This window comes from Candidatus Obscuribacterales bacterium, from assembly GCA_036703605.1.
In the GTDB taxonomy this organism is placed as follows: Bacteria; Cyanobacteriota; Cyanobacteriia; order RECH01; family RECH01; genus RECH01.
The window spans coordinates 1-40,772 of record DATNRH010000502.1 but is presented as its reverse complement, the minus strand read 5'-3'; the positions used below and the strand labels follow the sequence as shown (position 1 = coordinate 40,772).

The following is a 40,772-nucleotide window of genomic DNA, read 5'->3' as shown; positions in this document are numbered from 1 at the left end:
GCGGCTCGGTTGCCCTATGTGGCTTGGAGTAAGTAGGCGACAGCAGGAGGTTCATGGGGATCTCGCAAGCGACGCTGCCTCTTAAATTTGTCCCATTGCTAACCGTCTTGGTGCATCCAGGACGGTTTTCTTATGGGGGGTGCTTTCCTAGCCGTGGTGCCTGGGTGGTGCCTGGGTGGTGCCTGGGACAATCCCCACCCTGCGGTAGATGGCGATCGCGCTGCAATGATCTACACCTATACCCAAGAGAGCGATCGAAAACTAGGGGCGTATCAAGTTGTGCCGAGGTAGATGAGGGTGATTTTCCATTCATGGCACACCCAAACCTGAAGAAATTTACAAGCTATTGCCGGTATTCCCCCATAGTGCCTCTAGATTGGAGGCAGGGTTATTAGCGTACCACCGTCGGATCCTCATCACTCGATAGCTTTTAGACGTGAAGCTGATTGATGGGCGGTTATTCTAGCAACCACGTTCGTTTTCCTTTGACGAACTCAGCCATGTTGGTCTCCCGGTTGGCCTACAGGACAGCGTCTAGAATTCTCAAGTTCGCATCCTGAATTGTGTCGTGGGTGGGTCTAGAGCGATCGCTCTTTCCTTGCCTAGCACTGTCATTGAGAACATCACACTAGAGTTCATACCTATGGTTGTTGCAGACGTCATTCAATCCAAACCTCTATCAGCGGAAGAGCTGAGCAAAATCAACGCCTATTGGCGAGCCGCCAACTACCTCTCCGTGGGGCAAATTTACCTCTACGGCAATCCGTTGCTGAAAGAGCCCCTCAAGTTGGAGCATATCAAGCCGCGACTATTAGGACATTGGGGCACCACCCCTGGCCTGAATTTTATCTATGTCCATCTCAATCGGTTGATTAAGGCGCAAGACCTCAACGTAGTCTATATCGCTGGCCCAGGCCATGGTGGCCCGGGTTTGGTCGCCAACACGTACCTAGAAGGCACCTACAGCGAGTTCTACCCTAATATTTCCCAGGATGAAGACGGGATCTTCCGCCTGTTTAAGCAGTTTTCCTTCCCCGGCGGCATTCCTAGCCACGTTGCGCCAGAAACCCCTGGCTCGATCCACGAAGGCGGCGAGTTGGGCTATGCCCTGTCCCATGCCTACGGAGCTGCGTTTGATAACCCAGACTTGATTGTGGCCTGCGTGGTGGGTGATGGGGAGGCAGAAACTGGCCCGCTGGCAGCTAGTTGGCATTCCAACAAGTTTCTCAACCCCGTCCACGACGGGGCGGTACTGCCGATTTTGCACCTGAATGGTTACAAGATCGCCAACCCCACGGTGCTGTCTCGCCTCAGCCCCGGGGAACTGGAAAGCCTGTTTGTGGGCTATGGCTACCGTCCCTACTTTGTGGAGGGCTCGGATCCAGAGCAAATGCACCAGCTCATGGCTCGTACCATGGAGCTGGCCATATCTGAAATCAAGACCATTCAGCAGGATGCCCGCACCAACGGCTACCGGCAGCGGCCCCAGTGGCCCATGATTGTCCTCAAGTCGCCTAAGGGCTGGACGGGCCCCAAGGAGGTGGATGGCAAGAAGACCGAAGACTATTGGCGATCGCACCAAGTTCCCTTCTCTGACCTATCGACCAACGAAGACCATATCCGGCTGCTGGAAGACTGGATGAAGAGCTACAAGCCGGAGGAGCTGTTTGATGAAGCCGGTACGCTGATTCCAGAATTGGCGGCCCTCGCACCCAAGGGCGATCGCCGTATGGGTGCCAATCCCCACGCCAATGGCGGCATCCTGCTGCGGGATCTGCGAATGCCAGACTTCCAAGACTATGCCGTTCCCGTTCCCAAACCCGCTACTACCTACGCCCAAGCCACCTTGGAAATGGGCAAGTTCCTCCGGGACGTGATGAAGCAAAACTTGGATAGCCAAAACTTTCGGGTCTTTGGCCCCGATGAAACAGCCTCCAACCGCCTGCATCCCATCTTTGAGGTCAGCGATCGCACCTGGGTCGCCGCAACGCTCCCCGAAGATGATCACTTGGCTGCCAATGGTCGCGTCATGGAAATCTTGAGCGAACATACCTGCCAGGGCTGGCTCGAAGGCTACCTGCTCACCGGTCGCCATGGCTTTTTCTCCTGCTATGAAGCCTTCATCCATTTGATTGACTCCATGTTTAACCAACATGCCAAATGGCTGAAGACCACTCGCCACATTCCTTGGCGGCGGCCCATTGCCTCCCTCAACTACCTGCTCACCTCCCACGTGTGGCGGCAGGATCACAACGGCTTTAGCCACCAAGACCCCGGTTTTATTGACCATGTGATCAATAAAAAAGCAGATGTGATTCGGGTGTATCTACCCCCCGATGCCAACACGCTGCTGTCTGTGACCGATCACTGCCTGCGCAGTCGGCACTATGTCAACGTGGTAGTGGCGGGAAAACAACCGTCGCTGCAATATCTAGACATGGATGCAGCTGTTAAGCACTGCACCAAGGGCATCGGCATTTGGGATTGGGCCAGCAACGATCAGGGTTGTGAACCCGATGTGGTGCTCGCCTGCGCAGGCGATGTGCCCACCTTGGAAACGCTGGCCGCTACTGACCTGCTGCGGCAGCATTTCCCTGACCTCAAGGTGCGGGTGATTAACGTGGTGGATTTGATGACCCTCCAACCGGAGCGCGAACATCCCCACGGGCTGAGTGATAAAGAGTTTGATACTCTCTTTACTACCGATAAGCCCATCATCTTTGCCTACCACGGCTACCCTTGGCTGATTCATCGACTCACCTATCGCCGCACCAATCATAAAAATATGCATGTGCGCGGCTACAAGGAAGAAGGAACCACGACCACGCCATTTGATATGGTGGTGCTCAATGACCTCGATCGCTTCCACTTGGCAATGGACGTGATTGAACGGGTTCCATCGCTTCAGAGTACAGGTGCCTACGTGATGCAAATGCTACGAGACAAGCTGATCGATCACAAACACTATATTGCCCGCTATGGGCAAGATATGCCCGATATCCGGGATTGGATGTGGCCCCATTAGGGACGTCCACCACGACAGGGGCGTTGGGCGATCGCCCCCTGACCCTCTTCTGGGTCTTGCCTCAGATCCTGGTACCCACGCGATCTACACCCAGCGATCGCCCCCGCCCATGTTGACCCGACTGCACAACTGCGAGAACAACCCATGACAACCTACGACGTAATCAACAGCCAAAACCAGTCCTTCGAATGTCCCACGGTTCAGGTCGAAGATGACCGTACTGGGCTGAGCATTGAAACGCTTAAGCGGGCCTTTGCCGATCATTTATTTTATCTTCAGGGCAAAAATGCCGCCACGGCGACCGATAACGACTTTTATACCGCTCTTGCCTACACGGTACGCGATCGCCTCCTTTACCGCTGGCTAAAAACCCAAGAACGCTACACGGACGAAAAGGTGAAAATGGTCGCCTACCTGTCCGCTGAATTTCTCATGGGTCGGCATTTGGGCAACAGTTTGATCAACTTGGAAATCTATGACCAGGTGAAGCAAGCCGTTGCTGAAACAGGACTCGACATGGATAAGCTTCTAGAACAGGAGGAAGATCCAGGTCTTGGCAATGGCGGTTTAGGTCGTTTGGCGGCTTGTTTTCTAGACTCCCTGGCGACGTTAGAAATGCCAGCTATTGGCTATGGCATTCGCTACGAGTTTGGTATTTTTCACCAAATTATTCGTAATGGATTTCAGCTAGAAATTCCTGACAACTGGTTAAAACTGGGCAACCCTTGGGAAATTGCTCGTCCAGAAGCCAAGGTGGAAATTAAACTCGGCGGCTACACCGAGCCCTACACCGACGATCGCGGTCACTATCGCGTCTGCTGGATTCCAGGGCGCACCGTGATCGCCATTCCCTATGACACACCCGTCCCTGGCTACAACACCAACACCGTCAATACCCTCCGGCTTTGGAAGGCAGAGGCCAGCGACGAATTTGACTTCGACGCCTTTAACTCTGGGCAATATGACAACGCGGTGGCGGAGAAGATGAGTTCTGAAACCATCTCCAAGGTGCTGTATCCCAACGACAATACGCCCCAAGGACGTGAACTGCGGCTAGAGCAGCAATATTTCTTCGTGTCGGCATCGCTGCAAGATATGATTCGCCGTCATTTGCTGGTGCATCCTACCTTGGATGACTTCCATGAATACTTCGCCATCCAGCTCAACGATACCCACCCCACCATTGGTATTGCTGAACTCATGCGTCTGCTGCTGGATGAGTATGAACTGGAATGGAACCATGCGTGGCACATCACCCAGAACACCTTTGCCTTCACCAACCACACCCTGATGCCGGAAGCGCTAGAGCGTTGGCCTGTCAGTCTGTTGGAACGGGTGTTGCCGCGTCTGTTGGAAATCATTTATGAAATCAACTTCCGCTTCATGGAAGATGTGAAAACCTGGTATCCCAAAGATGAGGGACGTATTTCCCGCCTGTCGATTATCCAAGAGCAGCCTGAGAAGTCAGTGCGCATGGCATCCTTGGCCTGTGTTGGTAGTCATGCCATCAACGGGGTCGCCGCCCTCCACACCGAATTGCTGAAGCAAAGTGTGCTGAAGGACTTCTATGAACTTTGGCCCGAGAAATTCACCAATAAAACCAATGGTGTGACGCCGCGCCGCTGGATTTTGCTGAGTAATCCAGCTCTGTCGGAGTTGTTGACCGAAAAGCTCGGTGGCAAGGAATGGCTCACCCATTTAGACCAAATGCGCAAGCTGGAAGAGTTTGTGGATGATCCAGCTTTTTGCGATCGCTGGCGGCAGATCAAGCAACAGAATAAGCAAGACTTGGCGGCCTATATCTGGAAGCACAACGGCATTGATGTCGATGTCAATTCCATGTTTGATGTGCAGGTGAAGCGGATTCATGAATACAAGCGCCAGTTGTTGGCCGTGTTGAACATCATCACCCTATACAACCGCCTGCGCCGGGATCCAGGGCTGGATATTGTGCCTCGTACCTTTATCTTTGGTGGCAAGGCAGCTCCAGGCTACTACATGGCTAAGCTGATCATCAAATTGGTGAATGCGGTGGCTGATGTGGTGAATCGGGCACCGCACGTGCGCGGTCGCCTTAAGGTGGTCTTCTTGGCGAACTTCAACGCTTCCCTGGGGCAGCGCATTTACCCGGCAGCCGATCTATCGGAACAAATTTCCATGGCGGGTAAGGAAGCCTCCGGCACCGGCAACATGAAATTCTCCATGAATGGTGCACTCACCATCGGTACCTTAGATGGTGCCAATATCGAAATTCGTGAAGAAGTGGGTGCAGAGAATTTCTTCCTGTTTGGGTTGACGGCAGAAGAAGTATTGACGATGAAGCAACGGGGCTACGACCCGATGGAATACTACAACGGTAACCAAGAACTGCGGGATGTGATCGATGCGATCGCTGGCGGCGATTTCTCCCCGGGTGATCCGGATCTCTTCCGTCCGATTGTGGATTCATTGCTCCACCATGATGAATACATGCTGCTAGCAGATTATCAATCCTATGTGGAAAGCCAGAAGCACGTTAGTCAGGTCTATCGTGATCAGAATGCTTGGACACGTATGTCGATCCTGAATGCTGCTCGCATGGGTAAGTTCTCTTCCGATCGCACTATCCGTCAATACTGCGACGAGATTTGGAACGTGAAGCCCGTCACCATTGAGGTTGAAGACTACAACCAAGCCAGTGCCGGCTTCAAGGTTGAACAATAGCTGTTCTTGGGGTTCGTTCTGAGCAGGATGAACCCTATCCATTCGGCGTTGCTGAATCGATGTATGATTTGCCCTTTCTCCCCTCTCTAGGGAGAGGGTTAGGGAGAGGACGGATTTAAGACTTCATACTTATATTCAGCAACGCCATTTATCCTACCTCTTTGCCCTCTACTGTACTTTCCTTCAAACTATGACTAAGAGCCTACTTGAACAACTTCGTGAGATGACGGTGGTCGTCGCCGACACCGGTGATATTCAAGCCATTAAAAAGGTGAAGCCCCAAGACGCCACGACCAACCCTTCGCTGATCACAGCGGCGGCTCAAATGCCGGAATATCAGGAAATTGTGGATAAAACCTTGGCCCAAGCCCAGCAAGATGCGGGAGCTGATGCCAGCCAGAAAGACATTGTCACCCTAGCCTTCGATCGCCTTGCGGTGGCCTTTGGTTTGAAAATTCTTGACATTATTCCGGGGCGAGTGTCCACAGAAGTCGATGCGCGGCTCTCCTACGATACCGAGGCCACCATTGCTAAGGCCCATGATTTGATTGCCCAATACAAGGCGGCAGGGGTATCCAGCGATCGCATTTTGATCAAGATTGCCGCCACCTGGGAAGGCATCAAGGCGGCCGAACAGCTTGAGAAAGAAGGTATCCACTGCAACCTCACGCTGATGTTTGGGCTACACCAAGCGATCGCCTGCGCCGATGCCGGAGTCACCCTGATTTCTCCTTTCGTAGGACGCATCCTGGACTGGTATAAGAAAGATACAGGGCGAGATTCCTATCCTGCTGCAGAAGATCCGGGTGTTCTCTCGGTGACCCAGATTTATAACTACTACAAAAAATTTGGCCACAAGACCGAAATTATGGGCGCTAGCTTCCGCAACCTAGGAGAAATCACTGAACTAGCCGGCTGTGACCTGCTCACCATTTCTCCCAGCTTGCTGGAACAGTTGGATTCCACCATCGCTGAGCTACCCCGGAAGCTCGATCCCAAGAAGGCAGCCCAGTCTGATCTTGAAGCCATCCAGATCGACAAAGCTACCTTTGAGTCCATGCATCGTGCTGACCGTATGGCTTCTGACAAGCTAGATGAAGGGATTCAAGGCTTTTCTAAGGCTCTCGTTGCCCTAGAAGAGCTTCTCGCTGAGCGCCTCTCCCGGATTGATGGGAGCGACATCGTCAGCCATGCAGCAGAAGACGTGTTTCGTGCCTATGATCTCGATGGAGACGGCTTCATCACTCGGGAAGAATGGATGGGAAGTGATGCCGTGTTTGATGCCCTCGATCTCAACCATGATGGCAAAATTACCCCTGAAGAAATGGGCGCTGGGCTAGGTGCCGCCTTCCGATTGGCCAAGGTGTAGCACAAATCCACTCGGTAGCTCAATTCAAGCAGAGAGCGATCGCTTCGTTAGGGGGCGATCGCTCCTTTAGTTACGGCCTATCAAGTCTTCAAAATGTCACGATATAGTTTAATACGCCTCAATGGCCCTCCCCCGGAGCTAACCTTGTAGGGGATGAGGGCAAGGTTTGCGTCAACAAGGTTTGCCAGTCAACCAATGGTTCTCATGCAAAAAATGCTGTTTCCCATGAAAAATGCTAGACATGGCCCTACCCCCTCACGTATAGTAGAGAATTGTGAGTTTCGCTAAATTATGAACACTCAAGAGATCATCCGCTCTGTTGAAGCGGTACATATCAAATCGGATCTGCCTGTCCTTTATGTCGGCGACACGATTCGTGTCGGTGTTCGTATTAGTGAAGGTGGAAAAGAGCGGGTTCAGCCCTACGAGGGAACGATCATCGCTATGCGGAATGGTGGCATTAACGAAACCATCACCGTGCGTCGTGTCTTCCAAGGTATTGGCGTAGAGCGAGTCTTTATGCTTCACTCGCCTCGAGTAGACACCATCAAAGTGATTCGCCGAGGCAAGGCCCGTCGTGCTAAGCTATACTACTTGCGCGATCGCGTTGGTAAGGCTACTCGCCTCAAGCAGCGGTTCGATCGAGCACTGTAGTGCTTTACACTATAGGTTTTTCGCGCTGCGTGAAGGAAACGCAAAGAAGCTGTTAAACTCTATAGTGGTATGCTGAGTTAGCCTCAGCTCGTGCGCTCTTAGTTCAGTTGGTAGAACGCAGGTCTCCAAAACCTGATGTCGGGGGTTCGAGTCCTCCAGGGCGCGCTCCATTTTTTATGGCCTATGGTTCTTTGACGACGTGCCACATGAGTCAACTCTCAGAGCACGATGTCAGCACAGCCCTTGACCCTAGCATTATCCGAGCATCGGTTGGTGGGATACACGGTTAGGTAGCGGCTGGAGAAACACTGGGCGATGATCGCAAGCTAGGCATCAACAAGGGCACGTATAGCGTAGGTGACGGGATGGCTGAAAAAGGCAAGGCAACTCCAGCAGCAGTAGAAGAAGCAACTTCACAGTTCAATGCGTCTGAATTTTTGAAGGGTACGAAAGAGGAGCTTGATAAAGTCGTTTGGCCAAGCCGCCAACAGCTCATCAGTGAATCCATTGCTGTCATCTTAATGGTCAGCCTCTCAGCCACAATCATCTACTTTATAGATAAGTTGTTTAGTTGGGCGGCAAAGCAGGTATTCTAAATGACATTCACGCCAGACGAATCCGAATTGCAAGATAATCAGTTCGGTTCAGACGAATCAAACTTGAATGAATCAGACCCTGAGCAGGGAGAGGCGAAAGACATTCGTCGCTCTGCTCGTTGGTATGCTGTGCAAGTTGCATCTGGCTGTGAAAAGCGCGTCAAGCTTAACCTTGAGCAACGCTTGGGTATGCTTGACGTGGCAAACCGCATCTTCCAGATCGAGATTCCTCAAACCCCTATCCTTAAGCCTACGAAAGCTGGTAAGCCTAAGGAGATTGCTGAGAAAGTTTTTCCTGGCTATGTGTTGGTTCGCATGGTTATGGACAATGAAACTTGGCAGGTTGTCAAGAATACTCCCAATGTGATCAACTTTGTCGGGGCAGAACAGCGAACCCGTACAGGGCGATCGCGTGGGCACGTGAAGCCCATGCCCTTGGGGCACGCCGAAGTTGAGCGGATCTTTAAGCAGGCTCAAGAACAGCGTCCTGTGGTGAAAGTCGATATGGTGGCTGGAGACAAAATTATGGTTTTGTCTGGGCCATTTAAGGACTTTGAAGGCGAGGTGATTGAGGTTAGCCCTGAGCGCAGTAAGCTGAAGGCGCTCCTTTCAATCTTCGGGCGAGATACCCCCGTCGAGCTGGAATTCAATCAAATTCAGAAACAGAGTTGATAGATCAATGGCAAAGAAAGTTGTTGCACTAATCAAGCTAGCCATTTCGGCTGGCAAAGCGAACCCTGCTCCTCCCATTGGACCAGCCTTGGGGCAGCATGGGGTGAACATCATGATGTTCTGTAAAGAATATAATGCCCGTACCGCTGATCAAGTGGGTCTGGTGGTGCCGGTAGAAATCTCCGTTTATGAAGATCGGAGCTTTACCTTCATCCTCAAGACGCCTCCTGCTTCCGTCTTGATTAAGAAGGCGATCGGTATTGATAAAGGTTCGGGTGAACCCAACAGCAAGAAAGTTGGCACCATCACTCGGGCTCAGCTTCAGGAAATTGCTCAGGTGAAAATGCCTGACCTGAATGCTAATGATATCGAAGCCGCGATGAAAATTGTTGAAGGAACTGCCCGCAACATGGGTGTTACCCTCGCGGACTAACCCTAGCAGACTAACCGATACGCTCAGACTCGCTTAAACCATAATCGGGGGAGAGGAGTATCCTCGCCAGTACCCCAAGGAGACATATGCCATGACGAAGAAGTTATCCCGTCGCTTGAAAGAGCTGTACGCCAAGGTTGAAGACCGCCCCTATGAGCCGGTTGAGGCCCTGAAGCTGCTGCAGGAAACCGCTACAGCTAAATTTCCTGAGTCGGCTGAGGCCCATATCCGCCTTGGTATTGATCCAAAATATACCGACCAACAGTTAAGAACTACCGTTGCTCTACCTAAGGGAACAGGACAGACCGTGCGCGTGGCTGTCATTGCCCGTGGTGAAAAGGTGGCTGAAGCAGCCAATGCTGGCGCTGACCTCAGTGGTTCTGAAGAGCTGATTGCTGATATTCAAAAAGGCATGTTGGACTTTGAGGTTTTGGTGGCAACGCCAGACATGATGCCGCAGGTTGCTAAGCTAGGTCGGATGCTTGGTCCTAAGGGGCTGATGCCGTCGCCTAAGGGTGGAACAGTGACCTTTGACGTGGCAAAAGCAATTGAAGAGTTTAAAGCAGGGAAGCTAGAATTTCGGGCTGACCGGACAGGCATCGTCCATGTGCTGTTTGGTAAGGCAGGATTTCCTACCGAAGATCTCTTGACGAACCTCAAGGCTCTGCAAGAATGTATCGATCGTAATCGCCCGTCCGGCGCTAAGGGTCGCTACTGGCGCAGTATCCATGTGTCGTCTACCATGGGGCCGTCCATCGAGGTAGATATTAGTGCGCTGCGCGATCTGAAAGCTGCGGATGTCGTCTAGCTCGATTTTGGTGTACACTAGCAAAGGCTGATTAACTTCACCATCTACGGGAGACGGTAGATACGAAACATTTGTGCTCTAAAACTTCATAGCAAACCAGAGACAGCAGGTGCCTACGCTTAAATATCCTGCCGAGGTGATGCACAGCGAAGGAACCCGTCGCGGTCTGTCCTTTGGTTTGCGAAGCTCTGGTTAAAACACCAGGGCTTTTGTTTTGGATCTGTGCCAGATTGAGCTATGTCGTCGTTGCTGACTCGATATAGCCTGATCTGTACTTCAAGTTTGGCGATACACCCACGTTAAGGAGGTGAACAGTGTAATGGGTAGAACGCTAGCCGATAAAAAGGCTCTTGTTGCTGAACTAAAGCAAGAACTGAGCGAAGCTCAACTAGCTTTGGTCATCGATTTTAAAGGTTTGTCCGTTTCAGAAATTACTGAACTACGCAACCAGCTACGCCAGACCGGTGCAAGCTGTCGGGTCGCCAAGAATACCTTGATGAACATTGCCATTGCGGAAGATCCCAATTGGCAACCCATGCAGACATTCCTGCAAGAATCCTCCGCGTTTTTGTTGCTCAAGGATGATTTAGGTGGAGCTATCAAGGCTTACCAAGCATTTCAAAAGGCGACCAAAAAAACTGTCCTACGGGGCGGGGTGATGGAAGGTCGGGCTCTTAGCGAAGATGACGTTAAGGCCATTACCGAGCTACCCAGTAAGGAAGAGCTAATTGCTCGTATTGCTCGGGCTATCAACTCTATCCCAACCAAGATTGCCGTTGGCGTCAACGCCGTACCTACGAAGTTGGCGGTTGGGATCAAGGAAGTTCCATCATCGCTGGTACGGGCTATCAAGGCTGTATCCGAAAAAGAGGGTGACGCCGACGCCGGCTAGCCCCGGGGAGCGATCGCTCTGGACGGCCACTCGGGGCCTTGCGTGCCCCACTTGTTATTCACCATTCAACTAAATTTGGAGGACTCCCATGTCTGCAAAGACTGACGAAATTCTAGAACAGCTTAAGTCTCTTTCTCTCCTTGAAGCCTCTGAACTGGTTTCACAAATTGAAGAAGCCTTTGGTGTTGATGCATCTGCTCCTGCTGGTGGTATGCCCATGATGATGGCAGCTCCTGCTGGTGCTGCTGTTGCCGCTGAGGAAGTGGAAGAGCAAACCGAATTCGACTTGGTGTTGGAAGACGTTCCTGCTGATAAGAAGATTGCCATCCTCAAGGTGGTGCGTGCCCTCACCGGTTTGGGTCTGAAAGAAGCTAAGGACTTGGTTGAAGCAGCTCCTAAGGCTGTCAAAGAGGCCATCACCAAGGAAGCAGCTGAAGATGCTAAGAAGCAACTGGAAGAAGTTGGCGCTAAGGTAGCCATCAAGTAGGCGATCGCCTATCTGAAACCAGTTCTTTGATACTAGGTTGAAGACCGAGGAGAGCGATCGCTTTCCTCGGTTTTTTTATCATCTATGGTACCCATGCGGTTGACATGCAACTGAAGCTGGATTTGTTTAGGTTGATACGGGATCCGACGAACTGGGCACTTCCGGCGTACAGATATCACTTTCGGTAACTTTTTTCATGCCTGCCGTTGTCGGATCAATATTGACATCCAACACCGTCCGCCCGTTGTAGCAAGCATTCAGCAATTCAACGCGCTCCAAATCAGCGTTACTCAAATCCGCACTGCGCAGATCTGCCCCCGTGAGATTGGCTCCCGTGAGGTGAGTATGGTTGAGGTTGGCATAGCGAAAGTTAACGGCGCGCAGATCTGCCCCTCGTAGGTCTGTGCCTTGAAGATCTAGCCCTTCCAAATTGGCACCAATCAGGTTGGCCTGAGAGAGAAAGGCTGGACGCCCTATATCCTGATTGTCTTCCGGTCGCCAAGTGAGCACCTGCGCATCCTGCAACAACATCACCACATAACGCTTGCGCTCTGCATTCAGCTCCCGCAGGGTGGCATGGGTGAGGGCCCGTAGAGTAGCCAATTGTTCTAGCGTGCGATGGTCATGGGTTTGCATGAGCACCATGCCAGCCGCACTGAGATAGGTCGACAGAGCCGTCTGCCGATAGTAGTCAGCGGTGAGTTGGGTTTTGCTGAGGGAGTCTTGAATCTGAAAAGGACGATTCAGCTGCTCATTAAACCCATTGAGGAGATTAACAATCGCAATAGATAGGGTTGCAAAGGCTGTGATAGATGCGCCAACCACAGCCCCGATCGCTTCTCGGGGAATTTTGATCGAGCGAATTACCTGAATCATAGCCCGAAGAAATGCTCCGACTCCAGACTCTGAAGGCGAAGCTGGAGTCGGGGAGAGTGCTTCTGCCTCCGGTTTGTTGGGGGAATTCTGATCCGAGGGAGATGATGGCATCCAGGCTAAGTGTGTACGTCCATAATCACAGGTGGGTGGTGTGACCGATGGTCTAGGATTAGTCTAGGCATCGGGAGCGATCGCCTCTTCCGCAGCCAAAAGGCGATCGCCCTACTTAGACGAATGGGCTAGGGCTGGGATGGGAGATAGCTTGGGAGCCTCCTCTTGGAGGTACTGCAAGAAAGTAGCGGCCACCACCGACAATTGCTTTCCTCCCAGATGCACCACATACCACTGGCGGGAAATGGGGAAGCCTTCGACATCCAGCACGGTGAGATCGCTATGAGACCCTTCCGGGGTGAGGGTGTGGTGGGATAGAACGGATAACCCCAGACCGCCAGCGATCGCTTGCTTAATCGCCTCATTGCTGCCTAGCTCTAACCGGACTTTCACCGAGACATTTTCCCGATCAAACAAACTTTCCACCGCGCGCCGCGTTCCCGATCCGGATTCCCGCATAATAAACGGTTCATCATTTAAGCGCTGAATGGGAATATTGCGTTGCCCCGCTAAGGGATGGTTGGTGGGAGCCAAAACGACCAAGGGATTGTCTAGGAAGGATTCAGCTTCACAATCTAGATTGGTTGGTAACTGACTCATGACATAAAGATCATCTTGATTGTTCGATAATCGGTCAATGACCCGTTCATGATTGGTGACTGTCAACGACACATCAATGCCAGGATACATGCGGCAGAAAGGGCCTAGAAGGCGCGGCACAAAATACTTGGCTGTTGTAATCACCGCTAGACGAAGCTGCCCTTGCTTCATCCCCTTCAAATCTGCAACCGTCATCTCTAGCTGATCCAGATTGGTGAAAATGTCCTTACAGGTTGCAAACAGCGCCTTGCCAGCTTCCGTCAGATAGAGGCGCTTGCCGACTTGCTCAAAGAGCGGCAAACCAATAGCCTTGGTTAGTTGCTTGACTTGCATAGACACTGTGGGCTGGGTGAGGAATAGCTCCTCTGCGGCCCGGGTGAAGCTGCCATGGCGGGCCGTTGCTTCAAAGACTTTAAATTGATGCAAGGTAGCGTGGATCACGTGAGACTCTCCCGGAGATTCACTCCGTATCTAAACAGGAACCATTCATCGCGGATATTCGCATAGAGTTAAGTCTATCATGGATATTCTAGGCAGTGATTTTGATCTATGCTTCCTCGCGATATGATGGGTTTATCGAAGCCTGTATGTATTCCCTTCCAGTGAGCGTTGCACATTGAATCGCGTTGGTCACTCTTGGGCAGGATGCGCCTTATTGTTCCCAGTCCTGTCATTGGAGTTAGTTGCCTGACATGGGTTTTATCCTGAAGGTGCTACCATGATCCGGATTCAGTGTGGAACGCTTTTTCTTGTCTGTGATATGGCTGTGGCCGGTTGAGACTTGCCCTAGGTGCGTTCAAATATTTGAACGCACCTAGGGCTTTGTGATGTCCGAACCCATGGGAATGGGACAATCGCCCTATCATCTCCAATCGCAGGGCTGCCTACCACAAGGCTGTCACCATTTTAGACGGCTTGTGAGGTCACGATCGCTTCAGTGCTATTCATGAGGCGTTTGCAGCGCTGGTAAATGCTGTGGAGTGGTGCAACTTACCATTACTGCGGCTGCTTCTGAGGAAGAGGTAGGGAAATGGATGAAAAGCTGGAAATAAGACTGAAATTTTGGCACAGTGGCGATCGCTCCTGGGTTTGGGGCGTACTCAACCGATGGCTGCACAGTCGGCCAGCCTCGGGTCAGGGGCGATCGCCATTGGGTTCGATCGGTTAGCGATCGAACCTTAGGTGTCGGAATCCGGGAAGGGGTCAAAGCCTGACCGACGGCGCATGGAGAAGGACCCCATCACGCTATCTTCCAGTTCCATCCGCTGCTCCATGCGGCGCAGAAAGTAGCCCGTCATCATGGCAGACGCAAGGAGACCGGCCAGATTTTCCCGATCGGTTGTAATTTGCACATTAAAGGATTCAGACGGCAGCACACCGACCAATCCCTGAACATTTTGCGAAATAATCTGCCTAATTTCTGGGCTCACAGATTTAGCCACGCGCGCCAGAACTTCCGGCGGCTGGTTTTGCAGGTAGCTCAGCAGTTGGTTCGCTTGGTCCTCTTCGGCGTTGCCACTGAAGAAATCGCTGTTGTCAGGGTTAAAAACCATAGAGACCATTGGGTTGACTGAATTTAATCTATTGTGGCATCTAATTGCAGATCCTGTGTCTGAGAACTGCTGGGGATCCGATGTCCCAAGCCTGGGATATGGAGTCTAGATCATCTGGGGGTATCGGGGTTAAACCCAGTGATGCAGGGCGTTTACGCATCCAGCTCATCGTTGTTGGCAGTGTTGGCGTCTGGATCTGGATCCTGGGATTCTGGAGATGAGGGGTGATCGCTCGATGGAGGACTGGCAAAGGGATAGGGCAGGGATTCTACCTGAAAATATTGATAGAATTTTGGCGTAATTTGCAGCCAGTAGGAGCGTTCATCGGGTTTACGACGCTTGCGAACCAACCCCAAGTCGACGAGTTCGGGCACATGTTGATACACTCCAGAACCGCGTAATTCCACCAACTCAGGCTGACTCAGGGGACCTTTGAGGGCGATCGCTGCCAGGGTGCGTAGGGCTCCCACACCCAAATCTAGGGGAATTAACGTCTCCACCAAGTCATGAAACCTTGGCCGTAGCTGCAGCGCGTATCCCTCTGGTGTTTCTACGACTTCTAGGGCACTGTCGCGATGGGCGTAGTCGTCCATTAATTCTAGAATACCCTCTTCCACCTCGTGGCGATCGCACCCAGCATAGTCAGCGATTTTGCTCAGCGGCAGTGGATGCCCCTTGAGATAAAGAATCGCTTCAAGTTTGCTAGCCAGGCGGGCCATGGTCACCCCAAACAATTTGCTGAAAGACTAAATTTAAGGATGGAGATGTTGCATCTAACCAGTGTGGTTAGTCTAGGTTGTGACCGGTGAGATCCACAAAAATGTCTTCTAGGTTAGACGGGCGAATCATCATGCCGGTTTTATCAACCTGCGCTGCCAGATGCACTTGGGCCTCATCCATGGTGGGAAAAAAGGTATAGTCCCAGCGATCGCCATCCTGCTTCATCAGCAATCCTAGCCCATGCTTGTGGCGCAGTTCGTCGAGGGTGCCCATCTCAATCAGCTTGCCATTGTCCATAATGCCAATGCGATCGCATAGGTATTCCACCTCTTCCATGTAGTGGGTGGTGAGGAGAATGGTCATGCCCTGTTGATTTAAGCCTTTGATGATTTCCCAAAGCCGGCGTCGGGTTTGAGGATCGAGCCCAACCGTAGGTTCATCTAAGAATAAGATCTGGGGCTGGTGGAGCAGGGCGCGGGCAATTTGCAGCCGCCGCTTCATGCCTCCCGATAGGGTTTTCACCAGAGACTGACTGCGATCGCTCAATTCAACATAGTCAAGCCAGCGGCTAATATCCTGCTGTCGGCGGGAGTTGGGGATATGGTGCATCCGCGCGTGGAATTCCATATTTTCCCAGACCGTCAGATCCACATCCACACTGATTTGTTGCAGCACCACCCCGATCTGTTGCTTCACCCAAAAGGGCTGGCGCACCACATCATAGCCGGCCACAACAATTTCTCCCTGAGTGGGTTGGGTTAAGGTGGTCAACATGCGAATGGTGGTGGATTTGCCTGCGCCGTTTGGGCCAAGCAGACCAAAGATCTCGCCGGGTTGAATGGTCAATGACAAATCATTGACGACACAGACATTGTTGTAGACTTTGTGGACGTTTTGTAGGGCAACTGCAGCCATGGTCATGCAAACGTAAACGGTGAAATGAAGAAGGGTAGGGACGTGGGATTAGAGCTGCCTTAACCCAGCTACAGCCTTGGATGGATGGGCAAGTTGTGCTTGGCTAGCCCCTAGGGTAGAGAACCCAGGGCGCAAGTAGATGATTCAACATTAGGCATTCAGAAACGATCGACTCCCTGGAGAGCGATCGCTGATGATCGTCAACCTTCAATTTAGCAGTCTTAGGTCTGCTCTATCAAAACCTACATCGTTAAAACCCGCTCTATCATCGAGCCGTGCGTTCAACACTGAGGACGTTTCATCGCCAGCCCTAGGTTTAGCTCAAAGGCCCAGTCATAGCAAGAACCCGATGCCTAACAGTAAACCGCTCCAAAAATGCAGCTTAATGGCAATGAATTTGCAGTTGCTAACCCGCTCAGGATGGTTGTGATAGCGGCCAACGTGGCGACAGAGGTGCCAGCCGGGGGGGATGCTCAACAGAATCAACAAGGTCCACAAGGGGAATAGTTGTAGGAACACAAAGATCACGGTCAGCCCGTAAAGGCTACCCACTACCCAAGGCAGGAGTTGGGCGCTGCGCTCAGTACCCAGGCGGACAATGGGCGATCGCTTCCCGGCGGCGATATCATCGTCTACTTGATGGAAGTGGGAGCAGAACAGGATCAAACTGGTGCTTAATCCTAGGACAATGGACGCGACCAGACTCATCCACGACCAGGCTTGGGTTTGGCTATAGTAGGCGGCGGATACGGCGAGGGGGCCAAAGCAGCAAAAGCAGAGGGGTTCTCCCAAGCCTTGGTAGCCCAAGCGTAGGGGCGGCCCTTGATAGGAATAGCCCAACAGGCAGCAGAGTAAGACAATCCCAAGAACCGTCGCATCTTGCTGCCAAAGAGCGATCGCTAGAATGCCCAACACGCCAGCCAGCAGACAGCTATTGCCCACCCAGAAAATTAAGGATTTATTGCGGGTTAAATTGACTAACGAATGATGTTTATTTTGATCAATGCCGGTTTCTGAGTCGAAGACATCATTGCTGAGGTTTTCCCAGGCCAGAATGAGGATGGCAGAACAGGTAAACATGAGGAATACCGGCAGATGCAGGCGCTGGGTTTCGGCAAAGGCGATCGCACTTCCCAGCCAAATGGGCATAATCGCGACGCTATACATGGGGGGCTTGATGGCAGCCATCCAGAGTTGTTTGCGATGCGGCGATCGCACCGTTCTCACCGTTTGAATCGTCATGTCTTAAACGTCAATGGATAGTATCGGAAGCTGAGGGGAGAGCCATCCATCCATCTACCCTCCTACCCAGGGACAAAACCGGGGTGGTTGATTGCCGAGACGGATGCAGTGAACTCCGGCAAGCACCTGAAGTTGGCGCTGTCTAGACCTCAGTATCTCATAGGGTTACAGACGATTGGGTGATTTTGGGCGATCGCTGAGTGAGCCGTTACGAATTGCAATATTCCGCCGAGGCTTCGTGGAAAATCCTGAGGCGCTAGTCCAGCCTGTCCCCCAATTATTCGTAGAATGGATGAGAGATCATCCCAAGGCATCAACTCCTTTGCCTACCTAGGTTCTACCCCAACCCCCAGGTGTTTTATAGACCGACCTAGGGTGACCCCTGGGGGTGCTCAGCCATGTTTGTGTCTTGTAATACTCTGCAACACAGTGCAACAGAGTTCCCCTAAACTGCCCCCCACCGTTTATCGTTTGGAAGGGATCGGAGCGCTGGGTGCAGCTTGCTTAGTGTGATGCTCTCCATGGGCTTGGGCAGATCATCGCGAACCGTGGGAGCGCGGGTCGGGGTTGACTGATCTGCAGCCGGCTGTATCTCAATGTCGATGTTACCCAGTCAGACCGCCTGAGTGGATGGAAACCTGCCGCTTTGCCTACTATGACCGTAACCCCCCATTCTCGTCCTCGACTGCACACAGAACAAGACCTGTATCAGTGTTTGTTGGGTTGTCAACAGCAGTCAAGTCTGGAGGAGCCTGCGATCGCTAGCCTATCGTGGGAGATCCCGTCGTTGGATCCGCTTATGGCGTTGCAAGCGTTGGCCTTGGCCCAGCAACCCCATTTTTATTTTGAAAACCGGCGGCAGCAGATAGCGATCGCGGCGGTGGGCAGTGCGGTGGCTCAATGCTCTAGCCATCCTCAACGCTTTCAGGATGCCCGACGATTTATGGATGACTGTCTGCGTCGCTGTCAGACCGTCCATGCTCCTAGTCTGCTGCACTTTTTCTGTAGCTTTACCTTTTTTTCCCAAGTGAGTCCGGGGGCTCCTTTTCCGGGAGCAACGGTCTTTATTCCTGCTTGGCAGGTGATCACCCAAGGCGATCGCACTAGCGTCACGGCCAATCTTTCCATTACGCCCCAAACGGCACTACGGGCGGTGACGCGGGCTACTTGGACGACCCTAGAACAGGTGCGATCGCTGGCCTCGCCAGTGGTGTCCCTGTGCCATCGGTTAGACGCCATGCCGGGGCAAGTGCTCTCGGAAGAGACGGATTCCTCTACCTCTCTAGTCCCCTTCCAATCCTCGGTACGAGCAGTGTTAGGGGCGATCGCTCGGGGACATTTGCAAAAAGTGGTGCTGGCCCATGCCTTGGATGTGGTGTCGCCCCAGCCTTTCTCCGTGGTGCGATCGGTAGATAACCTGCGTCGCCGCTATCCCGATTGCTATGTCTTTTCCACCGGCAATGACCAGGGCCATAGCTTTATTGGAGCCAGTCCTGAGCGGTTGCTGAGTGTTCGCGATCGCGCCTTGGTGGTGGATGCCTTGGCAGGATCCTCGCCTCGGGGTGGGTCATCCCAGGCCGATGCCGAACTGGCCGATCGCCTGCGCCATAGCCCCAAGGAACGCCATGAGCATCAGGTGGTGGTGGACTTCATCGCCGCCCAACTGCAGGCCGCTGGGCTTACTCCCCGCTATGCTCCTGAGCCCGATTTGCTGCGGCTGTCCAATATTCAGCATTTACATACCCCCATCCAGGCCCGGATGCCCAACAGTCTGCATCCTCTGACCTTGTTGGCCAATCTGCATCCCACCCCAGCGGTAGCCGGGGTTTCCCGGGAGGTGGCCTGCCAGGAGATTTTGCGTCACGAATCCTTTGAGCGATCGCTCTATGCTGCGCCCATTGGCTGGATTGATCACCAGGGCAACAGTGAATTTGTGGTGGGCATTCGTTCAGCCTGGCTCCATGGCAATCGGGCGCGGCTCTATGCTGGCGCGGGCATTGTGGCTGGGTCAAACCCCGATCGGGAGCTGGCGGAAGTGCATTTGAAGCTGCAGGCATTGCTGCAGGCATTGGTTTAAGAGCGACTATGTTGGATTTTCGGACAACAAACAGCCTGTGGTCTTCTGTGATGGCGGAGGTGCTAGCTCGATTAGGCGTGGAAACAGCGGTGCTCTGTCCAGGATCACGCTCAACCCCTTTAACGGTGGCTTTTGCTCAGCATCCGGCGATCCAGGCCATTCCTATGTTGGATGAGCGATCAGCAGCTTTTTTTGCCCTCGGGCGATCGCGCCAGACCCGGCAGCCTACGGTGCTGGTCTGCACGTCGGGTACGGCGGGCGCTAACTTTTATCCAGCGGTGATCGAGGCTCGGGAAGGGCGGGTGCCGTTGCTGATCATCACCAGCGATCGCCCCCCAGAACTGCGGGACTGTAATGCGGGGCAAACCATTGACCAGCAAAAACTCTACGGCTCTTATCCTAACTGGTATAGCGAACTGGCGATACCGTCTACAGAACCTGCCTTGTTGGCCTATCTGCGGCAAACCTTGATCTATGCCTGGGAGCGATCGCGCTATCCCGTAGCTGGGCCGGTGCACTTAAATCAACCCTTCCGGGATCCCCTTGCGCCCATTCCCCAAGCCGATGTTCTCGCCCTGGCCAAGCAGTGGGATGAGCCGCAGTTTTTTGCCGCCATCACCCGGGGCACCTCGCCACCCTCGCCCACCCTCGCCCCAGATGCGATCGCTGACCATGTGGCTACCTGGGGTTCCTGCGATCGCGGTGTGATTATTGCCGGAGTTGATCAACCCGACCACCCCCGCGCCTATTGCCGAGCGATCGCCTACCTGGCCAAAACTCTGGGCTTTCCAGTGCTGGCAGAAGGTCTATCCCCAGCCCGCAACCATGCGGACTGCAATCCCTACCTCGTGGCAACCTATGACGGCATTTTGCGCCATCCTACTCGCGCCGCCGCCCTTGCGCCCGAGGTGGTGATTCGGATTGGTGAGATGCCAACCAGTAAGGTGTTGCGTCAGTGGTTGGACAAAACCCAGCCGCTGCAGTGGGTAATTGACGGGGGCGATCGCAACCTTGATCCCACCCACGGCCGCACCCATACCCTGCGCTGCACCCTCCATCAAGCCGTGCAGTCTCTCCACCTGGCCACCGTTGGCCCACCGGATTATCTCCATAAGTGGCTAGCTGCCGCCGCCTCGATCCGATCGCTGATTGATCAGCACTGCACCGCCACCGAACGCTTAGTGGAAAGTAAACTTTCTTGGCTCCTGGGGCGATCGCTGCCACCCCAAACCCCGGTGGTGATTGCCAACAGTATGCCCGTGCGCGATGTGGAATGGTTTTGGCCCCTGAATGCCCAGCAGCATCAGATGATTTTCAGCCGAGGCACCAACGGCATTGACGGCACCCTCTCCACTGCCCTAGGAGCCTGCTATGGCCGCCAGGGTGTGTTGATCACCGGTGATCTGGCCTGCCTGCACGACACCAACGGCTTCCTGGTGCGGCACCATTGGCAAGGGCATTTAACGGTGATTGTGATTAACAACAACGGCGGCGGTATTTTTGGGCTCCTGCCCATTGCTCAAGCCGAGCCCGCCTTGTTCGATACATTTTTCACCACACCCCAATCGGTGAAGTTTGCCCACCTTTGCGCTGCCTACGGCATCGAACATCAGCCCATCAAGTCCTGGGAACAGTTAGTGCAATCGCTCAATCCATTACCTCAGAGCGGTATTCGCGTGTTGGAACTGGTGACCGATCGCTCCATCGATCTGCATTGGCGGCAGACCCTTTGGCAGCGTATGAAGCAATAATCCGCCCCCGCCCACTGGATCATTCCATCCTTGTTCGTCACAATTGGGTCAAGTTATACAAACAGGGAGCCGACTCCTCCGGACGTCCGACCATCGCTCCTGTGGTACTGGCCCAAGAGGGGCGATCGCCCCCAACCCTTTCTAAGGTGATCCTCGATGAGTACCCCAAAAGCCATCAACTCCCAAGACATTCTCGAATGGGTGCATGAAAAACATCTTGCCTCGCTGCTGCAAGATGCCAAAACTCAAATTGATCAAGAACAGCTTGCGGTCGAAGTTGAAACCGAAACCGATCGCCTCATGGACGAAACCTGCCATAAGCTGCAGACCCTCACCCTAGATGATGAAATTCAGCGAGAAATTGGCCATCTACTCTATCAACTGCCGGATTTACGCAAGCTGAGAAATGTCTATCTGGTGCATATGGCTCGTAGCGCTATCGACCTCTTGTTGTCTAGCGCTCAACCCCCTGCCGATGTTTCCACCCCGAGTTTGCCACCGACGCTGAAACATCGTAATCTAACCATTGCCCGCCGCATTCGCCGCCGTATTCGCTACGAGATTTTCGTTAACAACTCCCAGTCCACCATGTTGATTCTGGGGCTGGCAGGCTTCATCAGCATCTTTGCGATCGCTCCCTTTTTGATTTACCTGATCATTCAGGGCACCGCGCCGTCCTTGCAGGTAACCTCATCCTCGGGGCAAATCAGCATTCAGCCCAGTCGCAACATGTGGCTGCAGCTCCCAGGTGGCAAGGAACAGATGTTGGACGCTAATGCGGGCTATACTCTGATGCCCCAAGCCAGCAGTAAGGCTGGGCAGACCCCAACCCCAGAACCTACACCTCGCGCAGATTCGTCCACACCTCGCGCAGATGCGCCCACGCCTGAACCCGAAGTAGCGCCCACACCCGCACCCGATGCATCCCCAGCCAACTTGGCTGCACCTCCCCCCGCTGCATTGCCCCCGCTAGAGACTGCGCCTGCCCAGTTATCCCAGCAGGTGCCAGCAGAGGAAGCAGTGGAGGAGAGCGATCGCTCGTCTCAACCCACGCCCAATGAACCCACGAGAGAACCTGAAGAGCCGGCCGGCGAGTCTCGGGATATTAGTGTTGTGGCGGTAGACGAGGGGACACTGCGCAACACCGGCACGTTTTTTGAGAATGTGGGCATTCGCCTGTCGCTGCTGCTGATTGTGGTGATCGGCGGAGCCTTGGGCAGCTCGATTAGTGTGATTGTACGAGCCCAAAACATGGTCTATGGGCAACGTCCTGAGCCACTGGTGCTGTTTTTTACAGGGCTGCTCAAGCCTATTATTGGCATTGCCTTCGCCATTTTTATCTTTGCGGCCCTAGAGTCAGGCTTGGTTTCGGTGGGCAATCGCGAGCAAACCAATCGCACCTACCTGTATCTAGCGATTTCCTTTGTGGCTGGCTTCAGCGAGCGCTTTGTCCAGGATATTTTGATGAAAACGGAGCAAACCATGACACCATTTTCTCGGGAAGATTCAACCAAGCCGTTGATTTGACATGCTCTCCACCCATCTTGCCTAGCGATGGCGTGGGTATTTCTTAAGATTGCCCACAAAAAGTTCTGCTGCTCAATCTCCTTGGCCATGGGTGCAGCTTGCCTGTACTCACAGCGACATCGTGACAGGTTCCCCTAGATAGGCTAATCTCAGCATTGGGCTAGCTCAGCCCCGTCCGCCTATCGCGATTCCTGGTTTCTATGCAGATTGATTGGCAAACGGCTAAAACCTACGACGACATTCTCTATCACAAGATGGATGGCATTGCCAAAATCACCATCAACCGTCCCCATAAACGCAATGCCTTTCGCCCCAAAACGGTGTTTGAGCTCTACGATGCCTTTGTCGATGCCCGAGAGGATTCAACCATTGGTGTCGTGCTGCTCACGGGAGCTGGTCCCCACACCGACGGCAAGTATGCCTTTTGTTCCGGTGGCGATCAAAGTGTGCGGGGCACAGCGGGTTACGAAGATGAGGCGGGGGTGCCCCGTCTCAATGTGCTGGACCTACAGCGCTTGATGCGTTCCATGCCCAAGGTGGTGATTGCCCTGGTGGCTGGCTATGCCATCGGTGGTGGTCATGTGCTGCATATCCTCTGTGATCTGACGATCGCTGCTGATAACGCGATCTTTGGGCAAACAGGCCCGAAGGTGGGCAGCTTTGACGGCGGCTTTGGGGCCAGCTACCTGGCCAGGATTGTCGGTCAAAAGAAGGCGCGGGAAATTTGGTTTCTCTGCCGTCAGTACAATGCTCAACAGGCTATGGACATGGGTTTGGTGAACCATGTGGTGCCGGTGGAGCAGTTGGAGGCGGAAGGGGTACAGTGGGCCCAGGAAATTTTGCAGAAAAGTCCCATTGCTATTCGCTGTCTGAAGGCGGCCTTGAATGCCGACTGCGATGGTCAAGCTGGCTTGCAGGAACTGGCAGGCAATGCCACCATGCTCTACTACATGACCGAGGAGGGCAGTGAGGGCAAGCAGGCGTTTTTGGATAAGCGATCGCCTGATTTTCGCCAATATCCCTGGCGTCCCTAGGATCATCCATCGGCTGGGAGCCGCAGCCTCCAGCCGATGACGTCTCTAGCTTCTGCTAACCTCTACTAGCCTCGGGGGGGAATGGTCACATCAATGGGTGTGATCTCCATGCCTAGGTCACTGAGAGGCGGGTTAATCTCTGCAATATTACCCACCACCAAGGTCACCAACTTACTGGGATCTAAGTAGGTGCGGGCGGCGTTGAGGACATCCTCCATGGTGGTATCAGCGATCGCTTGCTGATACTGGAAGATAAAGTCTTCCGGGTAGCCATAGTATTCGTAATTCATCACCCGCGAGAGGATTTGGCTGGGGCGCTCAAAGCTGAAGACAAAGGAATTGAGTACCGAGTCTTGGGCTCTGGTCAACTCGTCTTCGGTAATTGAACTGGTTCGCAGGGTTTCAATTTCGGCTTTCACCGATTGAATAAAGGGCACCGTGGCTTCCGATCGCGTTTGTCCACCCGCTACAAAGATCCCCGGATAGTCATAACGCGCTGACCAGAAGGCATAGACCACATAGGCCAAGCCCTGCCGCGATCGCACCTCGTTGACCAGCCGTCCACCCAAGCCGTTCATCACCTCGTTCATCACCGAGAGACTGGCGTAGTTAGGGTCGTTCAACAGGCCACCTAGGTGACCAATGCGAATATTACTTTGGGTGAGTTGGGGTTGATCCACCACAAAGAGGCCTCCTGTCTGGGCCTGCTCCACGGGCGGCAGCTCCAGCGTAGGAGTTGGCTGGGTTGCTTGCCAATCGCCAAAGGTTTCCTCAATCAGCGATCGCATCTCGCGGGTCTCAAAATCGCCCACAATTCCCAGCATCATGTTGTTGGGTTGAATATAGCGATCGTAAAACGCCACCATATCCTCGCGGGCAATATTGTCGAGGGTGCTGTATTCCATGGTGCGGGCGTAGGGGCTATCCTCGCCATAGATCAGCTTGCTAAACTCCCGGCCCAAAATGCTATCTGGATCATCATTACGGCGGGCAATTCCCCCTTCGCGCTGGGATTTAGCCAGGTCAATTTTTTCCTGGGGGAACGCTGGCTGGCGAATCACCTCAGCAAACAGTTGCAGCACCTCGCCAGCATCTTTGGTGAGCGTATCAAAGCTAGCCGACCCCGAGGCCCCGCCAATCCCTGTTTCGATGGAGGCAGCATCCTGCTCAAGAATCTGGTTAAGCTCATCGGCCGGATGATTGAGGGTGCCGCCGCTGCGCATCACCTCACCGGTCAGATCTGCCAACCCCACCTGATCTCCTGGCTCCAAGCGATCGCCGGTGCCAAAAATAGCCATGCCGCTCACCAGCGGCAGTTCGTGGTCTTCCAGCAAAAAGACTTTAATGCCATTGTCAAGCTCCACCCGCGTATAGTTGGGTACTTGAATTTCTGGGAGAGGCGCAAACTCTAGTTCGGTGTAATGCCGGGGCGTATCAGCAAAGGCGGGCGATCGCCCAAAGCCTAGCACAAGTACCGCTATGGTCAGCCCCATGACCACGCCATAGCGCATCAGCCTGCGCTGCAGACTAGCCTGCCAAGCCTGGGGGGCGGTTCCGGTTCGCCATCTCTTTAACCGCTGCATGATGTTGTTTTGCTCCTATGGGTCCAAGACATCAAGAATGTAAGAATTTCGTTCATGAGATTGTGGGGCCACAGGCCAGCCCCAAGCGCTTGGGGCTATTCGAATAGGACCTGCTTCTAAGCTTGGGTTATTGGCTAGGTTTCTTCCTGTTCTTCCAGCGGCAAAATTCGTCCTGTGGTGACATTATCAGGGCGGAACATGGTCTGGGCGACCCGCATCACGTCCTCAGCGGTGACTTGATTAATGGCATCTAGCTCGGAAAAGAGATTGCGCCAACTGCCTGTTTTGGCCTGATAGGATGCCAAGAGGCTAGCCATGCCTTGATTGGAGGATAGACTGCGCACCAAGCTGGCAAGGGATTGAGTTTTAACGCGCTCGAGTTCATCGGCTGTGACCGGTTCGGTACGCAAGCGATCGAACTCTTGGTTCATCACCGTTTTGATTTCATCCACCGTATGCCCCGGTGCGGTTAGACCATAAAACAGCACCAGATTAGGGAAGCGATCGCCCGGGAACCCATCCGCAGCGCCCATATCCAAAGCGATTCGTCCATCCTGCACCAAGGACTTGTAGAGTCGAGACGTGCGTCCACTGGTCAAAATACCGTTAATGACGGTATAGACAGAATGGTCGGGATGGTTGAGATCAGGCCGGTGGTAGCCTTCTAGATACCAAGGTTCTGAGTTGAGGTAGAGGGTGACGTCCCGAGGTTCGGTTTGGGGTGTCAACTCGGCCACCACATCAGGAGCATTGGGGCGATCGGGGTAGCGGCTGAAGTAGATTCGCGCCAGACGCTCTACCTCACGAGGATTGACATCGCCGACCATGGTCACGGTCATCCGCCGAGGGGTGTAGTGGGTGGTATAGAAATCGTAGATATCATCCCGGGTCATGTTCCGTAGATCGTCTTCATAGCCAATCACCGGACGACCGTAGATATAGTCAGGAAAGCTGGTTTCCAAAAATGCCTCAATCATTTTGCCAACGGGGGAATTGTCGGTGCGCATCCGCCGTTCTTCTAAAATGACATCCTTTTCTTCATAGAACTCGCGAAATACTGGGTCGAGGAACCGCTCTGACTCCAGCGACATCCAAAGCTCTAGTTTATTGGCCGGTAGACTATAAAAATATCGCGTAGCATCAGCCGAAGTGGTGGCATTCAAGCCTACGCCGCCAGCCTCTTCCACAATTCGTCCAAATTCATTTTGGTTGACATAGGTAGCTGCCTCTGCCTGCACAGCGTCAAACTCTGCCTGCAGTCTTGCCTCCTCGTCGATATCACCCGCCGCCCGTGCCGCCAAGATTTGGTCAAACAGTGCATCCAATTGGTCGAGCAGGGGACGTTCGGCCTCATAGTCGTAGGTGCCTACAAGGGAGGTTCCCTTAAAGGCCAAATGCTCTAGATAGTGGGCTGCGCCGGTCTTGCCATCTTCTTCCTCTGCTGCCCCAACGTTGAAATGGATCATAAACGAGACCACCGGCGCTTGATGACGCTCCATGACAATGAAGCGAATGCCGTTGTCGAGGGTAAACTCTGTAATCTGATTGTCTACGCGATCGAGATAGGGCTGGATGTCGGTGGCCCGAGCAGATAAGGTACGGGCGATCGCACTAGGCTGGGGTACTAACCAGAGCGTGACACTTAAGCATAGACCCATGGCGATCGCTATCATTCGCCATGGAGCCCAGCGGCCCTGTCCATCTTGCCCATCTGGGGTTTTACATCGCATGGAATATCGCATCATAAGGGGAGAAAACGTTGATAACTAAAAGGTAACAGCGCCGTTAGGGGTATGGCAGCCCCACCATCTTTCAGCATAGAGAGTTTTAGAAGGTTCGTGGGTGTTTCAATTCGGTTCCTGAAGGTCAATCAGGGCGATCGCTGTTACGGGAGAACCAGAGCCTTATACTAAAGCGTACCGGTGCCGGTGCGTCCCGGCGGTTTCGCTCTGGAAGCCAGAATAGGCTAGCGTGAGAATCATGCCTTCCTTGTGCCTGATCTGTTCATGGGATGCTTGTCATAGGCGCGATCGCCCAGTATGCTGTTTCCCGTCTAACCCCCTTATACTCTTCCAAGGACACCTCCATTGAGCGGACAACTGAGCACGTCTAGTCTAAGTCGCTGGTTTCAGCGCCTGATTGCCGCCGCCCTCCTCGGCGGTCAAGTCGTTGTCCATTTAGCCCGTGGACGTATTCATCGGCGCAATACGCTGGACCAAATGGCTATGGTGGGGCCAGAGTCATTGTTGATTGCGCTGCTCACCGCCAGTTTTGTGGGTATGGTCTTTACCATCCAAGTTGCCCGAGAATTTATTGCCTTTGGAGCCACGACGGCCGTTGGAGGCGTGTTAGCCCTGGCCCTTGTGCGCGAACTAGCTCCGGTGTTAACCGCTGTGATTTTAGCCGGACGGGTTGGATCGGCCTTTGCCGCAGAAATTGGCACCATGCGCGTGACAGAGCAAATCGATGCCCTGCAAATGCTCAAAACTGACCCGATTGACTACCTGGTGATTCCTCGGGTGATCGCCTGTTGTGCCATGCTGCCGATTCTAACGCTGCTGTCGTTTTTGACCGGGCTGGGTGGTGGGATGCTGATCTCGGAAGGGCTCTATGACATTTCCCGCACGGTGTTTATCGACTCAGCCCAAAGCTTTCTCTCCGTCTGGGATCTGGTCAGTGCTTCCATCAAAGCTGGGGTATTTGGGCTACTGATTGCCATTATTGGCTCTAGCTGGGGCTTAACCACCACTGGAGGAGCCAAAGGGGTAGGACAATCTACGACCACGGCCGTTGTGACCATGCTGCTGGCGATCTTTGTGTTTAACTTTTTTCTCTCCTGGCTGATGTTCCAAGGGCCAGGCAGTGCTTCCCTGGCAACCTAACTGGAGACAATCCTTGGGGATAATCTTCATCGATCGCCCTCGATCATCATGGCTGGGATGACCTAGGCCTCGATGGGTATGATGAAGGTAGACCATGGATCGGTGTTGACCTTGAGAGAGCGATCGCTCCTACGGCAACATCAGAGATGCTCTTGGCGTCATGGTATATAGCGATTGTTTCCTGCGCCTCAGTCTGTCATAACCTTGGCCAACGTAGCTGGGTATGGCGTCTGGTGTATCTCAAGCCAGTTTGAATTCAACTCTTACTACCATGATGAACTTCCTCCCCACGCTTTATCGTCAACTTCGCCGCCGCTGGTTTTATGGGCTGATGTCTGTAGTCATGGCGTTAGGACTTGTTCTGGGCACACCACAACCAGGACAGGCTCTGAGCTTCCTTGAATTAATTTTTCGAGGCATTCAGGTCATTCAGTTGTCCAATATGTCTGACTCCCAAGAGGTGCAGATTGGTGGACAAATTAATGAACAATTGGTGACGCAGCAATTTTCGCTTTACACCAATCAATCGGTGAATGCCTATATTGATGAAATTGGTCAAGCTCTCGTACCCTACAGCGATCGCTCTGACATTCCCTACGTATTCCAAGTGGTGGATGATGAGCAGGTGAATGCTTTTGCGACCATGGGCGGCTATGTCTATGTCACGACAGGGTTGATTGAAGAGGCGGACAATGAGGCAGAATTGGCCAGCGTCATCGGCCATGAAATTGGTCATATTGTTGCTCGTCATGCCGTAAAGCAAATGCGTGAACGGGCGATCGCCGCTGGTGTAGCCTCTGCAGCAGGGCTAGATCGCAACACAGCCGTGGCCATTGGGGTTGAGCTAGCGATTAACCGACCCAACAGTCGTCAAGATGAATACGAGGCTGATGAACTAGGGCTAGCGACTATTGTCGAGGCTGGCTATGCCCCTTCTGCCATGGTGTCATTTATGGAAAAACTATTGGGCGGGGGCTCTGTTCCGACATTCCTCAGTACGCACCCCAACACGGCTGACCGGATTGAACGCCTCAACGGCATGATTGACGATGAAACAGCCGATGTGGGCGAGGGTCTAGACGGGGCTGCTTACACAGCACGGATCGCGCCCTTGGGCTAGATGACAGTGGCGCAGATAGGTCAAGCTAGGAGCGATCGCCCCCGTTAGCCTAGTTTCCAGCCTGGGCCAAGTTGATGGGTTGATTGGGGGAATCGTCGAGGCAGCTAGGAGCCAGTGCGAACATCGCACTGGGTGTAGCCCAGGTTTGTAAGTTGGCCCTCATCCCCTAGTCCTTGTCCCAAGAAGGAAGCAGAGGGCGGCTTCAGAGTCCCTTGCCTGCTCTGGGAGGGGGATTGAGGGTGAGGGCAATAAACGTGGGACGCACCCCACTAATCGCAATCTCGATTTTCTGTTGTTTGGTCAGGCATGACCGTAGCGCATAACGTTGCAGATTCGAGCGCTACGGGATCTAAAGAGGAATGGCTGAGGTCTGCTGATTCGAGATTGGCCCCACTAAACTGAGCCCCTCGTAGATCGGCACCCCTCAGCCGGGCTCGCTGTAAGTTAGCCGATTGTAGGTTCGCGTTAACCAAAATGGCATCATCCAAATTGACGCGGATGAGATTGGCCTGTTGTAGGTTTGCTCCAATCAGGAGTACGTCACGTAAATTAGCTTGTTGGAGGTTTGTTTCTTGAAGATTCGCTCCTCTTAAATCAGCTTGCTGTAAGTCGAGGCGCTGCAAATTGGTGCCAGACAAGTCACAGGTCGGGCAGGCATTCGTGTCTAGCAATTGTTCGACCTGATCCGAATGGGACGCACAACTGGCGATCGCCAGTAGCCCAAGAATCAGACTGGTTTGGCGTAGAGCACAACAGATCACAGTTCGACTCGACACAGCATCCCCACCTTCAACGACATCTTGCGGGTTTTCCAACTCCTAACGCAGGGACGACCTGCTTCGCTAGTCAACGATATAGTCTAGCAGTCGAATGCAGAACGATACGAGGAGGTGCTCAACGCTTCTCCTAATACCTATAATCGGAAACGTGTTAAACACTGCACCAGAGGGGTTGTCCTATCCAGAGGCTAACGCTGCCGACCATGAGCGTTAGGCTTAGTAAGTCTTGAAAGCTACTGCGGACGGGGCGTGAACCACCGGGGAGCGCAGCAGATAGACGATCTTGTTCGGCGGCATGAACTAGGCGATCCACCACTTTCTCTGCATAGGGACGAATAATAGACCACACGAGGGGAGAGAGCCAACCCTTAAGGGTCACAGAGTAGGAAATGTAGCTGCCGCACAGGGTTGATTCCACGCGATAGGTGACGCGTTCTTCTACTCCTGGCATGGCCATAATTCGAATGCTCAGCAATTCTCGGGGATTGACCCGTTCCACAAAAATTCGGATGGGAATGGGCGATAGCCGAGTGACGGCCTCAAAAATCAGACCAGGCTTAGGGAGTAGCCCCCGAGGGACGTTGGTGCGTGCCAGAATGGGATGCCAAGAGACATCAGCAAAATTCACCACCTTTTGCCATAGCTCATCTGCAGAGGCAGAGCTTAGGGCTCGGTATGTGCCGACTAGGGGATACATCAGGCGATCGCGGCGGGCGAATTTTGTCCAAAACCCAAGCATGTCACAACGCTCCTACATGTTATTCGTCAGGGTCAACCATCGGAGTTCGCCGAAGTTGAACCCATTGCGCATGGACTCCATGATTATCATAGAGGCTTGTCCTGCGGTCGTCGTCTCACTAGAGGATGTCTTCATGCTTTGCAATGGGATATGAGCGATCGCTCTAGCGCAGGGGCGATCGCTGCTCGTCATCGTGGCTTAAGCGATCGCCTCAAAGCATTTCATTCTAACGCGTTGCCCGCTGCCACCTGGCACAATCCTGAACCATTGGAGAGCGATCGCCGTTCACGATCTAGACTGTTCCCCAGCCCATACCAGCACATAGACAAGCGCCGAGCATCCCCCTTAGGCGAGAAACCTTAAGCGCTAAAGTATTTGGCTTGAGGATGGTAGGCAATAATCGCTGTGGTGGACTGCTCTGGGTAGAGTTGTTCACTTTCGTCCATATGTAACTGAATGCGCTGCGTGTCCAACAGTTCCAGCAGCACATACTGATCCTGCATATTGGGGCAGGCGGGGTAGCCAAAGCTGTAACGTGATCCTTGATAGCGCTGGGCCAGCACATCACGAATCGTCGTAGGATCCTCTGCTCCAATACCCAATTCCCTCCGAATGCGAGCATGGGTCCATTCGGCCAAGGCTTCGGCGACCTGTACCGCTAGCCCATGGAAATAGAGGTAGTCGGTATATTGGTTGCTGTCAAACAACTGCTTGGCATAGGCTGTTGCGCGTTCGCCCACCGTCACCGCCTGCATGGGAAACACGTCGATCTGCCCGGAGTCTACCGGCGCAAAGAAGTCGGCAATGCACAACCGCCGCAGCGATCGCTGCCGAGGAAACTGGAAGGTGGCCAGGGGCTTGTCGGCTGTCTCGGTGGGATGATCGGGATTGTAGAGATGCAGGGCATTGCCATCGGACTGGCAGGGGAAATAGCCGTAGACGATCTGGGGTTGCAGCAGGTCTTCGTCGAGGATCTTTTGCTTCCAATGGTCGAGGATGGGATAAACCTTCTCGGCGAGGAAGGCGTCGTAGTCTTCCCGAGACTGCCCCTTGGGTTTACGGAACTGCCACTGCCCTGCCACCAAGGCCTGCAGGTCGAGATACCACAGCACTTCGTCCATGGGAATATCGGCAGGATTCAGCACTTGGGTTCCCCAGAAAGGCGGGGTGGGGCGAGGAATATCTAGGGCGATCGCTTCTGATCGTTCGGTATTAGCGGGTTCGTCCACGGGTTGGGAGTCAACGTCGTTGCTTTCCTCAACCGGAGCCCCTGTCGTCGCCACGCCATCTAAGGGTAGATCGGCCGCCTCCGTCAAGAACCCTTGGCGATCATCCCACTCTCCCTGCCCCTTGGCCGGCATAAGCTTATCCATGAAATGCAGGTCGGCAAAGGCATCCTTGCCATAAATCACCCGACCGTTATAGGCATTTTGGCAATCTTCATAGACAAATTTCGGCGTCAGAGCCGCACCGCCCAGAATCACCGGCACTGTGATGCCACGTTCTTTGAAGGTTTCTAGGTTCTCCTTCATAAACGCCGTTGATTTCACCAGCAGGCCGCTCATGGCGATACAGTCGGCGCGATGGGTTTCGTAGGCGTCGATAATGCTGTCAACCGGCTGTTTGATGCCGAGGTTAATCACCCGATAGCCGTTGTTGGATAGGATGATATCCACAAGGTTTTTGCCAATGTCGTGAACGTCGCCCTTGACGGTGGCAATGATCACGGTGCCCTTGCCGGTATTTTGGTCAGAGGCTTCTTTGTCCATAAACGGCTCTAGGTAGGCCACGGCCGCCTTCATGGTTTCAGCCGATTGCAGCACAAAGGGAAGCTGCATCTGCCCAGAGCCGAAGAGGTCTCCCACCACTTTCATGCCATCAAGGAGGAAGGTATTAATGATCTCTAGGGGCGCATAGTGGTTTAGGGCCTGGGCAAGGGCGTCTTCTAGACCAATGCGTTCACCATCAATAATGTGTTGTTTGAGCTGTTCTTCAATGGGCAGGGTTTTGTCTTGGGAGCGATCGCGCTTGGTGGTGGCTCCTTCAAACAACTGGGTGAGTTCCGTGAGGGGATCGTAGGTGCAGACATCGCCCTCAAACTGTCGTTCATCAAAGATTAGCTGTCGGCAGACGGTTTGATGGTGGGGATCAATCTTAGCCAAGGGCAGAATCTTGGAGGCGCTGACAATGGCAGCGTCCAGCCCCACCTCCATGGCTAGGTGCAGGAACATGGAGTTGAGCGCGACTCGGGCAGCCGGGTTAAGCCCAAAGGAAATGTTGGAGATACCCAGCACAATGTGGACGCCGGGAAGGTTTTGGCGGATCTGGGCGATCGCCTCCAGGGTTGCTTTACCATTGGCCCGATCCTCTTCGATCCCGGTGGAAATCGGCAGCGCCAGGGGATCGTAGAAAATTTCATGGGCAGGAATGCCAAAGTCTAGAACATCGCGATAGGCTCGCTGAGCGATGGCAAACTTGCGTTCGGCCGTGCGCGCCATGCCCTCTTCGTCAATGGTGCCGATCACCACGCCTGCACCGTATTGCTTGGCGAGCTCTAGCACTTTCAGGAAGCGCTCTTCTCCATCCTCATAGTTGGTGGAGTTGAGCAAACATTTGCCGCCGGCCACCTTCAGCCCCGCTTCCATCTTTTGCCATTCCGTGGAGTCGAGCATCAGGGGCAGCGTGGCATTGGTCACCAGGCGCGACACCAGGTTATGCATATCCTTGACGCCATCTCGACCGACATAATCGACGTTCACATCTAGAACATGGGCCCCTTCCTTCACCTGGGATTTAGCCAAGGCCACAAGACCATCCCAGTCTTCCTCATTCAGCAAGGTGCGGCATTTCTTCGAGCCGCTGGCGTTGAGGCGTTCGCCAATGATTAAGAAGGAGTTGTCTTGGTCATAGGGCTGGGCCGAGTAGATAGAAGCGGCAGCGGGGGTGTAGTGCAGCGGTAGCCGAGGCACGATCGCCTGCCGCACGTCGCGGGGTTTGGGTGCGAACTGGGTCGCCAGTTCCGATAGCTGGGCAATGTGATCCGGCCGGGTGCCGCAGCAGCCGCCCACCACCTGCACTCCCCAATCTTCCACAAAGCGAGTCAGGGCCATGCGCAATTCCATCGGCGTCAGCTTGTAGTGGGCGTGCCCGCCGACATTTTCCGGCAGCCCCGCGTTGGGAATGCAGGACACCACAAAGGGCGACTGTTCGCAGAGATATTTGATATGCTCCATCATGCGGTCGGGGCCGGTGGCGCAGTTGAGCCCCAAAATGTCGATGGGATAGGGTTCTAAAATGGTTAGCACGGCGCTGATATCCGAGCCCACCAGCATGGTGCCCGTTACTTCCATGGTCACCGATACCATCACCGGCCGGCGATCGCCCTTCGCTTGAAACACCTGCTCGATGGCATTCAGCGCCGCCTTAATTTGCAGCACATCCTGACAGGTTTCCACAATAAACAGATCTACCCCACCATCCAATAAGCCCTCCACCTGCTCCACAAAGGCATCTTTGAGGGTGTCGTAGTCAATATGCCCCAGGGTTGGTAGTTTGGTGCCTGGCCCGATGGATCCGGCCACAAATCGCGGCTTGTCGGGGGTGGCAAAGTCGGCCGTCACCGATTTTGCCAATGCCGCTGCCGTTTTGTTGAGCTCATAGGCGCGATCGCCCAAGTCGTATTCAGCCAGGACAATCGACGTACCGCCAAAGGTATCGGTCTCAATCACATCGGCCCCGGCTGCCAAAAAGTCTGCATGGACTTTGCGCACGGCCTCCGGAGCCGTGATCACCAAATATTCGTTGCAGCCTTCATACTCTGGTCCACCAAAGTCTGCGGCGGTCAAGTTTTGTGCCTGTAAAGACGTCCCCATGGCTCCGTCAAACACAATCACGGGACGACTGGGGTGATGAAGACGATCGAGAAAAGCAGAGGTCATGGTCAACGTCGGTCTACAACTAGGTCTAGGCGTGAATGCAGAGCCCAAAGCGATCGCCCCTCCTGAATGCATACCCATCGGCAGCAGGAGGGGAACCAAGGGTTCGGGCTGTGCAATGTCTGTTTCTATCAGTATGCCAATACTCGGACAGTCAATACAATTGCTTAAGAGGAGTTGCCTGAAATGAGTTGCCTGAAAAGAGTTAGCTGAGGTGTGGCTGGAGGGCGATCGCTGCCATCTTGTCCAAACCGCTTAACCAAGATGAAAATAAATACTAACCATTGGGGCAGACTAAATAGCGGGGTGATCTCCGGATTCAATCCGGTCTAGGGTGAAATAAATAGGGTAGAACTGTAGGATCAGCGGTTAGACCTTGGTCTGCGTTAGCCTACAGATGTCTCTCGCCGTGTTGCGGCAGTCGCCGAGAGAAGACATGGATCAACCTGACATCTACACACAGACCTCCCATACGAACCATGGGGGGAGAACCTCAAGTTTTGCAGCACACCCATCACGGAACTGTTGACCTAGGCGGATAGTCTTCCCCCTAGTGTTCTCGATCCTGTTGGCACCGTTGACCTACCCCATCTTGACGGCTGATATGACCTGCTGTGACTTGGGTATTGTTTGATTCCGTCCTCACCACTGACTACCAGTTGCTATGGCCAGGCAAAAAATTGTAATTGTTGACGATAGCCGCATCATCCGGATGCAAGTTCGAGACATGCTGCCTCAGGGCAATTTCGAAGTGTTTGAAGCCAAGGATGGGGCAGAAGGAATCGATGTGATTCAGCAGGAACAGCCTAGCTTAGTGGTCATCGACTTCTTTATGCCCAATATGAACGGTTGGGAGGTGGTGCAGCGGATGCAGAAAGATGCCGTCCTGTGTCGCATCCCTGTGGTCATGATGTCGGGGCGAAAGGAGGATGTAGTCGCCGCCGTACCAGAACTGTTTGACTATTTTGAGTTTTTGAGTAAGCCCTTTGATGCACCCGTGCTCATGAAAGCCATCAAGGCCGCCATGATCAAGGCCAAAGACCGTCGCCATGCCAGACCCATGGTGGCGGCAGTAGCAGACAGCAATGGACAGACGTCCCGCCTTACTCCAGCCGTTGAGGCTCAGCCTAGCCCACCCGATGAGGCCCATCATCTGCTGGAAAGCCTCCGGGCAGACATTAAAACCCTGCAAACCCATAATGCTCACCTCCAAAGCGAAGTGAATACCCTCAAGAAACAGGTGACGCAGCTCGTATCGTTTGTTCGCAAAAAGTTACAGTAATTTATAGTCAGGCAAAATGCTATCCAGTGATTGATATGGTGTGTTTGCAGGACAACCGATCCACGGGATATCTGCCAATCATCATGCGTTTAGCTGGCCAACCAAGCGGTTTTTAAGCCGCTCAAAACACCGCCACGATCAAGACTCACCTTCGGTTGCCTGAGGCTCCTCCTCTGAGAAGCCAACCCATGGTGCTGTTCTGTCAGACCTGCTGCTTGCAGATTAGGATTGAAGGAGGTCGGCAAGCTCACGTATCAATCGGTTGGGGCAACCAGACCGATGATCAGTCCGCTAGTTAGTCCGATAGTTAGTATGCAGCTTACGCATAGATGTTCCGGGATAACCAGGACATGTATGAAGATATGCATAGATTTATGTCTTTACTTGGTATCTATCGTCCCCAGGTACTCCATTGCCCCAGACTCTGTTGCGCTTCAGAACAATGAACGATGTCACGTTGGACGGATAGTTCATGAATGAAGCGATGAAGCGGTATGACCTAGCTGAGTCAATCACCGATGGGTTGCTGTCACCTCCTATAGCTAGTCATCGGTGTGGCTCACTAGACGCGCTAAATCTGTTATGCCCATGATTGAGGGATCTGATGAAAACAATTTTAGTTATTGAAGACGAACAAGCAATTCGCTCGAATATTGCGCGAATTTTACACTATGGAAATTTTCAGGTTATTGAGGCAGGCGATGGTCAGGCTGGCGTAGAAGCGGCTAGGAGCTATCTGCCGGATTTAATTATTTGTGACATTATGATGCCGCTGCTCGATGGCTATGGAGTGTTTCGAGAGCTATCGGATGATGCTGAAACTGCTATCATTCCTTTTATTTTTTTGAGCGCTAAGGCCGATCGCTCTGATATGCGCCAGGGTATGATCCTGGGCGCAGATGATTACTTAACGAAGCCGTTTACAAGTGCCGAGTTGCTGCAGGCGATTACGGCTCGTCTGTCGAAAAAGGCCAGTGTCACCGATCCCTACGTGAATGAAATGAAGCGAACGGTGGCGAACTTGAGCCAGGTGGCCTACAGCGACCCGCTGACCAATTTACCCAACCGGATTTTGCTGCGCCATCGTCTCAACGAATTGCTGCGTCCCCTCAAACAGCAACGTAGCTCTACCATCGTGGCGGTGTTTTGTGTCAACATTCGTCGGTTTCGCGATGTGAATAGCCTCTATGGTCAATCGGTGGGGGACATGCTGCTGAAGGCAGTTGGCGATCGCTTACTGAACATAGCCGGGAGCGATCGCATTGTTGCTCGCCTCGGGGGCAATGAGTTTTGTGTGGTCTGGGCAGATATTTTAGTGCCGGAAGATGTGGGCGTGTTGGCTCAGCACTTGATTGACCAGCTTCAACAGCCCTATGAGTTGGGCGATCATCTTCTCAATATTCGGGTCAATCTCGGTGCAGCCCTCTATCCTGAGCATGGCGAAACGCCGGATGCCCTCTTGCCTCGGGCAGAAACCGCCGAGCATTGGGGGCAGCAGAAGGGGAGCCAGGGGTATCAAATCTATGATCCAGCTATGACCCAGATGGATCAAGATCGTCGCCAGTTGGAGCTAGACCTCCAGAGGGCGATCGCTGAACTAGAGTTTGAGCTGTATTATCAACCCCAAGTTAATGTGATTACCGGGCGGTTGCTGGGGCTAGAAGCCCTGCTGCGCTGGAATCACCCCACTCGGGGGCTCTTACTGCCCGCAGATTTTATGGTGGTTGCCGAAGATATGGGTTTGATGACCCCAATTGGCGAATGGGTGCTGTCTACGGCAGTCTCTCAGTTGAAGGTTTGGCAAGATCGATCCTTAGCGACCTTAAAAATTTCCATCAATCTCTCTGCCCGCCAATTCAAGCACACCAACTTGGTGCATCACATTACCCAGGTGCTTCAAGAAACCCAGCTCGATCCCACCTGCCTCATGCTGGAGCTAACCGAAACCAGCTTGATGGAAAATATTGATGATGCGGTGCAAACCCTCAACCAGTTGCGAGATATGGGGGTGGGGATTGCGGTGGATGACTTTGGTACGGGTTATTCTTCCTTGAGCAACCTGAAGCGGCTGCCGATCACGCTGCTGAAAATTGACCAATCTTTTGTCTGCCGAATTATTGAGGATAAGCAGGATGCTGCTATTACCACTGCCATTATTGCCATGGCCCAAAGCTTAAATTTGAAGGTGATTGCCGAAGGCGTGGAAACCCGCGACCAGCTTTCATTCCTCAAAAAACACGGCTGCTACGCGATCCAAGGCTACATTTGCAGCCCACCTGTACCCACCGAGGAGGTAGCAGACTGCATTGAACGGCCTACCTTGCTAGATCCCAATTTCTAAGCTGGACTCATATCCAGAGTTTGTAACGTCGCCGATACCTATTACGATCAGCATAGTCCTTAAACTGTAGGAGAGCGGTCGCCTTCTAGCTGGATCTCCATTCAGCAGCTTCGAGTGCGATCGCCCTCATTCTCGTTGACATTTCTGCCCAAGACGTACGGCATCCTAAACTTCTATGAGCCTAGCTACCAATCCGAAGAACGACGATAAAACCATTGTTCGGGAATACTTTAACGAAACCGGATTTGATCGCTGGCGACGCATTTATGGCAACGGCCAGGTCAATACCGTTCAGCTTGATATTCGCACGGGTCATCAAAAAACCATTGATACGGTGCTCACCTGGCTTGATGCTGACCAAAATCTTCCCGGTCTATCCATCTGTGATGCGGGTTGTGGAGTGGGTAGTCTTAGCATTCCCCTGGCCCAACGGGGGGCGCGGGTCTATGCCAGCGACATCTCGGACAAGATGGTGGGAGAGGCTCAGGTGCGGGCGATCGCTACCCTCAATCAGCGCGATAACCCCAGCTTCATGGCTCAAGATCTAGAAAGCCTATCGGGCAAATACCACACAGTTATTTGCCTAGATGTCTTGATCCACTACCCCGATGACAAGTCGGCGGATATGATTGCCCATCTTAGCAGCCTGGCAGAATCTCGTCTCATTCTTAGCTTTGCGCCCAAAACGACGGCCTACAGTTTGCTGAAAAAAGTGGGCGACTTTTTCCCTGGCCCCAGCAAAGCCACCCGTGCCTACCTGCACCGTGAGACTGATGTAGTGGCTGCCCTTGAGCGCAATGGCTGGACGGTGCAGCGCAATGCCATGACCAAGACCCGGTTTTACTTCTCGCGGCTGCTGGAAGTGACTCGCGCCTGAGCCTGGCCGAATGCATAACCTCTGGGCCGAGATCAGGGTCGAGCCTAGTACTGATGTCGAGCATGTCATGCCTAGGAGAGCGATCGCTCTCCTAGGTTTGTTACAACTCATGAAAAACCGTGAGGATGGCACCGGTCTTGCGTAAAATTTTTTCATGATAGTCCTCATACAATCGGACTATCGTAACAATCTAGGCAGCTTTTTTTTGAATGCACGCAGTAGCTGACCCCAGTAAGCACTGATAGGGGTTGCATTTTGGTGACTGACGTATAAAAGCCCAGCATTGAGACGTTCATTAGGATATTGAGCATGAGCAGTAATCTAGCCACCAAGTTAAAAGTGAGCAGTAATCTAGCCACCAAGTTAAAAGAAGGAACCAAGAAGTCCCACACGATGGCAGAAAACGTGGGATTTGTGAAATGTTTTTTGAAGGGAGTCGTTGAGAAAAATTCCTATCGAAAACTCGTGGCCAACCTGTACTTTGTTTACTCTGCCATTGAAGAAGAGCTGGAGAAGCACAAAGAGCATCCTATTCTCTCCAAAATTTACTTTCCCGAACTTGAGCGGAAAGCCAGCCTAGAGCAAGATTTGCACTACTACTATGGCAGCAACTGGCGGGAGCAGGTTGCTCCATCTCCTGCGGCCCAAGCCTATGTGCAGCGCATCCGCGAAGTGTCTGCAACCCAGCCAGAATTGTTAATTGCTCAATCCTATACTCGTTATCTCGGTGATCTATCCGGCGGTCAGATCCTCAAGGGAATTGCCCAGCGCGGCATGAACTTGAACAATGGAGAAGGCACGGCGTTCTACGAATTTGCTGATATTCCTGACGAAAAAGAGTTCAAGGTCAGCTATCGCCAATCCCTGGATGCTTTGCCCATTACGGATGACATGGCCGACCAAATCGTGGATGAAGCCAACGCCGCCTTCGGTATGAACATGAAAATGTTCATGGAACTGGAAGGCAACTTGGTGAAAGCGATCGGGCAAATGCTGTTCAACACTCTTACCCGCCGCCGTCCTCGCGGCGAAAATGAGCTGGCTACGGCTGAGTAGTCTCTGTCTTGATCCCCAAAATCTTGAGGTGAACGGGCGCTCCCCAGTGGGTGCCCGTCCTTTTCTATTGCGGATCTTGAATAACCTGAGTTCGATGACATGAAGTGGTATGGCTTGATTCAGATGGACGAGG

General features: G+C 53.2%; 33 protein-coding genes, 1 tRNA gene and 1 other annotated feature. Of the genes, 23 read left to right on the top strand and 11 right to left on the bottom strand.

Translation table 11 applies throughout. From position 1 onward, the window contains the following. Window positions 1-132: 132 nt before the first annotated feature. The 12 genes from V6D20_10930 (at window position 133) to rplL (ending at window position 11,639) form a co-directional block, all read left to right on the top strand. Window positions 133-291, top strand: a complete 159-nt coding sequence (locus V6D20_10930; GenBank protein ID HEY9816295.1) for a hypothetical protein — start codon at window positions 133-135, stop codon at window positions 289-291. A 352-nt stretch (window positions 292-643) separates the two neighbouring features. Next, on the top strand, window positions 644-3,025 hold the full coding sequence (locus V6D20_10925; protein ID HEY9816294.1) for a phosphoketolase family protein: 2,382 nt from the start codon (window positions 644-646) through the stop codon (window positions 3,023-3,025). Window positions 3,026-3,169: 144 nt separating this feature from the next. Then, a complete protein-coding gene (locus V6D20_10920; GenBank protein HEY9816293.1) occupies window positions 3,170-5,728 on the top strand; it encodes a glycogen/starch/alpha-glucan phosphorylase in 2,559 nt (852 codons plus the stop codon). Window positions 5,729-5,918: 190 nt separating this feature from the next. Beyond that, complete coding sequence (locus V6D20_10915) at window positions 5,919-7,097, top strand: transaldolase (GenBank protein ID HEY9816292.1); 1,179 nt, start codon at window positions 5,919-5,921, stop codon at window positions 7,095-7,097. 291 nt (window positions 7,098-7,388) lie between these two features. Next, window positions 7,389-7,751 carry a 50S ribosomal protein L19 gene (gene rplS, locus V6D20_10910; protein HEY9816291.1) on the top strand — a complete coding sequence of 121 codons (363 nt, stop codon included), beginning with the start codon at window positions 7,389-7,391 and terminating at the stop codon, window positions 7,749-7,751. 92 nt (window positions 7,752-7,843) lie between these two features. Continuing rightward, window positions 7,844-7,916: transfer RNA gene (locus tag V6D20_10905), tRNA-Trp, on the top strand. Window positions 7,917-8,116: 200 nt separating this feature from the next. Beyond that, window positions 8,117-8,347 carry a preprotein translocase subunit SecE gene (gene secE / locus V6D20_10900; protein ID HEY9816290.1) on the top strand — a complete coding sequence of 77 codons (231 nt, stop codon included), beginning with the start codon at window positions 8,117-8,119 and terminating at the stop codon, window positions 8,345-8,347. Next, window positions 8,348-9,019: a transcription termination/antitermination protein NusG gene (nusG, locus tag V6D20_10895; protein HEY9816289.1), complete on the top strand. Its 672-nt coding sequence runs from the start codon at window positions 8,348-8,350 to the stop codon at window positions 9,017-9,019. 7 nt (window positions 9,020-9,026) lie between these two features. After that, window positions 9,027-9,452 (top strand): 50S ribosomal protein L11, encoded by a 426-nt coding sequence (rplK, locus tag V6D20_10890; GenBank protein HEY9816288.1) that lies wholly within the window; start codon window positions 9,027-9,029, stop codon window positions 9,450-9,452. 91 nt (window positions 9,453-9,543) lie between these two features. Then, entirely contained in the window at window positions 9,544-10,260 is a 717-nt protein-coding gene (gene rplA, locus V6D20_10885; GenBank protein ID HEY9816287.1) for a 50S ribosomal protein L1, read from the top strand. Between the two features lie 78 nt (window positions 10,261-10,338). Next, window positions 10,339-10,482: a sequence feature (ribosomal protein L10 leader region), on the top strand. Between the two features lie 97 nt (window positions 10,483-10,579). Then, window positions 10,580-11,152 (top strand): 50S ribosomal protein L10, encoded by a 573-nt coding sequence (rplJ, locus tag V6D20_10880; GenBank protein HEY9816286.1) that lies wholly within the window; start codon window positions 10,580-10,582, stop codon window positions 11,150-11,152. Window positions 11,153-11,240: 88 nt separating this feature from the next. Continuing rightward, complete coding sequence (gene rplL / locus V6D20_10875; GenBank protein HEY9816285.1) at window positions 11,241-11,639, top strand: 50S ribosomal protein L7/L12; 399 nt, start codon at window positions 11,241-11,243, stop codon at window positions 11,637-11,639. A gap of 126 nt (window positions 11,640-11,765) precedes the next feature. Here rplL and V6D20_10870 read toward each other — a convergent pair whose 3' ends face one another. The 6 genes from V6D20_10870 to menA form a co-directional block, all read right to left on the bottom strand. Then, window positions 11,766-12,626, bottom strand: a complete 861-nt coding sequence (locus tag V6D20_10870) for a pentapeptide repeat-containing protein (GenBank protein HEY9816284.1) — start codon at window positions 12,624-12,626, stop codon at window positions 11,766-11,768. Window positions 12,627-12,737: 111 nt separating this feature from the next. Further along, window positions 12,738-13,667 carry a LysR substrate-binding domain-containing protein gene (locus V6D20_10865; GenBank protein ID HEY9816283.1) on the bottom strand — a complete coding sequence of 310 codons (930 nt, stop codon included), beginning with the start codon at window positions 13,665-13,667 and terminating at the stop codon, window positions 12,738-12,740. Window positions 13,668-14,404: 737 nt separating this feature from the next. Next, window positions 14,405-14,779, bottom strand: coding sequence for a DUF760 domain-containing protein (locus V6D20_10860; GenBank protein ID HEY9816282.1), 375 nt, complete (start codon window positions 14,777-14,779; stop codon window positions 14,405-14,407). Between the two features lie 152 nt (window positions 14,780-14,931). Further along, the gene (scpB, locus tag V6D20_10855) at window positions 14,932-15,498 is read right to left on the bottom strand and encodes an SMC-Scp complex subunit ScpB (protein ID HEY9816281.1); all 567 of its coding nucleotides are present in this window, start codon (window positions 15,496-15,498) and stop codon (window positions 14,932-14,934) included. A 67-nt stretch (window positions 15,499-15,565) separates the two neighbouring features. Then, a complete protein-coding gene (locus V6D20_10850) occupies window positions 15,566-16,414 on the bottom strand; it encodes an ABC transporter ATP-binding protein (protein HEY9816280.1) in 849 nt (282 codons plus the stop codon). Between the two features lie 333 nt (window positions 16,415-16,747). Next, the gene (gene menA, locus V6D20_10845; GenBank protein ID HEY9816279.1) at window positions 16,748-17,656 is read right to left on the bottom strand and encodes a 2-carboxy-1,4-naphthoquinone phytyltransferase; all 909 of its coding nucleotides are present in this window, start codon (window positions 17,654-17,656) and stop codon (window positions 16,748-16,750) included. Between the two features lie 655 nt (window positions 17,657-18,311). Here menA and V6D20_10840 point away from each other — a divergent pair. From V6D20_10840 to menB, 4 genes are all read left to right on the top strand, one after another. Further along, the gene (locus V6D20_10840; protein HEY9816278.1) at window positions 18,312-19,733 is read left to right on the top strand and encodes an isochorismate synthase; all 1,422 of its coding nucleotides are present in this window, start codon (window positions 18,312-18,314) and stop codon (window positions 19,731-19,733) included. A gap of 8 nt (window positions 19,734-19,741) precedes the next feature. Further along, window positions 19,742-21,484: a 2-succinyl-5-enolpyruvyl-6-hydroxy-3-cyclohexene-1-carboxylic-acid synthase gene (menD, locus tag V6D20_10835; protein ID HEY9816277.1), complete on the top strand. Its 1,743-nt coding sequence runs from the start codon at window positions 19,742-19,744 to the stop codon at window positions 21,482-21,484. Window positions 21,485-21,640: 156 nt separating this feature from the next. Continuing rightward, a complete protein-coding gene (locus V6D20_10830) occupies window positions 21,641-23,011 on the top strand; it encodes a hypothetical protein (protein ID HEY9816276.1) in 1,371 nt (456 codons plus the stop codon). 200 nt (window positions 23,012-23,211) lie between these two features. Then, entirely contained in the window at window positions 23,212-24,045 is an 834-nt protein-coding gene (menB, locus tag V6D20_10825) for a 1,4-dihydroxy-2-naphthoyl-CoA synthase (protein HEY9816275.1), read from the top strand. Between the two features lie 65 nt (window positions 24,046-24,110). Here the strand turns inward: menB and V6D20_10820 are convergent, their stop codons facing one another. Both V6D20_10820 and V6D20_10815 read right to left on the bottom strand, forming a co-directional pair. Beyond that, entirely contained in the window at window positions 24,111-25,628 is a 1,518-nt protein-coding gene (locus tag V6D20_10820; GenBank protein HEY9816274.1) for a pitrilysin family protein, read from the bottom strand. Window positions 25,629-25,762: 134 nt separating this feature from the next. Continuing rightward, a complete protein-coding gene (locus tag V6D20_10815; protein ID HEY9816273.1) occupies window positions 25,763-27,358 on the bottom strand; it encodes a pitrilysin family protein in 1,596 nt (531 codons plus the stop codon). A 357-nt stretch (window positions 27,359-27,715) separates the two neighbouring features. On the opposite strand from V6D20_10815, the gene V6D20_10810 reads away from it, so the two are divergent. Both V6D20_10810 and V6D20_10805 read left to right on the top strand, forming a co-directional pair. Continuing rightward, window positions 27,716-28,510 carry an MlaE family lipid ABC transporter permease subunit gene (locus V6D20_10810; GenBank protein HEY9816272.1) on the top strand — a complete coding sequence of 265 codons (795 nt, stop codon included), beginning with the start codon at window positions 27,716-27,718 and terminating at the stop codon, window positions 28,508-28,510. 271 nt (window positions 28,511-28,781) lie between these two features. Then, window positions 28,782-29,630, top strand: a complete 849-nt coding sequence (locus V6D20_10805) for a M48 family metallopeptidase (GenBank protein HEY9816271.1) — start codon at window positions 28,782-28,784, stop codon at window positions 29,628-29,630. Window positions 29,631-29,899: 269 nt separating this feature from the next. On the opposite strand, the gene V6D20_10800 is transcribed toward V6D20_10805, so the two are convergent. Beyond that, the gene (locus tag V6D20_10800) at window positions 29,900-30,406 is read right to left on the bottom strand and encodes a pentapeptide repeat-containing protein (protein HEY9816270.1); all 507 of its coding nucleotides are present in this window, start codon (window positions 30,404-30,406) and stop codon (window positions 29,900-29,902) included. A gap of 154 nt (window positions 30,407-30,560) precedes the next feature. Next, entirely contained in the window at window positions 30,561-31,148 is a 588-nt protein-coding gene (locus V6D20_10795) for an SRPBCC family protein (protein HEY9816269.1), read from the bottom strand. 150 nt (window positions 31,149-31,298) lie between these two features. Here V6D20_10795 and V6D20_10790 point away from each other — a divergent pair, with 150 nt between their 5' ends. Then, window positions 31,299-31,511: a hypothetical protein gene (locus V6D20_10790; GenBank protein HEY9816268.1), complete on the top strand. Its 213-nt coding sequence runs from the start codon at window positions 31,299-31,301 to the stop codon at window positions 31,509-31,511. Here the strand turns inward: V6D20_10790 and metH are convergent. After that, window positions 31,508-35,086: a methionine synthase gene (gene metH, locus V6D20_10785; protein ID HEY9816267.1), complete on the bottom strand. Its 3,579-nt coding sequence runs from the start codon at window positions 35,084-35,086 to the stop codon at window positions 31,508-31,510. The two genes, V6D20_10790 and metH, sit on opposite strands and share 4 nt — an antisense overlap. A gap of 661 nt (window positions 35,087-35,747) precedes the next feature. On the opposite strand from metH, the gene V6D20_10780 reads away from it, so the two are divergent. The 4 genes from V6D20_10780 to V6D20_10765 all read left to right on the top strand — a co-directional run bounded on the left by V6D20_10780 (window position 35,748) and on the right by V6D20_10765 (window position 40,639). Then, on the top strand, window positions 35,748-36,365 hold the full coding sequence (locus V6D20_10780) for a response regulator (GenBank protein HEY9816266.1): 618 nt from the start codon (window positions 35,748-35,750) through the stop codon (window positions 36,363-36,365). A 604-nt stretch (window positions 36,366-36,969) separates the two neighbouring features. Then, window positions 36,970-38,706, top strand: coding sequence for an EAL domain-containing protein (locus V6D20_10775; protein ID HEY9816265.1), 1,737 nt, complete (start codon window positions 36,970-36,972; stop codon window positions 38,704-38,706). A gap of 175 nt (window positions 38,707-38,881) precedes the next feature. Continuing rightward, the gene (gene bchM / locus V6D20_10770) at window positions 38,882-39,583 is read left to right on the top strand and encodes a magnesium protoporphyrin IX methyltransferase (protein HEY9816264.1); all 702 of its coding nucleotides are present in this window, start codon (window positions 38,882-38,884) and stop codon (window positions 39,581-39,583) included. Between the two features lie 309 nt (window positions 39,584-39,892). Then, a complete protein-coding gene (locus V6D20_10765) occupies window positions 39,893-40,639 on the top strand; it encodes a heme oxygenase (biliverdin-producing) (GenBank protein ID HEY9816263.1) in 747 nt (248 codons plus the stop codon). The last annotated feature ends 133 nt before the right edge of the window (window positions 40,640-40,772 follow it).

What these genes read in the sequence shown, in the direction of transcription:
- menB (HEY9816275.1), top strand. Translation starts at nt 23,212, where the DNA reads ATGCAGATTGATTGGCAAACGGCTAAAACCTACGACGACATTCTCTAT.
- rplJ (HEY9816286.1), top strand. Translation starts at nt 10,580, where the DNA reads ATGGGTAGAACGCTAGCCGATAAAAAGGCTCTTGTTGCTGAACTAAAG.
- scpB (HEY9816281.1), bottom strand. Translation starts at nt 15,498, where the DNA reads ATGGCCCGCCTGGCTAGCAAACTTGAAGCGATTCTTTATCTCAAGGGG.
- V6D20_10915 (HEY9816292.1), top strand. Translation starts at nt 5,919, where the DNA reads ATGACTAAGAGCCTACTTGAACAACTTCGTGAGATGACGGTGGTCGTC.
- V6D20_10925 (HEY9816294.1), top strand. Translation starts at nt 644, where the DNA reads ATGGTTGTTGCAGACGTCATTCAATCCAAACCTCTATCAGCGGAAGAG.
- V6D20_10780 (HEY9816266.1), top strand. Translation starts at nt 35,748, where the DNA reads ATGGCCAGGCAAAAAATTGTAATTGTTGACGATAGCCGCATCATCCGG.
- menD (HEY9816277.1), top strand. Translation starts at nt 19,742, where the DNA reads ATGTTGGATTTTCGGACAACAAACAGCCTGTGGTCTTCTGTGATGGCG.
- secE (HEY9816290.1), top strand. Translation starts at nt 8,117, where the DNA reads ATGGCTGAAAAAGGCAAGGCAACTCCAGCAGCAGTAGAAGAAGCAACT.
- V6D20_10870 (HEY9816284.1), bottom strand. Translation starts at nt 12,626, where the DNA reads ATGCCATCATCTCCCTCGGATCAGAATTCCCCCAACAAACCGGAGGCA.
- bchM (HEY9816264.1), top strand. Translation starts at nt 38,882, where the DNA reads ATGAGCCTAGCTACCAATCCGAAGAACGACGATAAAACCATTGTTCGG.
- rplA (HEY9816287.1), top strand. Translation starts at nt 9,544, where the DNA reads ATGACGAAGAAGTTATCCCGTCGCTTGAAAGAGCTGTACGCCAAGGTT.
- V6D20_10805 (HEY9816271.1), top strand. Translation starts at nt 28,782, where the DNA reads ATGATGAACTTCCTCCCCACGCTTTATCGTCAACTTCGCCGCCGCTGG.
- metH (HEY9816267.1), bottom strand. Translation starts at nt 35,086, where the DNA reads ATGACCTCTGCTTTTCTCGATCGTCTTCATCACCCCAGTCGTCCCGTG.
- V6D20_10850 (HEY9816280.1), bottom strand. Translation starts at nt 16,414, where the DNA reads ATGGCTGCAGTTGCCCTACAAAACGTCCACAAAGTCTACAACAATGTC.
- V6D20_10790 (HEY9816268.1), top strand. Translation starts at nt 31,299, where the DNA reads ATGAGCGATCGCTCTAGCGCAGGGGCGATCGCTGCTCGTCATCGTGGC.
- V6D20_10775 (HEY9816265.1), top strand. Translation starts at nt 36,970, where the DNA reads ATGAAAACAATTTTAGTTATTGAAGACGAACAAGCAATTCGCTCGAAT.
- V6D20_10795 (HEY9816269.1), bottom strand. Translation starts at nt 31,148, where the DNA reads ATGCTTGGGTTTTGGACAAAATTCGCCCGCCGCGATCGCCTGATGTAT.
- menA (HEY9816279.1), bottom strand. Translation starts at nt 17,656, where the DNA reads ATGACGATTCAAACGGTGAGAACGGTGCGATCGCCGCATCGCAAACAA.
- nusG (HEY9816289.1), top strand. Translation starts at nt 8,348, where the DNA reads ATGACATTCACGCCAGACGAATCCGAATTGCAAGATAATCAGTTCGGT.
- V6D20_10830 (HEY9816276.1), top strand. Translation starts at nt 21,641, where the DNA reads ATGAGTACCCCAAAAGCCATCAACTCCCAAGACATTCTCGAATGGGTG.
- V6D20_10820 (HEY9816274.1), bottom strand. Translation starts at nt 25,628, where the DNA reads ATGCAGCGGTTAAAGAGATGGCGAACCGGAACCGCCCCCCAGGCTTGG.
- V6D20_10815 (HEY9816273.1), bottom strand. Translation starts at nt 27,358, where the DNA reads ATGCGATGTAAAACCCCAGATGGGCAAGATGGACAGGGCCGCTGGGCT.
- rplK (HEY9816288.1), top strand. Translation starts at nt 9,027, where the DNA reads ATGGCAAAGAAAGTTGTTGCACTAATCAAGCTAGCCATTTCGGCTGGC.
- V6D20_10840 (HEY9816278.1), top strand. Translation starts at nt 18,312, where the DNA reads ATGACCGTAACCCCCCATTCTCGTCCTCGACTGCACACAGAACAAGAC.
- rplS (HEY9816291.1), top strand. Translation starts at nt 7,389, where the DNA reads ATGAACACTCAAGAGATCATCCGCTCTGTTGAAGCGGTACATATCAAA.
- V6D20_10860 (HEY9816282.1), bottom strand. Translation starts at nt 14,779, where the DNA reads ATGGTTTTTAACCCTGACAACAGCGATTTCTTCAGTGGCAACGCCGAA.
- V6D20_10765 (HEY9816263.1), top strand. Translation starts at nt 39,893, where the DNA reads ATGAGCAGTAATCTAGCCACCAAGTTAAAAGTGAGCAGTAATCTAGCC.
- V6D20_10920 (HEY9816293.1), top strand. Translation starts at nt 3,170, where the DNA reads ATGACAACCTACGACGTAATCAACAGCCAAAACCAGTCCTTCGAATGT.
- V6D20_10930 (HEY9816295.1), top strand. Translation starts at nt 133, where the DNA reads ATGGGGGGTGCTTTCCTAGCCGTGGTGCCTGGGTGGTGCCTGGGTGGT.
- rplL (HEY9816285.1), top strand. Translation starts at nt 11,241, where the DNA reads ATGTCTGCAAAGACTGACGAAATTCTAGAACAGCTTAAGTCTCTTTCT.